Source organism: Kluyvera cryocrescens NBRC 102467 (assembly GCF_001571285.1).
Taxonomy (GTDB): Bacteria; Pseudomonadota; Gammaproteobacteria; order Enterobacterales; family Enterobacteriaceae; genus Kluyvera; species Kluyvera cryocrescens.
This window is the reverse complement of record NZ_BCTM01000010.1, coordinates 1-57,671: the sequence shown is the minus strand read 5'-3', so window position 1 is coordinate 57,671 and position 57,671 is coordinate 1. Positions and strand designations below refer to the sequence as shown.

48 protein-coding genes and 1 pseudogene (1 of these 49 running past the window's edge) are annotated in these 57,671 nt (G+C 56.8%); 31 read left to right on the top strand and 18 right to left on the bottom strand.

Features of this window, described 5'->3' with window-relative positions; genetic code table 11:
* From KCR01S_RS08135 to KCR01S_RS08110, 6 genes are all read left to right on the top strand, one after another.
* A protein-coding gene (locus tag KCR01S_RS08135) for a TonB-dependent receptor (protein WP_061281954.1) crosses the window boundary here: on the top strand, positions 1–39 show its 3' portion. The gene continues 2,148 nt to the left of window position 1, outside the view; 39 of the gene's 2,187 nt are visible here — the last part of the coding sequence; its start codon lies off the left edge, out of view; the stop codon is at positions 37–39.
* Positions 40–184: 145 nt separating this feature from the next.
* On the top strand, positions 185–1,576 hold the full coding sequence (pheP, locus tag KCR01S_RS08130) for a phenylalanine transporter (protein ID WP_061281952.1): 1,392 nt from the start codon (positions 185–187) through the stop codon (positions 1,574–1,576).
* Positions 1,577–1,818: 242 nt separating this feature from the next.
* The gene (locus KCR01S_RS08125; protein WP_061281950.1) at positions 1,819–3,060 is read left to right on the top strand and encodes an MFS transporter; all 1,242 of its coding nucleotides are present in this window, start codon (positions 1,819–1,821) and stop codon (positions 3,058–3,060) included.
* 17 nt (positions 3,061–3,077) lie between these two features.
* Entirely contained in the window at positions 3,078–4,106 is a 1,029-nt protein-coding gene (locus tag KCR01S_RS08120; RefSeq protein WP_061281949.1) for a sugar phosphate isomerase/epimerase family protein, read from the top strand.
* Complete coding sequence (locus tag KCR01S_RS08115) at positions 4,103–5,254, top strand: Gfo/Idh/MocA family protein (protein WP_061281946.1); 1,152 nt, start codon at positions 4,103–4,105, stop codon at positions 5,252–5,254. Before KCR01S_RS08120 ends, KCR01S_RS08115 begins: the two co-directional genes overlap by 4 nt.
* Before the next feature lie 77 nt (positions 5,255–5,331).
* On the top strand, positions 5,332–6,312 hold the full coding sequence (locus KCR01S_RS08110) for a LacI family DNA-binding transcriptional regulator (protein ID WP_061281944.1): 981 nt from the start codon (positions 5,332–5,334) through the stop codon (positions 6,310–6,312).
* Here the strand turns inward: KCR01S_RS08110 and KCR01S_RS08105 are convergent, their stop codons facing one another.
* Both KCR01S_RS08105 and KCR01S_RS08100 read right to left on the bottom strand, forming a co-directional pair.
* A complete protein-coding gene (locus KCR01S_RS08105; RefSeq protein ID WP_061281942.1) occupies positions 6,313–7,560 on the bottom strand; it encodes a mechanosensitive ion channel family protein in 1,248 nt (415 codons plus the stop codon).
* A 220-nt stretch (positions 7,561–7,780) separates the two neighbouring features.
* Positions 7,781–9,214: an MFS transporter gene (locus KCR01S_RS08100; protein WP_061281939.1), complete on the bottom strand. Its 1,434-nt coding sequence runs from the start codon at positions 9,212–9,214 to the stop codon at positions 7,781–7,783.
* A gap of 107 nt (positions 9,215–9,321) precedes the next feature.
* Here KCR01S_RS08100 and KCR01S_RS08095 point away from each other — a divergent pair, with 107 nt between their 5' ends.
* From KCR01S_RS08095 to KCR01S_RS08085, 3 genes are all read left to right on the top strand, one after another.
* Positions 9,322–10,185: a helix-turn-helix transcriptional regulator gene (locus tag KCR01S_RS08095; protein WP_061281937.1), complete on the top strand. Its 864-nt coding sequence runs from the start codon at positions 9,322–9,324 to the stop codon at positions 10,183–10,185.
* 173 nt (positions 10,186–10,358) lie between these two features.
* Positions 10,359–10,676: a type II toxin-antitoxin system RelE/ParE family toxin gene (locus tag KCR01S_RS08090; RefSeq protein WP_061281935.1), complete on the top strand. Its 318-nt coding sequence runs from the start codon at positions 10,359–10,361 to the stop codon at positions 10,674–10,676.
* Complete coding sequence (locus KCR01S_RS08085) at positions 10,669–10,956, top strand: helix-turn-helix domain-containing protein (RefSeq protein WP_061281933.1); 288 nt, start codon at positions 10,669–10,671, stop codon at positions 10,954–10,956. The genes KCR01S_RS08090 and KCR01S_RS08085 overlap by 8 nt, the downstream gene beginning before the upstream one ends.
* 48 nt (positions 10,957–11,004) lie before the next feature.
* Here the strand turns inward: KCR01S_RS08085 and nfsB are convergent, their stop codons facing one another.
* The 3 genes from nfsB to KCR01S_RS08070 all read right to left on the bottom strand — a co-directional run bounded on the left by nfsB (position 11,005) and on the right by KCR01S_RS08070 (position 12,723).
* On the bottom strand, positions 11,005–11,658 hold the full coding sequence (gene nfsB, locus KCR01S_RS08080; protein ID WP_061281931.1) for an oxygen-insensitive NAD(P)H nitroreductase: 654 nt from the start codon (positions 11,656–11,658) through the stop codon (positions 11,005–11,007).
* 121 nt (positions 11,659–11,779) lie between these two features.
* Positions 11,780–12,148 (bottom strand): MmcQ/YjbR family DNA-binding protein, encoded by a 369-nt coding sequence (locus KCR01S_RS08075; RefSeq protein WP_061281929.1) that lies wholly within the window; start codon positions 12,146–12,148, stop codon positions 11,780–11,782.
* Positions 12,148–12,723 (bottom strand): TetR/AcrR family transcriptional regulator, encoded by a 576-nt coding sequence (locus tag KCR01S_RS08070; RefSeq protein WP_061281928.1) that lies wholly within the window; start codon positions 12,721–12,723, stop codon positions 12,148–12,150. Before KCR01S_RS08070 ends, KCR01S_RS08075 begins: the two co-directional genes overlap by 1 nt.
* A 189-nt stretch (positions 12,724–12,912) precedes the next feature.
* On the opposite strand from KCR01S_RS08070, the gene KCR01S_RS08065 reads away from it, so the two are divergent.
* Positions 12,913–14,013, top strand: a complete 1,101-nt coding sequence (locus tag KCR01S_RS08065) for an MBL fold metallo-hydrolase (RefSeq protein ID WP_061282164.1) — start codon at positions 12,913–12,915, stop codon at positions 14,011–14,013.
* Between the two features lie 33 nt (positions 14,014–14,046).
* A complete protein-coding gene (locus tag KCR01S_RS08060; RefSeq protein ID WP_061281925.1) occupies positions 14,047–14,394 on the top strand; it encodes a RamA family antibiotic efflux transcriptional regulator in 348 nt (115 codons plus the stop codon).
* A gap of 52 nt (positions 14,395–14,446) precedes the next feature.
* Here KCR01S_RS08060 and KCR01S_RS08055 read toward each other — a convergent pair whose 3' ends face one another.
* Complete coding sequence (locus tag KCR01S_RS08055) at positions 14,447–14,695, bottom strand: DUF1158 domain-containing protein (protein WP_061281924.1); 249 nt, start codon at positions 14,693–14,695, stop codon at positions 14,447–14,449.
* A gap of 515 nt (positions 14,696–15,210) precedes the next feature.
* Between KCR01S_RS08055 and KCR01S_RS08050 the strand changes: the two genes are divergently transcribed.
* From KCR01S_RS08050 to KCR01S_RS08040, 3 genes and pseudogenes are all read left to right on the top strand, one after another.
* Positions 15,211–17,925 (top strand): cation-transporting P-type ATPase, encoded by a 2,715-nt coding sequence (locus tag KCR01S_RS08050; protein ID WP_061281922.1) that lies wholly within the window; start codon positions 15,211–15,213, stop codon positions 17,923–17,925.
* Positions 17,926–17,981: 56 nt separating this feature from the next.
* On the top strand, positions 17,982–19,052 hold the full coding sequence (locus KCR01S_RS08045; RefSeq protein WP_061281919.1) for an efflux RND transporter periplasmic adaptor subunit: 1,071 nt from the start codon (positions 17,982–17,984) through the stop codon (positions 19,050–19,052).
* A gap of 13 nt (positions 19,053–19,065) precedes the next feature.
* Positions 19,066–22,161: pseudogene (locus KCR01S_RS08040) on the top strand (efflux RND transporter permease subunit).
* Here the strand turns inward: KCR01S_RS08040 and pdxR are convergent.
* The gene (gene pdxR, locus KCR01S_RS08035) at positions 22,158–23,621 is read right to left on the bottom strand and encodes a MocR-like pyridoxine biosynthesis transcription factor PdxR (protein WP_061281917.1); all 1,464 of its coding nucleotides are present in this window, start codon (positions 23,619–23,621) and stop codon (positions 22,158–22,160) included. The pseudogene KCR01S_RS08040 and the gene pdxR overlap by 4 nt on opposite strands.
* Before the next feature lie 231 nt (positions 23,622–23,852).
* On the opposite strand from pdxR, the gene KCR01S_RS08030 reads away from it, so the two are divergent.
* The 4 genes from KCR01S_RS08030 to KCR01S_RS08015 are packed head-to-tail and all read left to right on the top strand — an operon-like array spanning position 23,853 to position 26,827.
* Positions 23,853–24,704, top strand: a complete 852-nt coding sequence (locus KCR01S_RS08030) for a transporter substrate-binding domain-containing protein (RefSeq protein ID WP_061281915.1) — start codon at positions 23,853–23,855, stop codon at positions 24,702–24,704.
* A gap of 46 nt (positions 24,705–24,750) precedes the next feature.
* Positions 24,751–25,392, top strand: a complete 642-nt coding sequence (locus tag KCR01S_RS08025) for an amino acid ABC transporter permease (RefSeq protein WP_061281913.1) — start codon at positions 24,751–24,753, stop codon at positions 25,390–25,392.
* Between the two features lie 15 nt (positions 25,393–25,407).
* Positions 25,408–26,073, top strand: coding sequence for an amino acid ABC transporter permease (locus KCR01S_RS08020; RefSeq protein WP_061281911.1), 666 nt, complete (start codon positions 25,408–25,410; stop codon positions 26,071–26,073).
* Positions 26,066–26,827: an amino acid ABC transporter ATP-binding protein gene (locus KCR01S_RS08015; protein ID WP_061281909.1), complete on the top strand. Its 762-nt coding sequence runs from the start codon at positions 26,066–26,068 to the stop codon at positions 26,825–26,827. Before KCR01S_RS08020 ends, KCR01S_RS08015 begins: the two co-directional genes overlap by 8 nt.
* Before the next feature lie 195 nt (positions 26,828–27,022).
* Here KCR01S_RS08015 and KCR01S_RS08010 read toward each other — a convergent pair whose 3' ends face one another.
* Positions 27,023–27,787: an SDR family NAD(P)-dependent oxidoreductase gene (locus KCR01S_RS08010; RefSeq protein ID WP_061281906.1), complete on the bottom strand. Its 765-nt coding sequence runs from the start codon at positions 27,785–27,787 to the stop codon at positions 27,023–27,025.
* A gap of 165 nt (positions 27,788–27,952) precedes the next feature.
* Here KCR01S_RS08010 and KCR01S_RS08005 point away from each other — a divergent pair, with 165 nt between their 5' ends.
* On the top strand, positions 27,953–29,287 hold the full coding sequence (locus KCR01S_RS08005; RefSeq protein WP_061281903.1) for an aspartate aminotransferase family protein: 1,335 nt from the start codon (positions 27,953–27,955) through the stop codon (positions 29,285–29,287).
* Positions 29,288–30,051: 764 nt separating this feature from the next.
* Here the strand turns inward: KCR01S_RS08005 and KCR01S_RS08000 are convergent.
* From KCR01S_RS08000 to KCR01S_RS07990, 3 genes are all read right to left on the bottom strand, one after another.
* Positions 30,052–31,614 (bottom strand): AbgT family transporter, encoded by a 1,563-nt coding sequence (locus tag KCR01S_RS08000; protein WP_061281901.1) that lies wholly within the window; start codon positions 31,612–31,614, stop codon positions 30,052–30,054.
* A 192-nt stretch (positions 31,615–31,806) separates the two neighbouring features.
* Positions 31,807–32,430 (bottom strand): enterobactin synthase subunit EntD, encoded by a 624-nt coding sequence (gene entD, locus KCR01S_RS07995; protein WP_061281898.1) that lies wholly within the window; start codon positions 32,428–32,430, stop codon positions 31,807–31,809.
* A 49-nt stretch (positions 32,431–32,479) separates the two neighbouring features.
* Positions 32,480–34,738: a TonB-dependent siderophore receptor gene (locus tag KCR01S_RS07990; RefSeq protein WP_061281896.1), complete on the bottom strand. Its 2,259-nt coding sequence runs from the start codon at positions 34,736–34,738 to the stop codon at positions 32,480–32,482.
* 232 nt (positions 34,739–34,970) lie between these two features.
* On the opposite strand from KCR01S_RS07990, the gene fes reads away from it, so the two are divergent.
* The 3 genes from fes to entF are packed head-to-tail and all read left to right on the top strand — an operon-like array spanning position 34,971 to position 40,321.
* Positions 34,971–36,227, top strand: coding sequence for an enterochelin esterase (gene fes, locus KCR01S_RS07985; RefSeq protein WP_061281893.1), 1,257 nt, complete (start codon positions 34,971–34,973; stop codon positions 36,225–36,227).
* Between the two features lie 15 nt (positions 36,228–36,242).
* Positions 36,243–36,461 (top strand): MbtH family protein, encoded by a 219-nt coding sequence (locus KCR01S_RS07980; protein WP_061281891.1) that lies wholly within the window; start codon positions 36,243–36,245, stop codon positions 36,459–36,461.
* Positions 36,458–40,321 carry an enterobactin non-ribosomal peptide synthetase EntF gene (gene entF / locus KCR01S_RS07975; protein ID WP_061281889.1) on the top strand — a complete coding sequence of 1,288 codons (3,864 nt, stop codon included), beginning with the start codon at positions 36,458–36,460 and terminating at the stop codon, positions 40,319–40,321. Before KCR01S_RS07980 ends, entF begins: the two co-directional genes overlap by 4 nt.
* A 176-nt stretch (positions 40,322–40,497) precedes the next feature.
* Here entF and fepC read toward each other — a convergent pair whose 3' ends face one another.
* Genes fepC through fepD form a run of 3 tightly spaced genes read right to left on the bottom strand, consistent with a single transcriptional unit; the run spans position 40,498 to position 43,285 of the window.
* Positions 40,498–41,292 (bottom strand): iron-enterobactin ABC transporter ATP-binding protein, encoded by a 795-nt coding sequence (gene fepC, locus KCR01S_RS07970; RefSeq protein ID WP_061281887.1) that lies wholly within the window; start codon positions 41,290–41,292, stop codon positions 40,498–40,500.
* Positions 41,289–42,281 carry an iron-enterobactin ABC transporter permease gene (gene fepG, locus KCR01S_RS07965; RefSeq protein ID WP_061281884.1) on the bottom strand — a complete coding sequence of 331 codons (993 nt, stop codon included), beginning with the start codon at positions 42,279–42,281 and terminating at the stop codon, positions 41,289–41,291. Before fepG ends, fepC begins: the two co-directional genes overlap by 4 nt.
* Positions 42,278–43,285 (bottom strand): Fe(3+)-siderophore ABC transporter permease, encoded by a 1,008-nt coding sequence (gene fepD, locus KCR01S_RS07960; protein ID WP_061281881.1) that lies wholly within the window; start codon positions 43,283–43,285, stop codon positions 42,278–42,280. The genes fepG and fepD overlap by 4 nt, the downstream gene beginning before the upstream one ends.
* Positions 43,286–43,394: 109 nt before the next feature.
* Here fepD and entS point away from each other — a divergent pair, with 109 nt between their 5' ends.
* The gene (entS, locus tag KCR01S_RS07955; protein ID WP_061282162.1) at positions 43,395–44,639 is read left to right on the top strand and encodes an enterobactin transporter EntS; all 1,245 of its coding nucleotides are present in this window, start codon (positions 43,395–43,397) and stop codon (positions 44,637–44,639) included.
* Positions 44,640–44,688: 49 nt separating this feature from the next.
* Here entS and fepB read toward each other — a convergent pair whose 3' ends face one another.
* Positions 44,689–45,648 (bottom strand): Fe2+-enterobactin ABC transporter substrate-binding protein, encoded by a 960-nt coding sequence (fepB, locus tag KCR01S_RS07950; protein WP_061281879.1) that lies wholly within the window; start codon positions 45,646–45,648, stop codon positions 44,689–44,691.
* A gap of 232 nt (positions 45,649–45,880) precedes the next feature.
* Here fepB and entC point away from each other — a divergent pair, with 232 nt between their 5' ends.
* The 8 genes from entC (at position 45,881) to KCR01S_RS07910 (ending at position 54,602) form a co-directional block, all read left to right on the top strand.
* A complete protein-coding gene (entC, locus tag KCR01S_RS07945) occupies positions 45,881–47,062 on the top strand; it encodes an isochorismate synthase EntC (protein ID WP_061281877.1) in 1,182 nt (393 codons plus the stop codon).
* Between the two features lie 15 nt (positions 47,063–47,077).
* The gene (gene entE / locus KCR01S_RS07940; RefSeq protein WP_061281876.1) at positions 47,078–48,688 is read left to right on the top strand and encodes a (2,3-dihydroxybenzoyl)adenylate synthase EntE; all 1,611 of its coding nucleotides are present in this window, start codon (positions 47,078–47,080) and stop codon (positions 48,686–48,688) included.
* A 13-nt stretch (positions 48,689–48,701) separates the two neighbouring features.
* Positions 48,702–49,556 carry an isochorismatase gene (locus KCR01S_RS07935; RefSeq protein ID WP_061281874.1) on the top strand — a complete coding sequence of 285 codons (855 nt, stop codon included), beginning with the start codon at positions 48,702–48,704 and terminating at the stop codon, positions 49,554–49,556.
* A complete protein-coding gene (gene entA, locus KCR01S_RS07930; RefSeq protein ID WP_061281872.1) occupies positions 49,556–50,311 on the top strand; it encodes a 2,3-dihydro-2,3-dihydroxybenzoate dehydrogenase EntA in 756 nt (251 codons plus the stop codon). Before KCR01S_RS07935 ends, entA begins: the two co-directional genes overlap by 1 nt.
* Position 50,312: 1 nt before the next feature.
* A complete protein-coding gene (gene entH, locus KCR01S_RS07925; RefSeq protein ID WP_061281870.1) occupies positions 50,313–50,726 on the top strand; it encodes a proofreading thioesterase EntH in 414 nt (137 codons plus the stop codon).
* Between the two features lie 262 nt (positions 50,727–50,988).
* Positions 50,989–53,094, top strand: a complete 2,106-nt coding sequence (gene cstA, locus KCR01S_RS07920) for a pyruvate/proton symporter CstA (RefSeq protein WP_061281868.1) — start codon at positions 50,989–50,991, stop codon at positions 53,092–53,094.
* A gap of 59 nt (positions 53,095–53,153) precedes the next feature.
* The gene (locus KCR01S_RS07915; protein WP_052284779.1) at positions 53,154–53,351 is read left to right on the top strand and encodes a YbdD/YjiX family protein; all 198 of its coding nucleotides are present in this window, start codon (positions 53,154–53,156) and stop codon (positions 53,349–53,351) included.
* A 90-nt stretch (positions 53,352–53,441) separates the two neighbouring features.
* Positions 53,442–54,602 (top strand): pyridoxal phosphate-dependent aminotransferase, encoded by a 1,161-nt coding sequence (locus tag KCR01S_RS07910; RefSeq protein WP_061281866.1) that lies wholly within the window; start codon positions 53,442–53,444, stop codon positions 54,600–54,602.
* On the opposite strand, the gene KCR01S_RS07905 is transcribed toward KCR01S_RS07910, so the two are convergent.
* The 3 genes from KCR01S_RS07905 to citR form a co-directional block, all read right to left on the bottom strand.
* A complete protein-coding gene (locus KCR01S_RS07905; protein ID WP_061281864.1) occupies positions 54,603–55,229 on the bottom strand; it encodes an IbrB-like domain-containing protein in 627 nt (208 codons plus the stop codon).
* Positions 55,211–56,437, bottom strand: coding sequence for a phosphoadenosine phosphosulfate reductase (locus KCR01S_RS07900; protein WP_061281862.1), 1,227 nt, complete (start codon positions 56,435–56,437; stop codon positions 55,211–55,213). Before KCR01S_RS07900 ends, KCR01S_RS07905 begins: the two co-directional genes overlap by 19 nt.
* Positions 56,438–56,557: 120 nt before the next feature.
* Complete coding sequence (gene citR, locus KCR01S_RS07895; RefSeq protein WP_061281860.1) at positions 56,558–57,472, bottom strand: DNA-binding transcriptional repressor CitR; 915 nt, start codon at positions 57,470–57,472, stop codon at positions 56,558–56,560.
* Positions 57,473–57,671 lie beyond the last annotated feature (199 nt).

Genomic DNA, 57,671 nt, shown 5'->3' with positions numbered 1-57,671 from the left:
CCGCGTACGCTAAAACTCTCGGTGAGCTACGACTTCTAAGTCATTGCAAATATAGGGATATTGCCCCGAAAGCTGGTGCTTTTCGGGGCTTTTTGCTACAGGGGGCAGGGTACTGATTGCCTTGCGGCAAGCCGCGCTAAGTGTTAAAAGGTGCCCCTTCCTATTTATGCTACAGGGGTTAGACGTGAGAAACGCGTCATCAGCATCCAGCCAGAATCAACCGGATGCCTCGTCGGAAACTAGCCCGACGCTTCACCGCGGATTACAAAACCGCCATATCCAATTAATCGCCCTCGGCGGCGCCATCGGTACCGGCCTGTTTCTCGGTATCGGCCCGGCCATTCAGATGGCAGGCCCGGCGGTGGTCCTCGGCTACGCCATTGCGGGCGTTATCGCCTTTATGATCATGCGCCTGCTGGGCGAGATGGTTGTTGAAGAGCCGGTGTCAGGGTCTTTTGCCCATTTTGCTTATAAATACTGGGGGCCGTTCGCCGGATTTTTGTCTGGCTGGAACTACTGGGTGATGTTCGTGCTGGTAGGTATGGCCGAACTGACTGCCGCCGGGATCTATATGCAATATTGGCTGCCGGACATCCCTACCTGGGTATGGGCCGCAGGTTTCTTTGTCTTGATCAACGCCGTCAACCTCGTGAACGTACGCCTGTACGGTGAAACGGAATTTTGGTTTGCGCTGATTAAAGTGCTGGCGATTATCGGCATGATTGGCTTTGGTATCTGGATGTTGGTCTCCGGCAAAGGTGGCGATCACGCGGGTATCGATAACCTGTGGCGCTTTGATGGCTTCTTTGCCACCGGCTGGCAGGGGCTTATCCTGTCGCTGGCGGTGATTATGTTCTCCTTCGGTGGGCTGGAGCTTATCGGCATCACGGCGGCAGAAGCGCGCGATCCGGAAACCTCTATTCCGAAAGCCGTAAACCAGGTGGTTTATCGTATCCTGCTATTTTATATCGGTTCGCTGATCGTCCTGCTGGCGCTGTATCCGTGGGTGCAGATTAAGTCTGATAGCAGCCCGTTTGTGATGATTTTCCACAATCTGGACAGCAATCTAGTGGCATCGGCGCTGAACTTCGTCATTCTGGTGGCATCGCTGTCGGTTTATAACAGCGGCGTCTATTCCAACAGCCGTATGCTGTTTGGCCTCTCCGTACAGGGCAACGCACCGCGCTTTTTGACTAAAGTCAGCCGTCGCGGCGTACCGGTAAATTCGCTGATCCTCTCTGGAACCATCACCTCGCTGGTGGTACTGGTGAACTATCTGTTGCCGCAAAAAGCGTTTGGCCTGCTAATGGCACTGGTGGTGGCCACGCTGCTGCTGAACTGGATAATGATCTGCATGGCGCACCTCAAATTCCGCGCCGCGATGCGTCGTAAGGGGCGCGAGCCGAAATTTAAAGCGCTGTGGGCACCTGCCAGCAACTACATCTGCATTGCTTTCCTGTTGATGGTCTTTGTGCTGATGTGCACCATGGATGGCATGCGCCTGTCGGCGATTCTGCTGCCGGTGTGGGTGCTGTTCCTGTTTATTGCGTTTAAGACGCTGCGCCGCAAAGCGTAATCCTCGTGAAATGCGGTACGGCCGTTAGCGCCGTACCGTTTCTCGCCTTCCTGAACCGCCTGTACCCGATCTCTTGCCAGTGGCAGGATCCTAACTCTCCCTGTTCATTACCGCGATCGGCGGACGATTTTTAATCGTGAGCGCTCTCGCAAATTTACATTGCGATGGGCGAACTTATTTTTGTAATCGATTACTTTTCTTTTTGAACTACTTTTGTAATCGATTACTTTGAGGGTGAGAACATGGTCTCTACAACGCAAAGCTCGGAAAATAGCGGCGTACAGCACCGGCTGCTGGTGCCGCGTCTGTCGCTGATGATGTTTATGCAGTTTTTTATCTGGGGCAGTTGGTCTGTGACGTTAGGGCTGGTGATGAGCCAGCACAACATGTCATTACTGATTGGCGATGCCTTCTCAGCGGGGCCGATTGCCTCAATTCTTTCGCCCTTCGTCTTAGGGATGCTGGTTGACCGTTTCTTCCCATCGCAAAAGGTGATGGCGGTGATGCATCTGCTGGGGGCCGTGATCCTGTGGTTTGTCCCGCAGGCGCTGGTGGCCCAAAATGGCGCGCTGCTGATTGGCCTGTTGTTTGGTTACACCCTTTGCTATATGCCGACGCTGGCGTTAACCAACAACATTGCCTTCCATAGCCTGAACAACATCGACAAGACTTTCCCAGTTGTGCGCGTGTTCGGCACCATTGGCTGGATTATTGCCGGGATTTTTATCGGTGTGACCGGCATTTCTGACACCACGGGTATTTTCACGCTGGCCGCGCTGTGTTCGGTCGTGTTGGCGGTTTACAGCCTGACTCTGCCGCATACGCCGGCACCGGCAAAAGGGCAGCCGCTGAAGCTGCGCGATCTGTTCTGTGCTGACGCGTTTGCATTGCTGAAAACTCGCCACTTCCTGGTATTTGCCATCTGCGCGACGCTGATTTCGGTCCCGCTGGGCACTTATTACGCCTACACCGCATCGTATCTTGCAGATGCGGGCGTGGCGGATGTGAGCACCGCGATGTCGTTTGGTCAGATGTCAGAAATCGTCTTCATGCTGATTATCCCGCTACTGTTCCGCCGCCTGGGCGTGAAGTACATGCTGCTTATCGGCATGCTGGCCTGGTTCGTGCGCTACATGTTCTTTGCGCTGGGCATCAATGAAGAGACGCGTTTCCTGCTGTACCTTGGCATTCTGCTGCACGGCGTGTGCTACGACTTCTTCTTTGTGGTGGGCTTTATCTACACCGACCGCGTGGCGGGCGAGAAAGTCAAAGGGCAGGCGCAGAGCATGGTGGTGATGTTTACCTACGGTATTGGCATGCTGTTGGGCTCGCAAATTTCCGGTGCGCTGTACAACCAACTGGTGGCCGGGCAGACCGTACCGCAGGCGTGGGTGAACTTCTGGTGGATCCCGGCGGTTGCCGCGGTGGTGATTGCCTTTATTTTCCTGATCTCGTTCAAATACGACGAAAAAGAGCAGGCGTAATTGTTTAAGGAGGGGGTATGAAAACCATTAAGGGACCGGGCATTTTTCTCGCCCAGTTTATCGGCAGCGATGCGCCGTTTAATTCGCTTGATGGGCTGGCTGAGTGGGCTGCGGGGCTGGGGTTTAAAGCGCTACAGCTCCCGTGTAACCATCCGGGGATCTTTAATCTTGAGCAGGCGGCGGCTAGCCAGACCTACTGTGATGAAATCGCCGGGCGTCTGGCGGAGCATGGGCTGGTGATTAGCGAACTGTCGACACATCTGGAGGGGCAGTTAGTCGCCGTCAATCCCGTTTATGACAATGCGTTTGACGCTTTTGCACCGGCGGCCGTTCGGGGTAATTCGACGGCCCGTCAGCGCTGGGCGGTGGAAAGCGTCAAGCAGGCGGCGCAGGCCTCGGCGCGGCTGGGGCTAAAGGCGCACGCGACATTTTCCGGGGCGTTAGCCTGGCCGTTTTTCTATCCGTGGCCGCCGCACAATGCGGCGCTGCTCGACGAGGCATTTGATGATCTAGCGAAGCGCTGGCGGCCGATTCTTGACTGCTTTGACGAACACGACGTTGATCTGTGCTACGAAATTCACCCCGGTGAAGATCTGCACGACGGTGTGACGTTTGAGCGTTTCCTGCAGAAAGTGGATAACCATCCGCGCTGCCATATGCTGTATGACCCAAGCCACCTGCATTTGCAGAATATTGATTATCTGGCGTGGATCGACATCTACCATTCGCGCATACGGGCGTTTCACGTCAAGGACGCCGAGTTCGAGCGTAATGGCCGCAGCGGCGTCTACGGTGGTTATCAAAATTGGCAAAACCGTGCCGGGCGTTTCCGCTCGCTGGGCGATGGTGATATTGATTTCAAAAAGATCTTCAGCAAGCTCACCCAGTACGATTTTGACGGCTGGGCGGTCATGGAGTGGGAGTGTTGTCTGAAGGATGCGCAAACCGGCGCGCGTGAAGGCAGCGAGTTTATTAAGCGGCATATCATCCCCGTCTCCGCGCGGGCGTTTGATGACTTTGCCGCTGGCAGCGAGGTGCGCGGATGATTCAGATTGGTATCGTGGGGTCCGGCTTTATTGGCCCGGCCCACATTGAGGCGCTGCGACGTCTGGGGTTTGTCGAGGTGGTGGCGCTGTGCGATGTGTCGCTGGCAGCGGCACAGGACAAGGCGCGCCAGCTAAATATCCCACATGCTTATGGCGATGTCGAAGCGCTGTTGGCCCATCCGGGGCTGCAGGCGGTGCACAACTGCACGCCGAACTTTCTTCATGCGCAGGTGAACCGGCAGATCCTGCGTGCCGGGAAACATGTCTTTTCTGAAAAACCGCTGTGTATGACCGTGGAAGAGGCACGCGAGCTGGAGCAGATGGCGCAGGGGGCGGGCGTGGTGCACGGCGTCAGCTTTGTTTATCGCCAGTTTGCCATGGTACAGCAGGCGGCGAGCATGGTACGTAACGGCAGCGCCGGGCGGCTTTTCTCGGCCTACGGCGGCTACCATCAGGATTGGATGCTGCAGGAAACCGACTTTAACTGGCGCGTTGATGCCGCGCAAGGTGGCGTTTCTCGCGCGGTAGCGGATATTGGTTCCCATTGGTGCGATACCGTCCAGTTTGTCACCGGGCGACGCATTGTTGAGGTGATGGCGGACCTCGCTATTGTCTGGCCAACGCGTAAAGCCAGCGTGGCCGCCGAGGCAACCTTCAGCGAGCATCGCCCTGATGCGCAGTACCAGGATGTGCCGGTGACCACCGAGGATGCCGGTTCGGTCCTGTTCCGTTTTGACGATGGTAGCAAAGGTTGCTTTAGCGTGTCGCAGGTCTCAGCCGGGCGGAAAAACCGTCTTCATTTTGATATCAATGCCAGCGACTGTTCGCTGTCGTGGGATCAGGAGACGCCACAGCAGCTATGGATTGGCCAGCGTCATCAGGCCAACCAGTTGCTTAGTGATGACCCGGGTTTGTTAAACCGCGACGTTGCAGGGCAGGCGCATTTTCCCGGCGGCCACAGCGAAGGCTGGCCGGATGCGTTTAAGAACATGATGCTGAACTTTTATCAGGCCGTGCGTACGGGCGAAATGCCTGCCGAAAACGCGCGGCGCTTTGCCTCGTTCAGCGAAGGGGCGAACGTCATGCATATCATTGACGCTATCGTCAAAAGCCATCAACAGCGGCGCTGGGTCAGCGTGGAACAATAACCCTGTGCCCGGTACGCCGGGCACGATTTTTATGATAGCCTGCACGCAAAGCGTTAATTGCAGGGAATAGCGTAGCTATGTCAATTCAGAAAATCGCCCAATTGGCCGGGGTGTCGGTAGCCACCGTATCGCGCGTGTTGAATAACAGCGACACGGTGAAGGCGAAAAACCGCGAGCGGGTTTTGCAGGCGATCAAAGAGAGCAACTATCAGCCAAACCTGCTGGCGCGCCAGCTACGTACGGCGCGTAGCTCAATGATCCTGGTGATGGTGTCCAACATTGCCAACCCGTTTTGCGCCGAGGTGGTGAAGGGAATCGAAGAAGCCGCTGAGAAAAACGGCTACCGCATTCTGCTGTGTAACTCCGGCTCTGATATCGAACGTTCCAAATCGGGTCTGCGACTGCTTACCGGTAAAATGGTAGATGGCATCATCACCATGGACGCTTTTAGCAAACTGCCTGAGCTGACTACCGTGATCGGCGATGCGCCGTGGGTGCAGTGCGCGGAGTACGCCGATGCGGGCGCGGTTTCCTGCGTGGGGATCAACGATGTTGATGCTGCAGAACATGCGGTCGGCTATCTGGCCGCGCAGGGACATCAGCGTATTGCCTTGATTAACCACGATCTCAGCTATAAATATGCCCGTCTGCGTGAGCAGGGATATCACGCGGTGCTGAAACAGCAGGGGCTTGAGTTTGACGCCGTGGAGTACGCGAATGATTTGAGCGCAGCGGCGGGGAAGGCGGCGATGAAAAATCTACTGGCGATGAGCCCACGTCCGGATGCCGTATTCGCGGTTTCGGATTCGCTGGCGGCTGGTGCCATGCGTGCCATCGAACAGGCCGGATTGCAGGTGCCGCAGGATATTGCGGTGATGGGTTTTGATGGCACCGAGCTTGCGGAAATGGTCTCGCCGCAGCTCACCACCGTTGAGCAACCTTCAAGAGAGATTGGGGCCAAAGCGGTAGAGCTGCTGCTGAACAAAATCGAAAACCCGGACGTGCCCACCGAAAGGGTGATGCTCGACTGGCGCTTTATTTCACGCGCCAGCGCCTGATTACGACTGCCCGAACGCGCCTGAGAGGGCGCGAATATCATTGCCGGTTGGCGATTGATGAATCCGTAAGCCAAACTCTTCCACCACCGCAAAAATATGGTCGAAAATATCGGCCTGAATACTCTCATATTCCGCCCACACCACGGTGTTGGTGAAGGCATATATCTCAATCGGCAGGCCGTTATTGTCCGGTGCCAACTGACGCACCATCAGCGTCATATCTTTACGGATCCGCGGGTGGTTACGTAAATATTCATTGAGATAGGCGCGGAAGGTACCAATATTGGTCATCTTACGCAGGTTCAGTACCGACTCGCCGCTGCCGTGCTGCTGATTCCACAGCGTAATTTCCTCATGACGAGAATCCATATACGGTTTTAACAGACGAGCCTGAATGAGGCGCTGCTGTTCCTGTTCGTCAAGAAAATGAACGCTGGTGGTATCGATATTAATGCTGCGTTTAATTCGGCGACCGCCGGAGGCCGACATACCGCTCCAGTTTTTAAACGAGTCCGAGACCAGCGACCAGGTTGGAATGGTGGTGATGGTATTATCCCAGTTGCGCACTTTGACGGTGGTTAAACCGATATCGGTGACCGCGCCGTCCGCGCCATATTTGGGCATCTCCAGCCAGTCGCCAAGCTTAAGCATGTCGTTGGCGGAAAGCTGAATGCCCGCCACCAGGCCAAGAATCGGGTCTTTAAACACCAGCATTAATACCGCTGCCATCGCCCCAAGGCCGCTTATCAGAATTGCCGGCGATTGCCCCAATAGCAGGGAGATAATCAGGATGCCGACCAGAATCGCACTGACCAGCTTAACGCCCTGGAATATACCTTTTAACGGTAGCTGAGAGGCAACCGACAGTTTCTGCGACAGATTAAAAATAACGTCAAGCAGCGAGAAAAATGACAGCAGGGCATATAGCATCACCCACAATTGGGCGACGGTGGTTAATATTTGTGCCGCATCGCTGCCTTTTTGCAGCCATAGCACGGCCTGCACGTTGACAATAATCCCCTGCAGCGTAAAGGCCAGGCGGTGAAACAGTTTGTTCTGCGTGATGATTTGCAGCCATAAATGGCTGCTGGCCTGTGCGCGTTTTTCAAAGGTGCGAAGTACCAGCCGATGAAGTATCAGATGGACAATGATGGCAGTGAGAAAAATAATACCAAAGATAATCACGAGCGAATTGGTATGGTTTATTTCAATGCCCATTTCTTCGATTTGGGTGATCAATTCCTGCATAACGTCTCCTATATAACCAGCCATCTATAATGGACAGGCTGGCTATATTATGCAAACGGCGACGCACGTTATCCCTAAAGCTGCCCTCGCGCTAACGCCGTTCACTTAAGCAAAGCGATTAGGGGAAACGCCGGTATTGGGTTTCCGGCGGTCGCTGCGGATCACCCAAGCTTAAATTCACGGAGTTAGCCTCCGCGCAGGCCGCGAGAAAGCACCGGATTTAAGATGACGAGGCGGCAAGCTGCGGGCTGCGGTTTAAATGATGGCGCAGCCCAATAGCGATAACCGCCAGCAGCAGCATCATCGCGACCTCTACGCCAAGAAAACCCATCATGGCCTGCGGGTAGCTGCCGTGGTGATTGCGCATCAGAGCCAGCAACAGCGAGCCAAATACCGCCGGGCCCAGGCCCAGCGTCGCCTGTTGTAGCGTGCTGAGCAGCGCGCTTCCCGCCCCGGCGTCATTGGCGGTAATATCGCGCATCCCGACCCGATAGAAACAGTTCACAATCAGCGCCTGACCGTAGCCAATAAGTGCCGTCGACGGTACCAGCGCCAGCGTGGTGGTGGCCTGAGCAAAATGATGGAACGTCTCCAGCAACAGCAGCAGGCCGCTTATTTGTACTGCCAGACCGGCTAACAGAATTTTCCCCATGCTGTGTCGGGCTATCAGCTTCGGCGCATACAGCGCCGACAGGAAGTAGGCGACGCCGAGGGCGACAAAGCTATTGCCTGACTGCCACGGTGCCATGCCCAGGCCGGACTGCATGGTCAGCGCCATACAGAACATAAAGCCGGACCAGGCGCTAAAGAACAGCAGGGCAATCACCATTCCAAAGCGGATGCTGGCCAGTTTTAACAGTCGCGGCGGCAGCAGCGGATGTTCGCCCCGTTGTTCTTTGCCCAGGGCGCTGGCACGCATCCACAGCAGCAGCGGAATAATCGCCAGCAGCATCAGACGCATTGACCACGGCCAGTGTAATTCAGGGCCAAGCGCCATTGGAAACAGCAGGCAGCAGAGAATTAACCCCAGACTCAACGTGCCCTGCCAGTCGATGCTGGCGTGTTCATCGCGACGGGTTTCCGGCACATAGCGGCGGCTCAAGGCCAACACCAGCAGGCCAATCGGCACGTTGATGAAAAAGGCGTTACGCCAGCCGAGTCCGGCGATATCCGCGGATACCAGCCAACCGCCGAACATCTGACCGACAATAAACGAAACGCCGCCGATGCCGCCGTACAAGCTGATCGCGCGGGCGTGCGCGGTACCTTTTAGCGTCACATGCAGGGTCGCGAGGATCTGCGGCACAATCAGCGCCGCACCGGCCCCTTGCAACGTTCGCGCGGCCAGCAGTGCGCTAATCGAGTTAGCCAGGCCGCACAGCAGCGAAGCTAGGCTAAAAATCGCCACGCCCCACATAAACAGGCGCCGACGGCCGTAGTTATCACCAAGCTTGCTGCCCATCGCCAGACACACGGCGAATGCTACGCCGTAGAGCGCGACAATGAGCTCCAGTTGGGTGGCGCTGGCGTGCAGCGACGCGGTGATTGAGTCGAGGGCGACGTTGGTAATTGAGGTGTCGATTTGCGGCAACATCAGGCCGGTTAGCAGCAGGAACAGCCCCGCGCGGCCGGGGGAAACAGCAGACGTTTTCATGGTGACTCCATTGCGTCATTCAGCGATTGGCCGTAGCATCGCTGATTAGATAAACGGGTACCAGTTCCTGGTTATACTGGTACTGGCGCTACTATGCTGGAGATACCATGAGCCATATCAGCCACAGTGATTTAGACACATTGTCGATACGACAGGACGACAGCCGCAAGCAGCTCGGGGCATTTCTGCGGGCGCGGCGGGAGAGTCTCGATCCGCAGCGGCTAGGGCTTCCACGCAGCGGCCGGCGCCGCACGCCGGGTTTGCGGCGTGAAGAGGTGGCGATGCTGGCGGATGTTGGCGTGACCTGGTACACCTGGCTTGAGCAGGGGCGCGAGGTGAACCCGTCGGCGACGGTGATGCAGGCCGTTGCTGAGGCGCTTCAGTGTAGCCCGCTTGAGACCCGGCATCTGTTCGTGCTGGCAGGGCTAACGCCCCTGGAGTCGGCCAACGCTCCGCAATGTGAAGGGATCAGCCCCGGCGCACGGCGTATGCTGGACAGTCTGCTGCCTCAGCCCGCCAGTATCCAGAAGCCTAATTTTGATATCGTGGCGTGGAATGACGCCTTTTGTCGGCTGATGGGCGTTGATTTCGCCACGATTCCAGAAGATGACCGCAACTGTATCTATCTCTATCTGACTCATCCGGGCTGGCGCAGCCGGCTGGCAAATCGTGATGTCCTCACCACTTTTGTATCGTACTTCCGTGCGGCCATGGCCGAGCACCGGGGCGATCCGGCATGGGAAAATAAGCTGGCCCGTTTCTTTGCCGCCTCCGCCGAGTTTGAGGCGCTCTGGCATAAAGACCACGAGGTGCGCGGTGTCGAAAACCAGATTAAGAATTTCCATCACCCTGAGTTCGGTGATTTTCAGCTCCAGCAGATGTATTGGTACTCGGCGCCGCGTAATGGTTCTCGGCTGCTGGTCTATTTACCGGTTGATGAGGTGGGTGAGGCGGTGTTGGCAAAACTGTAAAAGAGGGTTTCCCGGCCTCGCAGCGCAAGGTCGGACTCTTTTTTACGATCCATTTTCCAGACTTGAGGATCAAATCTGAAAATTGTCATTAGCGCGCATAGGGTGGTGCGTAAATGGTGAATTAGCCTTTAAGGCAATTTGCCTTATATGCTAATCTTTCAGGGGCGAGAATCGTGTTTAAAATCGTTGCTCATGCGGATGTCAGGAGTGAGATGCTGTCATTGCCCGCGTCGGTACAGGCAAAAATGATCGTGAAGATCGACAAGCTTCGGTACAACCCTACCGCTTTCCGGGAACCTGACAGCAAACCTCTTGGGCAGGGGCTTTTTGAAATACGGACCTTAGGGGGAACTCAAAGTCGATGCCTTTATGTTTTTCAGCGCAATCAGACGATTTTCTTGCTACGCGTTTTTGTTAAAAAAACGCAAAAGACGCCACCGACAGAGATTCGTCTGGCGCTAAAACGGCTACTGGAGATGCAGGATGAGTAAGAAAATAATTGATTGGGACGAGCTGAAAACAGAGATGCTGTCGCAACCCGATGTGAAAGCCGCATTCAATGCAGAGGAGCGGCGTGAACGGCTGCGCGAGATGCTGGCACAGTGGCGGAACCACGCAGGCCTTACCCGTGCGCAGGTGGCCGCAAGAATGGGGGTCAGTGCACCGACGGTATCGAGAATGGAGGCTAACGTGACTCGTGCGAGTCTGGATACGCTGACGCGCTATGCGCTGGCTTGCGGCGTGAAGCATCCGCAGATACTGCTGTACTGAGATTTTCCCGACCTTGCAGCGCAAAGCCGGGAAGGTCATCTGGCGGGATTAGATCTCGGTAATCACCGTGGCTTCCGGCAGACGAGATTTCGGCAGCGCTTTGTTGAAGTCTTCTACGCTGTGATGTCCTACAGGCACCACCACCAGGCTTGTGAAGCCTTTCTCTTTCAGACCAAATTCGGCGTCCAGGATTTCTGCATCAAAACCTTCAATTGGCACCGCGTCCAGACCCATCGCGCCCATGGCGAGCAGGAAGTTGCCCACGTTCAGGTAGGTCTGACGAGCGGCCCACTGGTCGTCGTCATGACGCTCTTTACGGTGCAGATCGGCGAAGAAAGTGCGGCCTTTATGGTTAGCGGCTTTCGCTTCAGGCGTTGCGAAACGGCCATCGGCGTCTTCTTGATCCACCACTTTTTCCAGCCAGGCATCGTCAATAGCGGTTTTCGCGCAGAAGACCACCACATGAGAAGCATCGAGCATTTTACGTTCGTTGAACACGTAGCCGCCCGCTGCGGATTTTGCCACGCGCGCTTTGCCTTCATCGGTGCTGGCCACGATAAAGTGCCACGGCTGGGAGTTGGTGCTGGATGGGCTGTAGCGGAGCAGCGTTTTCAGATTGGCTGCCTGCTCTGCGGTCAGTTTTTTGCTGGCGTCGAAAGCTTTGGTGGAATAGCGCGCTAAAGCAACGGATACGATATCCATAAACACTCCTGAAGGATGAAAGGCACCGCCAATCGGTGCGTTGAATCACAGAAGGGTACCGCGCTGATTCCAAAATGAGAAGGCGTTCAATGCGATAACACTTATCGGATTGAACGGAAAATCAGACCGGCCGCACCCGCTGCTGGACGCGTTTCGGGAGCTTATTGACCACCAGATTCCACGAATCCTCAATCAGGCTGTTAAGCAGACTGACGGTGATTTCCTCACCGGGATAGACTGAAATCCAGTGCTTTTTGTTCATATGGTAGCCAGGCTTAATATGCGGATAGATGGCCTGATGCAGCAGCGATTGTTCGGGATCGACCTTCAGATTGATGATCGGCTCGCCGCGAAGGGAGGCTTTGAGCATAAACATTTTCCCTTCGACGGTGAAAACGTCATATTCCGGGCCAAATGGCCAGTAAATATCGGAGAAGGGCAGAGTGAGTGCGAACTCGTGCGCGCGCTCATGCAGCGTTTTACCGTCCATTAGTCACCTTCGGCCAGCGCCAGCCACATGGCTTCGAAGCCCAGCGCCTTCAGCTTATCGGCGCGCTGCGGTTCGCGGCTGGCAAATTCAATGGTCGCTTCAGCAAGCGATAAAAAGAGCGCATCGCCAAAAGCGCGGAAGTCATCAGACATAAATACCGCACGTACCGAACGCTGGCAGAGCTTTTGCAGCTCCGGGAACATGGCGCGCACCTGCTCGATGGTTTCGTCGGTGATTTTTTCGCTCACCGCCATACGGCGAATGGCGTGATGCCCGGTGGGATTACGCACGCCCCAGTCGATGTAGCTGTTCCAGATGCTGTGGGTAAACTCTTTTGGCGAGACGTTCTCGACCAGTCCGGCGAGCATCGCCTGGCACAGGTCGCTTTTCAGATGCAGATAAAGTGCGTTCAGCAGGTCGTCTTTGGTGGCAAAATAGCGAAACAGTGTGCCTTCAGCAACCCCGGCACTGCGCGCAATCATCGCAGTCGATGCGGCAATTCCCGATTGGGCAATGGCGCTGGTGGCGGCTTCCAGTAACGCTTGTTTTTTATCTTCACTCTTCGGACGAGCCACTACACTTTACCTCTCTGACTGTAAAAAAACTGATTGAAACATGTTGAGCCCAGGGACTTCAACGTCGATTGTCAAATTTTGAAAATTGCTTGACGATTTTTTCCACTCCTTTCTATAATGAGTGCCTACTCACTCATAATCAACTTTTTTCGTGTGGCTTCCTGGATGAAGCCGGTCTCGGGTCAGGACATGAAACGTCTTATCATCAGTGTGGTCGCTATCATGCTTATTGCCAGTGCAGCAAGTTTACCTTTCGTTCTGAACGCCGGTTTCGGCCATGCCCCGCAGGGTGCCGAAAAGAGCCTGATTGAGCGTTCGCCAAACTACCGTGATGGCGAGTTTCAAAACACGCTGCCGACGCCAGGTTTCAGCAGTGACAAAAATATGGTAGTCGCGCTGTGGGAGTTTTTAACCGTCAAGCGCGAGAACGCTCGTCCACAGCAGCCGCTGCCGCTGGTTCCGACCGATCTTGCTCGCCTGCCGCTGGAGACCGACACCATGATTTGGCTCGGCCATTCGTCGTGGTATCTGCAGCTTTCCGGTAAGCGCATCCTGATTGATCCGGTATTTAGCAGCTACGCCGCGCCGTTCGCTTTTTTGAACAAAGCGTTTGACGGCAACTATCCGTGGCAGGCGGCCAATATGCCGGACATCGACCTGCTGATTATCTCTCACGATCACTACGACCATCTCGACTACGCCACCATCAAAGGGCTGCTGCCGAAAATTAAACGCGCCGTGGTGCCACTGGGCGTCGGTTCACACCTGCGCTACTGGGGAATGAAAGATGAGCTCATCACCGAAGCCGACTGGCAGCAAAGCGTCACCATTAGCGATGCGCTGAACGTGCACGTTTTGCCGGCGCGCCACTTCTCCGGCCGCGGGCTTAAGCGTAACCAGACGCTGTGGGCCAGCTTTATGTTCGTGACGCCGACGCAGAAGATTTATTACAGCGGCGACAGCGGCTACGGCCCGCATTTCAAAGCCATTGGCGAACAGTTTGGCAAGGTGGATATCGCCATTCTGGAAGATGGCCAGTATGACCAGGACTGGCGCTATATCCACATGATGCCGGAACAGACCGCGCAGGCAGCGGTGGATCTCAACGCCGAGCGCGTACTGCCGGGCCATGCCGGACGCTTTGTGCTGGCCAAACATACCTGGGACGATCCGTATAAACGTCTGGCGCAGGCATCAAAAGATAAAGCATATCGGCTGCTGACGCCGATGCAGGGCGAGCCGGTTTGGCCGGCTGACGCAACGCAAACATTTCGTGCCTGGTGGGAATAACCACCGGTTGTAGATAAACGAGGGGAGGGGTGTATGACCGAATTAGCCACTCAGGTGATCGACACACTGGTCGAATGGATTGACAACAATCTGCATCAACCGCTGCGCATTGATGAAATTGCCCGCCGGGCGGGGTATTCAAAATGGCATCTACAGCGCATTTTCTTACAGCATAAAGGGGAAAGTTTAGGCCGCTATATTCGTAAGCGTAAGCTGAATCTGGCGGCGGACGAGCTCTGTACCACCGATCAAAAGGTGTACGACATCTGCCTGAAGTATGGGTTTGATTCCCAGCAGACGTTTACGCGAATCTTCACCCGCACGTTTAATCAGTCACCGGGGGCGTATCGCAAGGAAAATCATCGCCCACGGGCGCACTGAGTTGATTCCTCTCCTCGAAAGGGAGAGGGATCGGCCGTGGCGGCACACGCCATCAATCGGCGAGCGAAAACCAGCGTCGCCACACATAGCGCATCAGCAAATACTCCATCGTCCCCAGCACCAAAAACCACACGCAAAATAGCACGGTGTAGAGCTGGCTCAGATCCATGAAATGGAAGGTCTTCACCAGCTTTTGCGCCAGCGTAAGCCCCAGCGAGGGTGCTGGCAGCAGCAGGCAGGAGAGAAACGCCATCAATAAGATACCGGCGGCGGTCATCAGGGATTCGAGCGGATGCTTCATACAATGTTAATCTTTAGTTAAAGATATTATTGTCCGGTAATTTTTAATGGAACGCAATGTTTCTAATTTAATAAACCTGCCCATTAATTAAAAATAATAAATAACAACTCCTACGAAAATAATCGTATGACGGAAGTTAAATAATATTCAGAATTAAATTAAATTATTATTTCGTAAATTAACGTCATGCTCCTGATATTATTTTTACAAAAGTATAAGTACTGTATCCAACCAGCGTGGCAAGCACGATGGCCAGGGCGATGTACAGCGCCAGGCGGCGTCCTCTGTAGATTCCGAACATAATAACCTCGTTTAGATGGGGTTTAGGAACATTCTGTAATATTATATTCAGCAAATCAACTTAATGTCGTTTTGAAATTTATAGAGCAAAGAAAATTGTGAACTGACAATTATCTTTAAACCTAAAAATATTATTAACGACGACGCCTTGGCCAGAAAGTGAATTCAGGCTTTCCGTTAGCAGGAATTTAAAAGGAACTGCAATCTTGTCGAAAATGATGAACGCTCAGAATGTGCCGCACGCGGGTCGTGACCCGCAAGAGCACGCCTATCAACTCTCTGCGCAGAAAGTGTTGACGCAGATGAATAGCCAGCCCGAGGGGCTTAACGCCAGCGACGCGGAAAAGCGTCTGCATATCTATGGCCCAAATGCGCTGCCGGAAAAAAAAGGCAAGCCAGCATGGCTGCGTTTCCTCGCGCACTTTAACGATGTTCTGATCTACGTCCTGCTGGCCGCCGCCGCACTAACCGCGGTCATGGGCCATTGGGTTGATACTGCCGTGATTCTCGGCGTGACCGTGATTAACGCCCTGATTGGTCACATTCAGGAAAGTAACGCGGAAAAATCACTGAAAAGCATCCGTAATATGCTCTCCAGCGATGCGCAGGTGATTCGTGATGGTAATCATATGACGGTGGCGACCACCGAACTGGTGCCGGGCGATATCGTGGTGCTACGCGCTGGAGACCGCATTCCAGCGGATATGCGTTTGATTGAAGCGCACAACCTGCGCGTCGAAGAGGCCATTCTGACCGGCGAATCTACCGTTGTCGATAAGCACACCGACGCGCTTCACGGTGAACTACCATTGGGCGACCGTACCAACATGCTCTTCTCCGGTACCACGGTAAGCGCGGGTGGCGGTAGGGGCGTGGTCGTCGCGACCGGTCAGGAGACCGAGCTGGGCCACATCAACCAGATGATGGCAGGCATTAAAAAGCACCGCACGCCGCTGCTGGTACAGATGGACAAGCTCGGCAAGGCGATCTTCGCCATTATTCTGGCGATGATGGTGGCGCTGTTTGTTTTCAGCATGCTGCTGCGTGACATTCCACTCGGTGAACTGCTGCTGTCACTGATTAGCCTGGCGGTTGCCGCGGTACCGGAAGGTTTACCGGCGATTATCTCCATCATTCTGTCGCTGGGCGTACAGGCCATGGCGCGCAAGCGGGCGATTATTCGCAAGCTGCCTACCGTTGAAACCCTGGGGGCGATGACCGTAGTCTGCTCGGATAAAACCGGCACCCTGACCATGAACGAAATGACGGTGAAAGCGATAATCACCGCAGACAGCTGCTATCGCGTGGACGGCAACAGCTACGAGCCGCACGGCAATATCTATCTGGAAGGCTGTGACACCGCGGTTAAAGTACAGCCCTATACCGTGCTGGAAACCTATCTGCGGACTATCGACCTGTGTAACGACAGCCAGCTGATTCAGGACGCGCTGGGCCACTGGGGCATTACCGGCGGCCCAACCGAGGGCGCACTGAAGGTGTTGGCGGCAAAAGCTAATCTCGAGCCGCTGCGTACCCAACTGGTTGCCAAGATCCCGTTTGATTCTCAGTACAAATACATGGCGACCCATTTCCTGCTCGACGAGCAGGAGACGGTGATGGTCACCGGCGCCCCGGATGTCCTGTTTGCCCTGTGCCAGCAGCAGCAGACCTCGCGCGGTGCGGTGCCGTTCGACCGTGGCTACTGGGAGTCCGAAATGGCGCGCTTTGCCAGCCAGGGGCTGCGCATGGTCGCCGCGGCAACCAAGCCGGCGAACGCCGGACAGAAAACGCTCGACCATAGCGACCTGCAGGAAGGGCTTATCTTCCTTGGTATTGCCGGGATGATGGATCCGCCGCGTCCGGAAGCGGTTGACGCTATCCACACCTGCCAGAATGCGGGGATCCGCGTGAAGATGATCACCGGCGATCATCCGCAGACGGCGATGAGCATTGGCCAGATGTTGGGGATCCGTAACAGCAGCGAAGCCATGACCGGCTATCAGCTGGAGCACATGGATGACGCTGAGCTCGCCAAAGCGGCGGTTGAGTACGACATCTTTGCACGTACCAGCCCGGAGCATAAGCTGCGTCTGGTTAAAGCGCTGCAGGAGAGCGGTGAAATCGTGGGAATGACCGGCGACGGCGTCAACGACGCCCCGGCCCTGCGTCAGGCTGACGTCGGGATCGCCATGGGCATCAAAGGCACCGAGGTGACCAAAGAGGCCGCCGACATGGTGCTGACCGATGACAACTTTGCCACCATCGCCAGCTCGGTAAAAGAAGGGCGTCGCGTGTACGACAACCTGAAGAAGACCATTTTGTTTATCATGCCGACGAACCTGGCGCAGGGGCTGTTGATCATCATCGCGCTGCTGGCGGGTAACATCATCCCGCTGACGCCGGTGCTGATTCTGTGGATGAACATGGCGACCTCCGCTACGCTCTCCTTCGGTCTGGCCTTTGAGGCCGCCGAGCGCAACGTGATGAATCGCCCGCCGCGTAAAACCGGCCAGCACGTGATGGACGCGTTTGCCGTCTGGCGCGTGGCCTTCGTGGGCTCAATGATTGCCATCGCCGCGTTTATTCTTGAAGCCTGGCTGGCACCGCGTGGCCACAGCGCCGAGTTTATCCGCACCGTGCTGTTGCAGATGCTGGTGACCGCGCAGTGGGTTTACATGATTAACTGCCGCAGCAGCGATCGCTTCTCCTTAAATAGCGGTCTGCTGAAGAACAAAGGTATTTGGCTGGTGACCGGTGTACTGCTTCTGCTGCAGTTGGCCATCATCTACCTGCCGCTGATGCAGACGCTCTTCGGCACCGAAGCACTGCCGCTGCGCTACTGGGGTATCACGCTGGCGATTGGCGCGGTGATGTTCCTGGTGGTGGAAGTTGAAAAACGTCTGACCCGCCGCTTCCGTAAAACCGCATAGTCATCAGTTGCCCCTCTGCCTGCGCAGAGGGGCGCTTTCCCCGCAAGGACTTCCCAATGAAAACGACACTCCGCTTCGCCTTACTGGCCTGCGGGCTGGCTTACTGCACGCTCGCTTTTGCCTCGGTCCCCGTGCGCACCGTTACCGTTGAGCGCTCGCCGCATGCGGTTGAGCGACAGCTACCGGGCCGCGTAGAAGCCATTCACGCCGTCGACATCCGCGCGCGCACCGAAGGCACCATCGTGCAGCGTCACTTCCAGGACGGTCAAGAGATCCAAAAAGGCGCTCTGCTGTTTACGCTTGATGACGCGCAGCCGCGCGCGGCGTTGGCATTAGCTCAGGCCGAACTGAAAAGCGCACAGGCGTCGCTGCGTCAGGCGCAGCAGTTGTTGTCGCGCTATCAAAGCCTCAAGTCCAATCAGTCGATCAGCCGCAATGACGTCGATACCGCGCAGATGCAGCGCGATGTCGCTGCCGCCGCGGTGGAGCAAGCGACAGCCCGCGTCAGCGCGCAGCAAATCATCCTTGATTACACCCGTATCACCTCGCCGGTAAGCGGTCGCGCTGGGCACAGTGCTTTTCACGTTGGCAGTTTGGTGAATGCCGCCAGCGGCGTGCTGGTGGAGGTTGTTCAGCTTGATCCGGTGCGCGTGAGCTTTGCGCTAGATGAATCCGCGTTCTACAGCAAAGCCGGACAACACAGCGATATTCGCGCGCTGAAGGCCGCATGGCTGGCGCAAATTACCCTCGATGGCCAGCGTGAAGATGGCGTGTTGACCTCCGTGGATAATCGTATTGACGCGCGCACGGCAAGCGTAGCGGTACGCGCCGAGTTTGCTAACCCGCAGCACCGACTGCTGCCGGGCGGCAACGTCAATGTCACGCTGCGTCCACAGGTGCTTAATGAGAGCGTGATGATCCCAGCCTCCGCGGTCCAGCAGGATGCTGACGGCTACTTCAGTTGGGTACTGACGGCGGAAAACACCGCCGCCCGACGTCGCCTTGAGCTGGGTGGCCAGCACGGCCAATCTTTCGCCGTCGCGAAGGGATTAAACGCCGGCGAGCGCGTGGTCACCGAGGGTGCACAGCGCCTGACCGATGGCGCGGCCGTTCAGTTGCTGAATTAATTAAGGAGACAGGATGCTGACGTTCTTTATCCGTCGTCCACGCTTTGCCATGGTGATTGCGCTATTGATGACCTTTGTCGGGGCCGTCGCGCTGAAGCTCATCCCGGTGGAGCAGTACCCACAAATCACGCCGCCGGTGGTGAACGTCAGCGCAAGCTGGCCGGGCGCGAGCGCACAGGACGTGGCGCAGGCCATCGCCGCCCCGCTGGAAACCCAGCTTAACGGCGTTGACCAAATGCTCTACATGGAGTCGACCAGCTCCGACGACGGGGGGTATAGCCTCAACCTGACCTTTGCGGCCGGTACCGATCCGGACATGGCGGCGGTGGATGTGCAAAACCGCGTCGCCCAGGCGGTGGCGCAGCTGCCTTCCGTGGTGCAACAAAACGGTGTGCAGGTGCGCAAGCGTGCCAGCAACCTGCTGATGGGCGTCAGCCTCTACTCGCCAAACGGCACGCTGCAGCCGCTGGAAGTCAGCAACTATGCCAGTACCCAGATTCGCGAAGTGCTGGCGCGCTTGCCCGGCGTCGGCCAGGTGCAGATGTTTGGCGCCCGCGACTACAGCATGCGCATCTGGCTACGTCCGGATCGCATGAACGCGCTGAATATTACCAGCGACGATATTGCGAAAGCGCTGGCTGAACAGCACGTACAGGGCGCGGCTGGGCAAATTGGCACGCCGCCGGTGTTTAACGGCCAGCAGCAGACTCTGACCATTAATGGCCTGGGACGACTGACCGAGGCCGATGAGTTCGGCCAGATTGTGGTGCGTAGCGGCGCGCAGGGGCAATTAGTCCGTCTCTCCGATGTGGCGAATATTGAACTGGGGGCGCGTAGCTACAATTCCAGCGCGCAGCTCAACGGCGTTGACTCGGCCTATATGGGGATTTATCCCACGCCGACCGCCAATGCGCTACAGGTGGCGAGCGCCGTTCGCGCCGAGCTGACGCGTCTGCAAACCCGCTTCCCAGCCGACCTGAAGTGGGAGGTCAAATTTGATACCACCCGTTTTGTTTCGGCCACGATAAAAGAGATTGGCACGTCGCTGGCGCTTACGCTGCTGGCGGTGGTGGCGGTGGTGTCGCTGTTCCTGCAAAGCCTGCGCGCCACGCTGATTGTGGCGCTGGCGATCCCGGTCTCGCTGGTGGGCACGTTTGCGGTGCTTTATGTGCTTGGCTACAGCGCCAATACCCTGAGCCTGTTTGCCATCATACTGGCGCTGACCATGGTGGTGGATGACGCCATCGTGGTGGTCGAAAGTGTGGAAGGGCATATGGCGGAAGGGTTAAGCCGCACCGAAGCCACCGCGCTGGCGCTGCGTCAGATTGCCGGGCCGGTGATTGCCACCACGCTGGTGCTGCTGGCCGTATTTGTACCGGTGGCGATGCTGCCGGGGATCGTCGGCGAGTTGTATCGTCAGTTTGCGGTCACGCTCTCCACGGCGGTCACGCTGTCGAGCATCGTAGCGTTGACTATGACGCCAGCGCTCTGCGCACTGCTGCTGCGCCCACGTCCGCCAACACCGGCCGCCTTTTTCCGCGGTTTTAATCGCGGGCTGGATGCCACCCGCTATGGCTATGGCCGGCTAGTAGGATGGATGAATCGTCGTCCACTGGTCGCCGTGGCGGCGACCTCAATTGCAGCGCTGCTGGTGGCGTGGAGCTTCTCGACAATGCCGAAAGGTTTTCTACCGCAGGAAGATCAGGGCTACGTCTTTGCTAACGTGCAGTTGCCGGAGTCGGCTTCGCTTGAGCGTACCGAAGCGGTGATGGCCCAGGCGCGCCAACTGCTGGGCGCGCACCCGGCGGTGGAAGACGTGATTCAGGTTTCCGGTTTTAGCATTCTTAGCGGCACCAGCGCCTCCAATAGCGGCTTTATCTCGCTGATGCTCAAAGACTGGTCGCAGCGTGCGCCGCTGGATGTTGTGATGGGCGAATTATAGCGCCAACTGCACGCGCTGCCGGAAGCCACCATCATGCTATTTGCGCCGCCAACCCTGCCGGGGCTTGGCAGCGCAGCGGGCTTTGATCTGCGTATTCTGGCGCAGGCCGGGCAATCTTCCGCTGAGCTGGAGCAGGTGACCCGTGGGATCTTAATGAAAGCCAATCAGCATCCGCAGCTAAGCCGGGTGTTTACCACCTGGAGCAGCAACGTGCCGCAGCTAACGCTGACGGTGGATCGCGACCAGGCGGCACGTCTGGATGTGCCGGTGTCGCGCATCTTCAACAGCCTGCAAACTGCCTTTGGCGGCGCGCGTGCCGGAGACTTTAGCGTTAATAACCGCGTTTACCACGTGGTGATGCAAAATGAGATGCAGTGGCGCGAGCGCGCAGAGCAAATCAGCGAACTGTTTGTGCGTAGCAATCATGACGAGCTGGTGCGGCTGAGCAACCTGGTGACCGTCACGCCAACCGTCGGCGCGCCGTTTGTGCAGCAGTACAACCAGTTCCCATCCGTTTCGGTGAGCGGTTCGGCGGCAGAAGGGGTGAGCAGCCGCACGGCGATGGCACAGATGGAGATACTGCTCGCTGAGCATCTGCCACAGGGCTACGACTACGCGTGGAGCGGCCTCTCCTGGCAGGAGCAGCAGACCGGCAATCAGGCAATATGGATTGTGCTGGCGGCGGTCGCCATGGCGTGGCTGTTCCTTGTTGCCCAGTATGAAAGCTGGACGCTGCCGGCCAGCGTGATGCTCTCGGTGCTGTTCGCCATCGGCGGCGCGCTGCTATGGCTGTGGACCGCGGGCTACGCCAACGATGTGTACGTGCAAATAGGACTGGTACTTTTGATAGCCCTGGCGGCAAAAAATGCGATTCTGATCGTTGAGTTTGCCCGCGAGCGGCGTCAGTCCGGGCTGTCCATTGTTGACGCTGCGCGTGAAGGGGCGACGCGCCGCTTCCGGGCGGTGATGATGACCGCGGTGTCGTTTATTATCGGCATCATGCCGATGATGTTCTCCACCGGCGCCGGAGCGCAGAGCCGCCGTATCATCGGCACCACGGTGTTCAGCGGCATGCTGGTGGCGACGGTGATAGGCATTCTGTTTATCCCATCGCTGTACGTGCTGTTCCAGCGGTTGCGCGAGTGGGCGCACCGTCGGGCGGGCTAGCCCATCTGCGCCAATTGGTGACGCAGTACATCAACTCCCGGCGCAATGGCGTCGGGGTTGATGGCGTGAAAACCCATGCGGAAAAAGTTATCCGGCGGCGCGTCATCAAGAAAATGCCGGGCTCCGGGTTCAATTAATACGCCCGTGTGCGCGGCACGCCAGGTTAGCTGTTGGGTACTGATATGCGCCGGTGTGCGCAGCCAGAAGGCGTTGGCGTGTTCGCTGCCGGGCAGCGGCTGACATTCTGGTAATAGCGCCGAGAGGGCTGCATTGAGCATCTCCCAACGGCGCGCGGAGTCATCACGGTAGCGCCGCAAATGGGTTTCGTAGTGGCCTTGCGCCAGAAAATGCGCCATCTGATATTGAATATTGGTTGGCGGATGACGGTAGACCAAACGGCGCAGCGCGCGCGCCTCATCAATTAAGTCCGGGTCAGCGACCATAAACCCCAGACGCAGCCCCGGAGACAGCGCTTTGGACAGGCTGCTCACGTAAATCACCCGCCCACTACGATCGCTGGCCTTCAGCGCCGGCAGCGGATTGGCCTGGAAGTTACTCTCTGAATCGTAATCGTCTTCAATGATCACCGCATCGTGCTGCGCCGCATAGGCCAGCAACTGGCTGCGGCGGGCTTTACTCATGGTGACGCCGGTCGGCACCTGATGGCCTGGGGTCACATAGTAATAATCACAGGGCGTGTCGTTGAGGATGATGCCCTGTTCGTCGACCGGGTGCGGCACAATCTGGCTTTCGCCGAGCATGAAGGTATTGATGGCCTCGCGAAAGCCGGGATTTTCCACGCCGACGCGAGTCTGACGCGACATCAACAGGCGGGTGAGCAGATACAGGGCGTTTTGCGATCCCAGGGTTATCAGGATTTCATCGGGCGCGGCGACAATGCCGCGCTTGGGCAGAACGCGAGTGCGGATCTGCTCCACCAGCATCGGCACATCCTGGTCAATATGGTCCACCACCCAAGCCGGATCGCGCGTACCGCCGTGCAGCCAATTGGCGGCAGAGCGCCAACTGGCCAGCGGGAACTGGCGGGTATCCGGTTGTCCGTAGATAAACGGGTAGCGATAGTGCATCCAGCCCGCCGGTTTTAAAATGGACTCCTGCTGGCTCGGGGTGATGTTGAGCCGCGTGCCCCACGATGGTGCACGTTCTCCGTCGATGGGTGCAGGCGCCGCGCTACTAAGGCGCGGGGCGGCATAGTCCGGATGCAGGTAATATCCGCTGCGTGGACGGCTAATCAGGTAGCCTTCGTTGACCAGACTTTCAAACACCAGCGCGGTGGTGTTGCGCGAAACCTGAAGCTGGTTTGCCAACTGCCGACACGAGGGCAGCGGCGTATCGGCCTGGAAAATACCGCCTAAAATCGCCTTCACCAGCGACTCACGAACCTGCTCTTGCAAACCGCGCTGATGGTCAAAATCCACGTGCAGTAAGTGCCGAATCATACGCTGCTCCTTCCAGTATCCGCTTTCTTAGCACTCAGCAATTTTTGTACCAGCCTGAAATCGTCTGACACAACGGCGCGCAAAAACTGGCTCTATTCAGAATGCAAAAAGTCTCCCTACAGTAAAAACGTCACCAGCGACGGCCTAACCTTGCCGCTGTCGGCACGCATCTTGCAACGCTTCCAGGACATCTGGAATTCACGTATCGGGTATTGAAACAGGGGTCACACGATGAAAAAAACGATGGGTTCGTATTATCTGGCCGCCGTAATGGCGCTGACCTTTTCTTTGCAGGTGGCTGCGGCCGATTTGCCGGAAATTGAAAAGTCCGGAACCTTAAAAGTGGCAACCGAGGATGACTACGCACCGTTTAACTTTATGAATAACGGCAACGCCGACGGGTTTAACAAGGATATGCTGGCGGCGCTGCGCGAGTACGCCAAATTTAACGTGACGCAAAGTATTTTACCGTGGACCGGATTATTAGCGGCAGTTTCGACCGGGCAATACGATATGGCCTTAACCGGTGCCGTTGTCACCGATGAACGCCTCAATGTTTTTAATTTCACCCCGCCGTGGGCATCGGCTCAGCACTATTTCGTCAAGCGTGCGGGCGATACCTCGTTAAATACCATTGCTGATTTAAGCGGTAAAAAAGTGGGGCTCCAGGCGGGCAGTGCGTTATTGGCCCGTCTGCCTGAACTGAAAGCGATGATTGAGAAAACCGGCGGCAAGCTGGGGCCGGTGGTGGAATATCCATCCTATCCGGAAGCCTACGCTGATTTAGCCAATAAGCGTCTCGACTACGTGATTAATGTGGTGATTTCCGTCAACGACCTGGTGAAAGCCAAGCCGAAGGTCTTCGCCAAAGGGCTGGCGGTTTCCGGCCCTGGCTATATGGCCTGGCCTATTCCGAAAAACTCACCGGAGCTGTTGGCTTACATGACCAAATTTACCAACCATATGCGCGAAACCGGCCAACTGGCGGCGCTGCAGAAAAAATGGTTTGGCGAAACCTATGACGATCTGCCTACCGAACCTATCACCAGCGCCGCGCAGTTCCACAAGCTAGCCGGGCAGTAATGATGGCTGCGGGAAACCGCAGCCCGTTTGACTAAAGGAGGGCTACATGGACTCAATCGCATGGCAGTTACTGTTTGAAGGCGCATGGACGACCCTCTGGATTTCCGCCATTGCCATCGCTTTCGGCGTGGTTATCGGGCTGGTCATCGCCTTTGTGCGAATGATGAAAATTCCGGTCGTCGATCAGATTTTGGTGGTCTATATCAGCCTCGCCCGCGCGACGCCGCTGGTGACGCTGGTGCTGTTTCTGTTTTTATCGCTGCCCACCGTGGGTATTAACCTCGATAAAACGGTGGCCGCGATTGTCGCGCTAACGCTTAACACCTCGGCATTCAACGCGGAAATCTGGCGCAACGCGTTTCGCACTTTTCCTCGTGAGCAGCGTGAAGCGGCCGAGTCGGTAGGAATGCGGCGCTGGCCCTATTTTCGCTACATCATGCTGCCGCAAATGTGGCTGGAGAGCCTGCCGGCGCTGGTGAACGAGATGTCGTTTTTAATTAAAGGCAGCCCGGCGATAGCGGTCATTGGGGTAGTGGATCTGACTCGCGTCACTAACCGAATCGCCTCCGTGACCTATGAACCGCTTTCTCCCATTCTCGCCGCAGGGCTGCTGTATGTGGTGATTATTGGCCTGCTGCTGAAGCTGCAAAGCATGGCGGAACGCAAAGCAAAACGACTGGCGCGCTAAGTCCTGGGAGGAATAATGAATCAATGGGCAATTATCTGGGCTGAGCACGATAACTTTATTGCCGGGCTGCTGGCGACCTTAGAACTTTTTATTATTGCCGCGGTTTGTGGGCTCTTTATCGGCACGCTGCTGTGTTATTTCACCGAATATCAGAAACGGGTGCTTAATAACCTGATCATGGGCTTTGTGAATTTGATGCGCGCCGTGCCGTTTTTGATTCTGGCCTATTTGTTGTATTACGGGCTGCCAGAATTGGGCATCAGCCTCGAGGCGTGGACCGCCGGCTTACTGGCGCTCATTATTTATCACGGGGCCTATTTCTTTGAGATCCTCCGCAGCCAGCGGCGGGTCTTTTCCAACGGCTATATTGAAGCTGCCGTGGTGCAGGGATTCTCTCGTTACACGATATTTCGCCGAATTGTCCTGCCGAATATTTTCTCCTCCGCGCTGCCGCTGTTGGGTAATCAACTGATTATCTGTCTGAAGGATACCGCGTTTCTGAGCATTATCACTGTGCAGGAAATTACCGCCGCCGCGAACAGCGTGCAGGCCACCTACTTCATTCCGTTTAATGCCTTTATTGTCGCTATCGCGCTGTATTGGGCCATCAGCATTGTGCTGGAACTGCTGGTGAAACGGTTGACTGTTTATAGCGCCAAAAGAGGAATGAGCCATGTCTGATATCACGGCGGTAAGCGTCAAAAATGTCTCTAAGCAGTTCGATAACGTTGAAGTGCTGCGCGATATTAATTTGACGGTGGAGAAGGGGACGGTGGTCAGTATTCTTGGCTCTTCAGGCTCGGGAAAATCGACGCTGCTGCGCTGTATGAACTGGCTTGAACAGCCTGACCGCGGGGAAATTCACATTGGTGGGCAGCGTATCGGCGTGGATGACCGCTCGGGTAAGGCGATGTCGCATCGCGATTTGTCGAAAATCCGCGAGCGGGTGGGGATGGTGTTTCAGAGCTTTAACCTGTGGCCGCATCTGACTGTCGAACAGAATGTGATGGAAGCGCTGCTGCATGTGAAGGGTATGAAGCGCGATGAGGCGCGAGAAATTGCCCGCCAGCAGTTGACCAAAGTGGGCATGGATCATAAAGCCGATGCCTATCCGATTACCCTTTCCGGCGGCCAGAAGCAGCGAGTGGCAATTGCCCGCTCGCTGGCGATGTCACCGGAGGTTCTGCTGTTTGATGAACCGACGTCGGCGCTCGATCCCGAGCGCGTAAATGAAGTGCTGAGCGTAATGAAATCGCTGGCGGCGGAGGGATACACCATGGTAGTCGTCACCCATGAGATGGAGTTCGCCCGCCAGGTGTCCAATGAAGTGGTGTTTCTGGAGAAAGGGATTTTGATTGAGAAGGCGCCGCCGGAGATTTTCTTTACCCAGCCGAAGTCTGATAGGGTAAAACAGTTTTTGCAAAGTAGCCGCTAAAGGGGGCTAAGAATGTGCGGGTTTGACCCTCACCCCGCCCCTCTCCCTGGAAGGGAGAGGGAGTATGACGAACCTCACCGTTATCAATTGAAAAAGGCCGTCAGGCCTGGACTCCAGACTTAGTAAACCACGCCGAACTGTCCCCTCTCCCCTTTGGGGAGAGGGTTAGGGTGAGGGGATGTGTCTGCGGCAAACTTAATCCCTATCAATCGCAAACGGCTGCCAGGCCTGGCGTACCGGCATCACTTCAACGCGGTTAATGTTCATATGGTCCGGCAGCGTGGCGATATAAAACATCTGCTCGGCAATATCCAGCGCCGAAAGCGGCGTGGTGCCACGATAGAGCGCATCGGATGCGGCCTGGTCGCCTTTGGTGCGCACCAGCGTAAATTCCGTCTCGGCAATCCCCGGCGCGAGGTCAGTCACGCGCACACCGGTGCCTAAAAGGTCGCAGCGCAGGTTATAGCTAAACTGTTTCACAAACGCTTTGCTTGCGCCGTAGACGTGGCTGCCCGGATAGGGCCACTGACCTGCAATCGAACCGATATTAATAATGCTGGCCCCGGCACCGTGGCGAATCAGCGTCGGTAACAGAGCGTGGGTGACGTTCACCAGACCGGTGACGTTAGTATCAATCATGGTATGCCAGTCCGTCAGATCCACCTTTTGCGCCGGCTGAGGTGCCAGCGCCAGCCCGGCATTATTGATAAGCGCAGTGACATCGGCAAATTCCGCAGGCAACGCGGCGACGGCAGCCGCCACCGCGTCGCTATCCCGCACGTCCAGCTCCATCACATGTACCGGCACCAATGATGCCAGTTCAGCTTGTAAGGCCTGAAGGCGAGTCAGCCTGCGACCGCTCAGCACCAGCCCCCAACCGGCGCGGGCAAAAACATGCGCCGCCGCTTCGCCAAAGCCGGAGGTGGCTCCGGTAATAAACACCACATTACGATTTTCCATTGTGCTCTCCAGTGCAGGTTATTCAGCCCACTATAAAAACCGTGGACGCCCCTGCCGAGGGACAGTCTGTTGATGGCGATGTGACACCGGTGTCACGGCGACAAGGCTACACTGGCTCTATCACTTTCTTTTTCGCCGACGACATGATGAGTCACAGCCAACGGTATGCGAGGAATGACCATGACAGAGTTGAATAACAAAGCGGTACGCCAACTGGACAGAGAGTACGTTTTTCATTCATGGACGATGCAGGGCAACCTAAACCCGCTGGTGATCGCCGGGGCAAAAGGATGTGAACTGTGGGATTACGAGGGGAAAACCTATCTCGATTTCAGCAGCCAACTGGTGAACGTCAACCTGGGATATCAGCACCCGAAAGTGCTGGCAGCCATGAAAGCGCAGTTGGAATCATTGGTGACGATCGCCCCGGCCACGGCGAACCTGGCGCGCGGCGAGGCGGCTAAGCGCATTATTGACCTGGCCCCGGAAGGGTTTAGCAAAGTGTTCTTCACCAACGCCGGAGCCGATGCCAACGAAAACGCCATTCGCATGGCGCGCCTGTATACCGGCCGCGATAAGGTGCTGTCGGCCTACCGCTCCTATCACGGCAACACCGGCAGCGCGATTGCCGCCACCGGTGACTGGCGCCGGGTGCCAAACGAATATTCGCGCGGCCATGTGCATTTCTTTAACCCGTACCTTTACCGTAGCGAATTTAATGCGACCACCGAGCAGGAAGAGTGCACCCGCGCGCTGGCGCATCTGCGGCGGATGATCGAGTGCGAAGGCCCGGCATCGATCGCGGCGATTTTGCTGGAGTCGATCCCCGGTACCGCCGGGATTCTGGTACCGCCTGACGGCTATATGAAGGGCGTGCGGGCGCTGGCGGATGAGTTTGGTATTATCCTGATCCTCGATGAGGTGATGGCCGGCTTTGGCCGCACCGGCAGCTGGTTTGCCTTCGAACAAGATGGGATCGTGCCGGATCTGATCACCTTCGCCAAAGGGGTTAACGCCGGATATGTGCCGGCGGGTGGGGTGATCATCAGTGAGGCGATCGCCCACTATTTTGACGATCACTTCTTTGCCGGCGGGTTGACCTATTCAGGCCATCCGCTGGCGATGGCGGCGATTGTCGCGACGCTGGATACCATGAAAGAGGAGCGAATTGTCGAGAACGCCGCGAGCATTGGTAACGGCGTGCTGCGTCAGGGATTAGAGGCGCTGGCGGCATCGTCACCGTTGGTCGGTCAGGTGCGCGGCCGCGGGGTGTTCCAGGCGCTGGAGCTGGTCAGCGATCGGGCGAAGAAAACGCCGCTGGCGGCGGGCGATATGGCGGAAATTAAAGGGGCGTTAACCGAAGCAGGGCTGCTGAGCTTTGTGGTGGAAAACCGTATTCACGTGGTGCCACCGTGTACCATTACCGCAGAGCAGGTGCAAAAAGGGCTGGGGATTTTGCACGGCGTGTTGGGGAATTTTGCCCATCTGGCGAAGTCGTGATGGGTAAAAAGCCCGATTAATTATCGTGCTGGTCAGCTAAGGGGTATTACGTTTAGCTACTCAGCCGGTTGCGCTCCTTGTTCATCACATGCCCTATAACCTGAATGGCGCAAGGGGCGGCCAATCGCCGCCGCCCCCTGCACCCCCGCGCTCTGGCGGCAGAATCGCCGCTACGCGGTGCCCCTCAGCTTATGCCCTCCGGCTTCCGGGTCGGGCGCGAGGTAACATCCCTGTAAAGCCGCGCCCTCAGCCCACATCCCTGTGGGCTGCCCCGACCTCCAGGCAACGCCTCGGCGATTCAGACGCCACCTATGCCGCTTCCGTTTTTTAGCTAAAAATAAACGTCAGTGTCGCTGGAACCGATGAGTCCCCGCTTGAAATCGGTGAGCCGGAGAAGGGAAGACAAGGTCAGGCCGCCAGGGATGGCGGACTGAGGCGAACCGAGACACGACAAAATTGCCGGGAGCAATGTTGAACAACGCTTGCGTTGGCCCGAAGGGCGAGTCCCAGGGATGGGACGAGTAGCGTCGAGTTTCGCCGTGCCGCAGGCTGGAGTTCGGAGGCGAACGCAGTGCGAAGCACCGATTTCACCGCGGGGCCGCGGGGATTGTTAAGGGGGGCGCGGCGCCCCCCTTAGCCCGTTCACTGATAAAGTTGTTTCATATTCTACAAAACATAAGGTGAACGGAATACCGCACTCAACAGCCAAACAGTTTCATGTTCTGCCAAACATCAAGTGAGCGGAATTTCGAATTACGGCAATATCAGCTCGGACTCCAGGTATACGGAGCCGCCACCCCCAGCGGTAAACCGACACCCCACCACACCAGCAGCAGAATGCTCCACGCCACGAAGAAGGCGATGGAGTATGGCATCATCATTGACACCAGCATACCGACCCCGGCGCCTTTCACGTAGCGCTGGCAGTAGATGACGATCAGCGGGAAGAAGACCATCAGCGGCGTGATAATGTTGGTGCAGGAGTCACCGATACGGAAGGCCGCCTGGGTCAGTTCTGGGGAGATCCCGACCGCCATCAGCATTGGCACCATAATTGGCGACAGCAGCGCCCATTTCGCCGACGCGGAACCAATCAGCAGGTTCACCACGGCGGTCAACACAATCATGCCGATAATCGTGGCCTGGCCCGGCAGCTCCAGCGCTTTCAGACCGTCAGCGCCCATTAAGGCAAACAGCGTACCGATGTTGGAGTCGCTAAACGCTTTGATAAACATGGCGCAGAAGAAGGCCATCACCATGTACGACCCCATCTTACTCATGGAATCATTCATTGATCCGATCACGTCTTTACCGGTTTTAAAGGTGCCAGAGGCGAAGCCGTAGACGATACCCGGGAGGATAAAGATCAGGAAAATTAGCGGTACGATGGATTTCATGATCGGTGCGCTGTAGGAGGTCAGAGAACCGTCGGTACCGCGCAGCATTGAGCCTTCAGGCCAGGCCGCCGCCGCCAGCGCCGCCAGACCCAGCAGCATCACCAGCGAGGCGCGAGTAAAGGCGCGGCTCTCCTGCGGCGTCACGCTGGACATATCTTCATCATGCTTAAAATCGCCGTCGATGGTCATTTTACTGACGCGTGGCTCGACGATACGCTCGGTGACCCACCAACCAACCAGCGTAATGATGATGGAGGACGCGATACCGAAGAACAGGTTACACAGCGTGTTGACGGTGTAGCTGTTGTCCAGCAGTTGGGCTGCGGCTTGAGTAAAACCTTGCAGCAGTGCATCGTTGCCGGTCGGCACCATGTTGGCTGCGAAGCCACCGGAAACGCCAGAGAACGCGGCAGCAATCCCCACCAGCGGGTGGCGTCCGGCGGACATAAAGATAATGGCACCCAACGGGATAACCAGCACATAGCCCGCATCGGCCGCCACATGGCTGAACATGGCGACAAAAATCAGCATTGGCGTCAGCAGTTTTTTCGGCGTCACGCGCAGCATCTTTTTCAGCGCCACGTTAATAAAGCCAGAGCTTTCGGCCACGCCGACGCCCAGCATCGCCACCAGCACGATACCCAGCGGCGCAAAGCCAGTGAAGGTGGTGACCATGTTGGCCAGCGTATTGGTTAGCGCTTCGGCGGAGAGCAGGTTGTTAACTTTGACGGCTTCCTGAGTCATCGGGTTGATAACGTCAAAGGTCATCATCGACAGCACTGCCGACAGCCCCATCACCGCCAGCAGGAAGTAGAAAAAGATCAGTGCCGGTTCAGGTAGGCGGTTGCCCGCTTTTTCGATGGCATTCAGGAAGCCGCTCATCAGGCGACTTTCGCTCACTTCAGTCCGTGTCCGTGTTTGCGTATTCATTCGATTCCTTAATTCAGAACAATTGTTTCATTGTTTGTATGAATATTTCGAATGAATAATAGGGGTAATTGCGTAGTGAAACTATGTTTTTATGGCGGATAAAACTGATGAAAATCGCATTTATTGATTTTTTATACTGGCAATAAGTTTATAGCTGGTTGTTGATTCGGTATTTTCGATTACTGGTCATATTTATGGCTGGGTGTAGAGGGTCAGAATGATATGAGGTTCAATCGCGAACCAACTCAGGCGCGCGGTGAGTGAGAGGGCGGGAATCGCCAAGGTGATACTTTTTTCATCAAGCTGCTGGAAGGTGGCGTCATGAAAATGAGCCAACGTTGGATGGTGTTCCACTAAGGCTTTATAGAGACTCTCTTTTGCCGAAAAGACGAGCGTCAACGCCAGAGGAAAGGGCTGCGGGCATGCGCGAAGTATGGCCAATTCGCTATCCGTGGCAACCTGATGCGCGAGCGTATCAGCGAGGTGAGGAGTAAAAATCGCTTCGATGTCGATACCGACGGGGGCTGTGGACGCGATTGCCACCGCCGTATTCCCACTGTGACTAATGCTACCGTAAAGCCCCGCAGGCCACAGCGGCTGGCGACGATCGCCAATCCCGGGCACGGCTTTTTCACCAAAGGCACGCAGCGCATGCACGGCGGCAATACGTCCGGCGAGATGTTCGGCCTGACGTTTTTTACCTGATTTCGCCAGTTGGGCGTGGTGCGGTAGCCACAGCAGATCGCCTGGGGTAAAGGTGTCGGGCTTAAAATCGATGCGCTGAATGGCGTTGAGGGTGCGGTGATGAGTAAGCATGTGGCTCCTGAAGAACCCTCTCCCGGGCGGGAGAGGGAAATACAGCTTATCAGAAGTGAGTGTTAACGCTCATATACCAGGTACGGCCCGGTTCGTTGTAGGTGTTCGCACCTGCACCGGCCATATAAGCACCCGTTTTGGTATCGCTCACGGTCTGGGCATTACCTTCACGCCACAGGCGTTTGTCGAAGACGTTATCCACGCCGCCGGTCAGGCTGAGGTTTTTGTTCACATCCCAGGTCGCGCTCAGACCAACGATGCTGTACGGGCTGACTTCGCTGGTGGACGAACCAGTCACCGGTTTACCCTGGTAATCATATTTCTTCGGCTGCTGTTTGCCGTACCAGGTGAAGGTCGATTGCAGAGAAACATCCTGATGTACCTGCCAGCTCAGCGTTGAGTTCAGCGTGTACTCCGGAATAATCGACAGACGTTCGCCGGTCTCTTTGTTCTTACTTTGCAGCATGTAGGTGATGTTGTTAGTCCAGTTAACGGTCTCGCTAACTGGAATGTTCAGCGTCCCTTCCAGGCCTTCGACTACTGCTTTCGGGATGTTTTCCCACTGATAGATATCAGTTTTGGTTGTACCTTTGGTGATACGGTAGAGCGGCGTTGTGCCCGCTTCGATCTTATTGCGGTAATCGTTACGGAACCAGGTTACGCCGGCCAGCCAGCCATCACGTTTGAACTCCAGACCAATCTCTTTGTTGATGCTGGTTTCGGCTTTCAGGTCATCGTTACCCAGCATGTAGCAGCCGATACCGCTGGTGGCGCCGGTCGCGAAGCAACCCTGGCCTTTGCTGTACAGGATGTAGTTCGGGTTGGTCTGGTACAGACTTGGCGCTTTATACGCTCGCGCAATGCCCATTTTCAGCGTGAAATCGTCACCCAGCCCTTGAGACAGGTTCAGAGATGGGCTCCAGTTGTCGCCGACGACGCTGTGGTGATCGAAGCGCAGTGCCGGCGTCAGCATGGTGCTGTCGGTCACTTCCATGTTGTTCTCGGCGAACAGTGAGAAGATCTCTGCCTGAGAATACGGGCTACGGGCATCCGTGCTATAGCCAGGAATGTTGCCGCCCATGAAGGTTTGGGTGTTGGAGCTGGAATCCTTCATACGCTGCTGGTTCCACTCGGTACCCAGCGTCAGGTTCTGATTAACCCACAGCTCAAACGGAATGCTGATTTCACTGTGTAGCATCACGTCGGCCAGATCGGTATCGCTAAACTGGTCGCTGTTGAACAATCCTTCCAGGCCGCCGGCAAGACCTTCGCCCAGACGAGAGTTACGGGTATGTTCGTACTGTGCCCAGTTGCTGGTAGTGATGCCGTTATCCCAGCCGCCATTCCAGGTCAGCGCATAGTTCTGGCGATACATACGGTTGGTCTCTTTACCGTAGTATTTTTTCACCAGACCGCTGCTGGCGTTATCGTTGTTGGTGTTCTGGGTATCACCCGCATACAGGTTGCCCTGGCGGCTGTAGCCCGCTTCGAACTCCAGCGATTGCATTGGCGCGAAGTCCCAGCGCACCTGGCCGTTAATATCCTTATTTTCAACGCCTTCACGACCGGCTGGCATGGTGTCGGAGTATGCACCGGTACGTTCAGACTGATGGCCCTGGTTGATATCCCATGCATCGGCCTGGGTTTTATCGAGGTTACCGTACAGACGGAAGCTGAAGTCCCCGCCCAGCGGGCCGTTCAGGCTAAAGTTAGTACGTTTGGTCGAACCTTCTTCCTTGTGCTCAGGCGCGTTCAGGTAGGTATTCCATGAACCGTGCCACTCATCGCCACCTTTTTTGGTGATGATGTTGACCACGCCGCCCGCCGCGCCGTTACCGTAACGGGCAGCGGCTGGGCCACGCAGGACTTCAATGCGTTCAATCATTTCCGGCGGAACCCAGCCGGTATCACCGCGGGTATCACGCTCGCCGCGCCAGCCCTGACGGACGGAGTTACGGCTGGTGACCGGTTTGCCATCGATCAGAATCAGGGTGTTTTCCGGGCCCATGCCGCGAATATCAATCTGACGGTTGTTCCCGCGCTGGCCGCTGGTGGAGTTACCGGTGAGGTTAACGCCCGGCATGGTACGAATGATTTCAGAGACGTCGCGCGCCGGCGGGCGTTTGCGGATTTCATCGGCGGTGATGGTTGAAACGCCCGGTGCCTGCAGGTTCTGCTCGGCGGCGGTGACAACCATGGTTTCCCCATCAGCGTCTTTGGTGGTGGTCTCAGCAGCAAAAGCTGGAGCCGCGACGCCATAAATACCCAAGTTGACCAGGAAGGCCAGGGATTTGATTTTATTATTCATTGTGTGTCCTGCTTTTCGTCGCCGTATGCTGTGTGTATCCATTCCCAAGGGGGACGCTACGACGTGGTTATATGCAATACCCGTCATGCTTCACGCTGCAGATGCGTTGGCTACGCTCTCTTGCCGCCTTCCTGCAGCGCGAATTGTTCAGGGTATTAAGCATGTGAAAGTTGCGCGCCAATACGCTATTGCAAATGCAAATGGTTATCAATAATATTATCAATAAATTTTCATGTGTAACAAGAAATTCCACAATAAACATGGGGTTAACGTGGTGGGAAAGTTAGTGACAGGAAGTGACGCATGGTGGGCGGCAGTAAAAGGTCCGCAATATGAACAAGTTAGCGGTAATTATCAGGTGACTTTCTGGTGGCGTGACCCGGCTGGAAACGAAACCACATCGCCCACTCAGCGAGTCTGGATTTACATTACCGGCGTCACCGACCACCATCACAACTCCGCCCCGCAGACCCTACAACGTCTCCCTCACACCGATGCCTGGTGCTGGACGACAACGCTGCCGCCAACCTGGCGCGGTAGCTACTGTTTTGTCCCTTCCGAACGCGAAGACGATTTTTCCCCGGACATTTTTACCGCTGGTGAACCCGACCGCATGCTGCTGCGTGAGGGCTGGCGCAAGCTGCTGCCGCATGCGATTGCCGATCCTTTAAATCCACATAGCTGGAAGGGCGGGCGCGGGCATGCGGTTTCAGCATTTGAACTGCCGCAGGCGCCTGAACAACCCGGCTGGTCAACGCCAGCCGCCGAATGGCCTGAACCGCAGTGCATGACCTGGCGCAGCGAACGGCTGGGTAATCAGCGCCGGGTATGGGTATTTAGTACCGGCGAATCGTTTGACGGCGAACGCCCGCTGGCCGTGCTGCTGGACGGGCAGTTCTGGGCCGAAAGCATGCCGGTCTGGCCAGCGCTTAGCGCACTGACCGAAACGCAAAAACTCCCTCCGGCGGTCTACCTGCTGATCGATGTTATCGACAATGCGCATCGTAGCCAGGAACTGCCGTGCAATGCGGATTTCTGGCTGGCGGTACAGCAGGAACTGCTGCCGCAGGTGCGGGCGATAGCACCGTTTAGCGACCGTGCTGAGCGCACGGTGGTGGCGGGGCAAAGCTTTGGTGGCCTGTCGGCGATGTATGCCGGGCTGCACTGGCCGCAGCGTTTTGGCTGCGTGCTGAGCCAGTCTGGATCCTACTGGTGGCCGCATCGCGGTGGGCGACAAAACGGCGAAATCCTGGAACAGCTACAGCGTGGCGAACTCAACCCGCAAGGGCTGCGGATCGTGCTGGAAGCGGGAGTTCGCGAACCGATTATTTTCCGCGCGAATCAGGCGCTTTTGACCCAATTACAGCACATGCAGCAGCCCGTTTTCTGGCGTCAGGTTGACGGCGGACATGATGCGCTTTGCTGGCGCGGCGGGCTTACCGCCGGGCTGATGACGCTCTGGAACACCCAGGCCGCAAAGCCGGATTAACGACAGGAGTTTGGTATGCAAGTCAGTAACCCCTTCGATGTGGCGCAAGGGCAGTTTTTCCTTCTGCAAAACCCCCAACAGCAGTTTAGCCTTTGGCCGCAGCAGTGCACACTGCCCGCTGGCTGGACGGTGATTTACGATCCGCAACCGCTTGAGGTTTGCAACGCCTGGCTGTCGGCCAACTGGGATACGCTCCTTCCCGAGAATTTTGCTAGCGTAGGAGAGAAAGCATGAGCGCCCGTTTACCGCTGACCGCCGCTCAGCCGGGGATCTGGATGGCCGAAGCCCTCTCAACGCTGCCAAACGCCTGGAGCGTGGCGCACTACGTTGAACTGAAAGGGGATATTGACGGCAACCTGCTGGCACGCGCCATTGCCGCCGGGATGATGCAGGCCGACACGCTGCGCCTGCGTTTTACTGAAGATAACGGCGACGTCTGGCAGTGGGTGGACGAAACTGCAGTAATTCCTGAGCCGTCGATTGTTGACCTGCGCCATCAGGCTGACCCACAGCAGGCTGCGCTCAGCCAAATGCAGGCCGATCTCGCACAAAACAGCCGCGTAGACAGTGGTAACCCGCTGTTCTGCCATCAACTTTTCCAGGTGGGAGATAACCACTGGTTCTGGTATCAGCGCTACCATCACCTGCTGGTTGATGGTTTTAGTTTCCCGGCGATTACCCGTCAGATAAGCCTTATTTATCAGGCCTGGCTGAAAGGTGATGACACGCCAGCGTCAGTATTCACGCCGTTTGCCGACGTGGTCGAGGAGTATCAACGCTATCGTGAGAGCGAAGCCTGTCAGCGCGATAAAGCTTTCTGGGCCGAACAGCGTCAGGCGCTGCCGTCCCCGGCCTCATTGTCGCCCGCACCGTTACCGGGGCGCGCGCAGAGCACGGCAATCTGGCGTTTAAAACTGAGCGCTGACCGCCGGGCATTTTCCCGTCTGAGCGCCGCTGCGCCGCAGTGCCAGCCCGCCGATCTGGCGCTGGCCTTAGCCGCGCTGTGGCTGGGCCGTCTGTGCGGGCGCAGCGAATATGCGGCCGGATTTATCTTTATGCGCCGCATGGGATCTGCCGCGCTGACGGCCACAGGGCCGGTATTAAATGTGCTGCCGCTGGCGGTGACGTTGAACGGTCAGGAGACGCTGGCAGAACTGGCTACGCGCCTTTCAGGGCAACTGAAGAAAATGCGTCGCCATCAGCGCTATGATGCCGAACAAATCGCCCGTGATGCCGGGAAAGCCGCCGGAGACGCGGCGCTATTTGGCCCGGTATTTAACGTTAAAATGTTTGATTATCGCCTCGGTTTCGACGACGTTCATTTCACCACGCACACGCTAGCTACCGGCCCGGTCAACGATCTGGAGCTGGCGCTGTTCCCGGATGAAAACGGGGGATTGTCGCTGGAAATTCTGGCCAATCAGCAGCGTTATGATAAAGCGACGTTACAGCAACATATCGCTCGTCTTTCCGCCCTGTTACAGCAGTTCGCCGATAATCCTGCACTGCGTTGCGCCGACGCTGAACTGCTTTCCGATGATGAGTACCAACGTCTGGCGCAGATTAACGCGACTGAAAAAGCGATCCCACCAGCGACCCTAAGCTCGCTGGTGGCGGCGCAGGCGCTGAAAACGCCGGACGCCGTGGCGCTGGTCGATGCGCAGTATCGCTTTACCTACCGCGAAATGCGCCAGCAGGTGGTTGCGCTGGCTAACGTGCTGCGTCAGCGCGGCGTTAAACCCGGTGACAGCGTCGCCGTGGCGCTCCCTCGTTCGGTATTCCTGACCCTGGCCCTGCACGCGATTGTCGAAGCAGGCGCTGCCTGGCTACCGCTGGATACCGGTTATCCGGACGATCGTTTGCAGATGATGCTGGAGGACGCGCGGCCTTCGCTGCTGATCACCGCCGACGACCAATTGCACCGTTTCGCGAATATTGAAAGTCTGTGTCTGAATGCGCCATTACCGGCGGGCGATGGGTCACCGCTGAATCTGGCAACGCCTGAGCAGACGGCCTACATCATCTTTACCTCGGGCTCGACTGGGCGCCCGAAAGGGGTCATGGTCGGCCATGAGGCTATCGTCAATCGCCTGCTGTGGATGCAGGACCACTATCCGCTGACCGCTGAGGATGTGGTGGCGCAGAAAACGCCGTGCAGCTTTGACGTCTCGGTGTGGGAGTTCTGGTGGCCGTTTATTACCGGCGCAAGCCTGGTGATGGCGCAGCCGGAAGCGCACCGTGACCCGCTGGCGATGCAGCGTTTCTTTGCTGACTACGGCGTCACGACGACCCACTTTGTGCCTTCGATGCTGGCGGCGTTTGTGGCCTCGCTGACGCCGGAAACGGCCGCATGCTGTCGTTCGCTCAAGCAGGTGTTCTGTAGCGGTGAAGCGCTGCCAACCGGGCTGTGCCGCGAGTGGGAACAGTTAACCCACGTACCGCTGCATAACCTGTACGGGCCGACGGAAGCGGCGGTTGATGTGAGCTGGTATCCGGCCTATGGCGAGGCGCTGGCGGCCGTTACCGGCAACAGCGTGCCGATTGGCTTCCCGGTGTGGAACACCGGGCTGCGTATTCTTGATGCGATGATGCGGCCGGTGCCGTTCGGCGTGGCAGGCGATCTGTATCTCACCGGCATTCAGCTAGCGCAAGGCTATCTGGGGCGACCGGATTTGACCGCCAGCCGCTTTATAGCCGATCCGTTCTCCCTTGGTGAGCGCATGTATCGCACTGGCGACGTGGCGCGCTGGCTGGACAACGGGGCAGTGGAGTATTTAGGCCGCAGCGACGATCAGTTGAAGATCCGCGGCCAGCGCATTGAGCTGGGCGAAATTGACCGGGTGATGCAAACGCTGCCGGACGTCGAGCAGGCGGTGACCCATGCCTGCGTGATTAACCAGGCGGCGGCTACCGGCGGCGATGCGCGCCAGCTGGTGGGGTATGTGGTGTCCGCTTCCGGGCTGCCTTTAGAGACGGATTCCCTGCTGGCGCGCCTGCGCGAACAGCTACCGCCGCATATGGTGCCGGTAGTGATCCTGCAATTGAGCACGCTGCCGCTGAGCGCCAACGGTAAGCTCGATCGCAAAGCGTTACCGCTGCCGTCGTTGACGCAAAAAACCGCGGGCCGCGCCGTGCAATCAGCCACGGAAATTCTGGTTGCATCGGCGTTTAGCGAACTGCTGGGCTGTGAAATTAACGATATCGACGCCGATTTCTTCGCTCTTGGCGGCCATTCGCTGCTGGCGATGCGGCTGGCTGCGATGCTGAGCCGCAGTGCGGGGCGTCAGGTCACGCCGGGGCAGGTGATGGTCTCATCAACGGTCGGGAAACTCAGCGCTTTGCTGGATGCCAATGATGATGAACAGGCGCAGCGTCTGGGCTATGAGCCTTTGCTGCCGCTGCGCAGCGGGACGGGGCCAACGTTGTTCTGCTTCCATCCGGCGTCCGGTTTTGCCTGGCAATTTAGCGTGCTATCGCGTTATCTGTCGCCGCGCTGGTCGATTACCGGCATTCAGTCTCCGCGTCCGCAGGGGCCGATGCAAACGGCTTCCACGCTGGACGAGGTTTGCGAACACCACCTAGTGACGCTGCGACGCGAGCAGCCGCGCGGGCCGTATTATCTGTTAGGTTATTCGCTGGGCGGTACGCTGGCACAGGGTATTGCCGCGCGTCTGCGTCAGCAGGGCGAAGAGGTGGCGTTCCTCGGCCTGCTGGATACCTGGCCACCGGAAACGCAAAACTGGGCGGAAAAAGAGGCCAATGGTCTTGATCCGGCTGTATTGGCCGAGATTGATCGCGAACGTGAAGCCTTCCTTGCCGCACAGCAGGGGCAAGCTTCCAGCGAACTGTTTACCGCCATCGAAGGTAACTACGCCGATGCGGTACGTCTGCTCACCACTGCACATAGCGCACAGTTTGACGGTAAGGCGACGCTGTTTGTCGCCGAGAAAACGCGTCAGGCCGATCCGCTGGTGGCCTGGGGACCGTGGGTGGGAGAGCTGGAGGTTTACAGCCAGAATTGTGCGCACGTAGATATCATCACGCCAGCGGCATTTGAAACGATTGGGCCGGTGATCCGCGAGATTCTGGGCTAGGTTCGTTGCTGTGAGCGGGTGAGGGTACCGTGTAGTAACCCTCACCCCAACCCTCTCCCTTAAAAAGGAAGAGGGGGCAGACTGAGCCTGAGCTTAAGCGAGTAGAAACAATTGGCACCGTACGGTTCCCTTTCCCCTTTGGGAGAGGGTGAGGGGGATTCGCAGGTCATAAAATCTCAGCGCCGTCCAAGCGGCACCACCAGAGGCGTATGCGCCACCGGGTCATCGATAATCATGCAGCGCAGCCCGTACACCGCTTCAATAAGCTCCGGGGTGACTATCTCTTTTGGCGCACCTTCCGCCACAATTCTCCCGTCACGCAGGGCAATTAAATGGGTCGCATAGCGGCAGGCCTGATTTAAATCATGCAGCACGGCAGCCAGCGTAAAGCCGCGCTCGCGGTTCAGTTCGCTCAACAGCTCCAGCAGGTCTATCTGATGGCTGATATCCAGCCACGTCGTCGGCTCGTCGAGCAGCATAATCGACGTGTCCTGTGCCAGCACCATCGCAATCCACGCGCGCTGTCGCTGCCCACCGGAGAGTGTGTCCACGCTTTGACTCGCCAGATTGACAATCCCAGTGGCCTGCATAGCGTTCTGAACCGCATCTTCATCTTCCTGACGCCAGCGGCTAAACAACGGTTGGTGCGGGTAACGACCGCGCGCCACCAGTTCCTGCACCGAAATATCGCCCGGCGTGGTGGCGTTTTGCGCCAGCAGGCCAATCCGTCGCGCCACCTCTTTGCTGGCGTAATGCTGGATCTCTTCGCCATCAAGATAGACGTGACCCTGCGTTGGCGTCATCAGGCGGCTGAGTGTACGCAGCAGCGTCGATTTCCCGCAGCCGTTCGGGCCGATAATAGCGGTGAAATGACCATCCGGGATGGTGACGCTCAGCGACTCGGCAATGGTTTTTTTACCGTAGGCGAGGGTTAACTGGTCGCCGCGCAAACGGGCTACATGGTCGGTCATTTTTTGCGAGACTCCTGAATAAGCAACACGATGAGGTAGATACCGCCAAGGCTGACGGTCACAACGCCCACCGGAAGTTGATAAGGCAAGAACAGCTGCTGGGCGCAGAAATCAGCGGCGGCCAGCAAAACTGCGCCGCAGAGCGCGGCCTGAGTTAGCCCCCAGCGGGTGGTGCCGCTAAGACGATGGGCGATGTGCGGTGCAACCAGCGCGATAAATGAAATTGGCCCGGCCAGCGCGGTGGCGGCGGCGGTTAACACCACCGCTATTAGCATCAGCAGCAGGCGGGAATACTCCACGCGAACGCCCAGCGCGCAGGCGCTATCGTCACCCATTTCCAACAAGCGCAGGCGGCGAACCAGCAGCGCCGAACCCATGAGGGCAACGACCATGAGCGGCGCGGCGGGCCAGATTTTTGCCCAGGTTAAGCCGTTGAGCGAGCCGGAAAACCACAGCCCGGCGGATACCGCGGTCTCTAGAGATGCCCGCAGCAGTAGCCAGGTGTTGAACGCCATCAGCATCGCACGGATGCCAATGCCGATAATAATCAGCCGGAAGGTGTCGATGCCGTTGCGCCACGCCAGTGCCCATACCAGCAGCGAGGTGACAATGCCCCCGGCCATCGCGGCCAGCGTAATGGTGGTGAGATTCTGGCCGAAGAAGACCATCGCCACCAGCACGCCGCTCCACGCACCGGTGTTGAAGCCCATCACGTCCGGACTCCCCAGCGGGTTGCGCATCAACGATTGGAAGATGGCCCCGCTGACGCCGAGCGCGGCACCAATCAGCAGCGCCATCATCACGCGCGGCAGACGCCACTCGGTGACCACCATAGCGATTGCGCGCGGCGCATCGCCGAACAGGGCCGCGAACACTTGCGAAAGCTCCAGCGTCACCGCGCCGCTGCGCAGGCTCAATAACGTGAGCAACGTGCAAGCCATGAGCAGCAGCAGGCAACTGGCGATAAGACGACGAGACGGTGATGTCATCGGACACCTCCGTTTGCCTTACGGCGAACAAGGAAAATCAGCACCGGCGCACCGATAAAGGCGCTGACCACCGAAACGCGCAGTTCACCGGGCACCAGCAGGCGGCCAATAATATCGGCGAACAGCAACAACGACGGCGTGGCGAGCAAAGTGACCGGCAGCGACCAGCGGTGGTCTGCGCCGACCAGCCAGCGGGCAATATGCGGCATCATCAGGCCAATAAAGGCGATGGGGCCCACCACCGATGTGGCGCTGGCGCACAAAATCGTTATCACCAGCAGCCCGGTAATTTGCGTGCGAGCCACCTTGCTGCCCAGCGCGGTAGCGGTGTCGGTACCGAGGCTGAGGCTATTGAGCGAGCGGCTCATCATCAGCGCCACGATGCCAGCAACCAGGACCGGCACCAGCACCGTTTTCAGGGTTTGCAGGGTGCGGATATCCAAAGACCCGGCCTGCCAGAAGCGCAGCTGATCGTAAACGTCGGGGTTGAGCAGGGCGATACCGTTGGAGAAGCCTTCCAGCACCGCGGCGAGCGCCACGCCCGCCAGCGTTAAGCGCACCGGGCTGAGCTGACCGCCGCCAGCACTGCCGGTGAAGGCCACAATGAGCGAGGCGACCAATGCGCCGCAAAAGGCCATTGCCAACTGCTCCTGCGGGGATGAAATACCGAGCAGCGCCGCGCCGAGGACGATAGCAAAGCTTGCGCCAGCGTTTACGCCGAGAATGCCCGGGTCGGCAAGGGGGTTACGCGTGAGCGTTTGCATTAATGCGCCGGCAAGGCCCAGAGCGCCGCCGGCGAGCAATCCGGCCAGGGTCCGCGGCAAACGGGCGTCGAGCACGATAATACAATCGGCGCTTTGACAGGTACCGCTGAGGGCATCAACGACGACGGAAATGGGGAGTGGTTTAGCGCCAATTAATAAGCTGAGCGTAACGGCGAGAAACAGCAGTATCAATAAACCGGGCAGCGTGATGGTACGCAGCACGGGGGTGGAAAACGACATGGTGACATCCCTGATGTGATAATGATAGTGATTATCGTTATCTATCTTATTCGTTTATGGTAGCATGAGCGCCCCTGGAAAGGGTATGAAAAAAACACAAGGCCTTGTAATGAACCGACAATCCCGGCTCCTGGATCTGAGCCTGCTCAAAACGCATCCGGCTTTCCGCGCCGTCTTTATCGCCCGTTTTATCTCCATTCTTTCACTGGGCCTGCTCGGCGTTGCCGTGCCGGTTCAAATCCAAATGATGACCCACTCGACCTGGCAGGTTGGCCTGTCGGTGACGCTGACCGGCGGCGCGATGTTTGTTGGCCTGATGGTCGGCGGCGTGCTGGCCGACCGCTACGAGCGCCGCAAGCTGATCCTGCTGGCGCGCGGCACCTGTGGCGTAGGATTTATCGGCCTGTGGCTGAATGCGCTGCTGCCTGAACCCTCGCTGGTGGCTATTTATCTGTTGGGGCTGTGGGACGGCTTCTTCGCCTCGCTGGGCGTGACCGCTCTGCTGGCGGCAACGCCGGCACTGGTGGGGCGCGATAACCTGATGCAGGCCGGGGCGATCACCATGCTCACGGTGCGTCTGGGATCGGTAATTTCGCCGATGGTCGGTGGTCTGCTGCTGGCCTCCGGCGGCGTGTCCTGGAACTATCTGCTGGCGGCGCTTGGCACCTTTATCACTACGTTGACGCTGCTGCGTTTACCGCAGCTGCCGCCGCCACCGCAGCCGCGTGAACACCCGCTGAAATCGCTGGTGGCCGGTTTTCGTTTTCTGCTCGGCAGCCCGCTAATTGGCGGCATTGCGTTACTGGGCGCGCTGGTCACCATGGCCAGCGCTGTGCGCGTGCTCTATCCGGCGCTGGCGCAGGGCTGGGCAATGTCGGCGTCGCAGATCGGCCTGTTGTATGCGGCCATCCCGCTGGGGGCGGCCTTTGGCGCGCTGACCAGCGGGCGGCTGGCGCAAAATGAGCGCCCTGGCTGGATTATGCTGCTGGCAACCGTCGGCGCGTTTGTTGCCGTTGGCCTGTTCGCCGTGATGCCGCATTGGACGCTGGCTATGGTGTGTCTGGCGCTGTTTGGCTGGCTGAGCGCTATCAGTTCGCTGCTGCAATACACCCTGATTCAGACTCAGACGCCCGAGGCGATGTTGGGACGCATTAACGGTCTGTGGACCGCACAGAACGTTACCGGCGATGCTATCGGTGCGGCGCTGCTGGGTGGGCTAGGAGCGATTCTGAGTCCGGTGGCTTCCGCCAGCGTCAGCGGTTGGGGGCTGGCAATTGTCGGTGGGATTTTGCTGTTAGTGCTGGGTGAGCTTCGCCGGTTTAGACGCGAAATACCGGCGTCGACAGAAGCCTGATTACGATGAATTTATCCGGCCTACAGCATGGTGCAGGCCGGATAAGTGCTTAGCCAAACAGTGCCGACAGGCGTTGTAACACGCGGGTGGCGCTGTAGTAATCCAAACGGAAAGTTTCGGTGCCCAGCGCGTAAACGTGCTTATTTTTCACCGCCGGCAGATGGGCCAGCAGCGGGTTGGCGTAAATCGCATCCACGTCTTTCTGGTCACCGGCAAACAGGAACAGGCTTTCGCCGTTCAGGCCGGTCGCCAGATTTTCACCGCCAAGCTGAATGATATCGTGGCGCTTGCCCTGGCTTTGGCTGGCATGCAGGCCGGCCGGAAGGGCCGCTTGGGTGAAACCGAGTTGCTGAAGGAACTGACCCTGAGCGGATTCGCTGGTCCACAGGTTTGCGCTGTGGGCGGCGGCAGTATAGACCAGCGCGCTTACCGGCTGTGGTGGCAGTTTTATCTGTTGTTTAACCGTCGCGAGCTGTTTGTCAAAGGCGGCAATGCGATCGGCAGCCTGTTTCTCCTGGCCTGTCATCTGCCCAAGCTGAGTTAACAGCGCCTGCCAGCTTTTATCGTCATAGTTGACGATGAGCGTTGGGGCGATGGTGGAGAGCTGGTCGTACAGCGCCAGCGCGGAGTCACCGCCGGTTGCGCTAATCAAAATGAGATCCGGCATTTGCGCTGCAACGGCTTCGGCACTTGGCTCACCGATATACAGACGGGCGAGCTTGCGCGCTTTCGCCACATCGCCCCATTGGCGCAGAAAACCCTGGTCATCGGCAACGCGGTTATTTGGCGTGGTCGCGCCGCTGGCGACTACCGGTGCGTCAATGGCCAGCAGCGAACCGGTCAAGGTCACGCTGGTGGAGACGATACGGGTGGGTTTGTGCTCCAGCGTATGGACGCCGTGGCTGTCGGTAATCTGTCGCGGCCAGTCGGCGGCCTGTGCTGAGGATAATCCCAAAACGCTAAAGCCTGCGAGGAGTGCGGCGGTACGCCACAGGGCGGTGAAGTTCACGGACAAGTCCTGGTTGTGGTTGGTTAATGCTTCTCATTTTCAACTATTGTCCCATCCCGATGCAAGCGCTCTGCGCGCGAGGGGGGAGAACAACATCGGGCATACGACGATGCTATTAAGCACAAGATGCTGCTTCGTCCTGTTGACATACGAAGCGTTTACTTTTAGGTTACCGAACCAAAATATAAATGATAATTATTCGTAATATCTTTATCGTTTTTTGGAGGATGATATGGAAACGTCACTGGCCGCGGAAACGCAACAACAGCAGCATCAGGCCACGATTGCGGCCGACAGCTTTTTCTTTATGTCGCCGTTTCGCAGTTTTACTACGTCTGGCTGCTTCACGCGTTTTACCTGCCCGGCGGAAGGGGGCGATTTGCCAGACAGTGCCTTCCAGCAAGGGTTGGCATCGGCGTTTGCCGCCGCAAAAGCCGCCGGTATAGATAATCCGGTGATGGTTGGTGCAATCCCATTCGACACCCGCCTACCGTCCGCGCTATTTATTCCTGAGCGCTGCGAGACGTTTTCGCGAACGGCGAAGCAGAAATCATCCCGCTACAGCGCCTCGCGTGAGCCGATGGCGATGACTGCGCGCCAGGAAATTCCTGAACACCCGGTATTCCTTGATATGGTCGCACAGGCGGCTGCACTCACGGCGACGCCGCAGGTCGATAAAGTGGTGCTTTCGCGACTGATTGATATCACCGCCGAGCAGACGCTGGACAGCGGCGCGCTGCTGGAGCGGCTGGTGGCGCAAAACCCGGCGAGCTTTAACTTCCACGTTCCGTTGCCCGATGGCGGCGTGCTGCTGGGCGCCAGTCCGGAACTGCTGCTGCGTAAAGAGGGCGACCATTACAGTTCGTTGCCTTTGGCGGGTTCCGCTCGTCGCCAGCCGGATGACGTGTTGGATCGTGAAGCGGGAAATCGTCTGCTGGCGTCGGAAAAAGACCGCCACGAACATGAGCTGGTGACGCAGTCGATGAAGCAGACGCTGGCGCCGCGCAGCCTACAGTTAACCCTACCGCAGACACCGCAACTGGTGAACACGCCAACCCTGTGGCACCTCGCGACCCCGATTGAAGGCCAGGCAAAAGCCGAGGAAAACGCGCTGTCGCTGGCTTGCCTGCTGCATCCCACGCCGGCGCTGAGCGGTTTCCCACATCAGGTGGCCAAACAGGTGATTGCCGAGCTGGAACCGTTTGAACGCGACCTGTTTGGCGGCATTGTGGGCTGGTGCGATAGCGAAGGTAACGGCGAATGGGTAGTGACCATCCGCTGCGCGCGCGTGAAGGATAACGGCGTGCGCCTGTTTGCCGGAGCGGGCATTGTCCCTGCTTCATCGCCGGAGTCCGAATGGCGCGAAACCGGCGTCAAACTTTCTACCATGCTGAACGTATTTGGCCTGCACTAGGAGCTTTCCCCCATTATGACCGTGGAATTTACCCGCTGGCCGGACGCGCTCGCGGCACGCTATCGCGAAAAAGGCTATTGGCAGGATCTGCCATTGACGGACATGCTGACCCGCCATGCGGACAGCGACGCGATAGCGGTGATTGATGGCGAACGCCAGATTAGCTACCGCCAGTTGAACCAGTCTGTCGATAACCTTGCCGCCGCGCTGCAGCGTCAGGGGCTTAAGCGTGGGGAAACCGCGCTGGTACAACTGGGCAATATTAGCGAGTTTTATACGACGCTGTTTGCGCTGCTGAACATTGGCGTCGCGCCGGTGAACGCCTTGTTTAGTCATCAGCGTAATGAACTGAACGCGTATGCCGAACAGATTGCCCCGGCGGTGCTGATTGCTGACCGTAGCCATGCGCTGTTTGGTGACGATACGTTCCTGAATACCTTCTGCGAGCAGTTCCGCTCCGTGCGCGTAGTGCTGTTACGTCAGGGAGACGGTGAGCATGCGCTGGAGGCGGCGATGGCGGAGCCGGCGGGTGATTTCACCCCAACGCCGACCGCCGCTGACGAAGTGGCTTTTTTCCAGCTTTCGGGCGGCAGTACCGGAACGCCGAAGCTTATCCCGCGGACCCACAATGATTATTACTACAGCATCCGTCGCAGCAACGAGGTGTGCCATTTTGACGCGCAAACGCGCTATCTGTGCGCTATCCCGTCGGCGCACAACTACGCCATGAGCTCGCCGGGTGCGCTGGGCGTGTTCCTCGCCGAAGGCACCGTGGTGCTGGCGGCGGATCCTAGCCCAACCCTGTGTTTCCCGCTGATAGAAAAACATCAGGTTAACGTCGCCGCGCTGGTGCCTCCGGCGGTAAGCCTGTGGCTACAGGCGATTACCGAGTGGGGGAGCAATGCCCAGCTTCGTTCTCTGACGCTGTTGCAGGTTGGCGGTGCACGCCTGTCGGCAACGCTGGCGGCGCGTATTCCTGCCGAGATTGGCTGTCAGCTGCAGCAGGTGTTTGGTATGGCGGAAGGGCTGGTGAATTACACTCGCCTCGATGACAGTGAAGACAAGATCCTCAACACCCAAGGCTATCCGATGTGTCCGGATGATGAAGTTTGGGTGGCCGATGCAGACGGCAATCCGCTGCCGCGTGGCGAAGTGGGACGTCTGATGACGCGTGGTCCATACACCTTCCGCGGCTATTACAAAAGCCCACAGCACAATGCCAGTGCGTTTGACGCCGACGGCTTTTACTGCTCCGGCGATCTTATCTCCATTGACGAAGACGGTTACATCACCGTCGAAGGACGCGAGAAAGATCAGATTAACCGCGGCGGTGAGAAGATTGCTGCGGAAGAGATTGAAAACCTGCTGCTGCGCCATGAGTCGGTGGTTTACGCGGCGCTGGTCAGTATGGAAGACACGCTGTTGGGCGAGAAGAGCTGTGCTTACCTGGTGGTGAAAGAACCGCTGCGCGCAGTCCAGGTGCGTCGTTTCCTGCGCGAGCAGGGCGTGGCCGAATTTAAACTGCCGGACAGAGTGGAGTGTGTGGATGAACTGCCGCTGACCCACGTCGGTAAAGTCGATAAAAAACAATTACGTCAGTGGCTGGCCAGCCGCTCGCAGGGCTGAAGGAGAAAACAATATGGCGATTCCTAAACTACAGGGCTACGCGCTGCCGACCGCGCTGGATCTTCCTGAAAACAAGGTTGACTGGGCGTTCGAACCGGCGCGCGCGGCGCTGCTGATTCACGATATGCAGGAGTATTTCCTCAATTTCTGGGGTGACGATAGCGAGATGATGGACACGGTGGTGGCCAACATCGCCGCGCTGCGTGATTTCTGCAAAAAGAATGGTATTCCGGTGTATTACACCGCGCAGCCAAAAGAGCAGAGCGATGAGGATCGGGCGCTGCTGAATGATATGTGGGGGCCGGGTTTGACCCGTTCGCCTGAACAGCAGCGGGTGATTGCTGCGCTGGCTCCGGACGAAGCCGACACCGTGCTGGTGAAATGGCGCTATAGCGCGTTTCACCGCTCGCCGCTGGAGCAGATGCTGAAAGAGAGCGGCCGCAACCAGCTGATCATCACCGGTGTCTACGCGCATATTGGCTGCATGACAACCGCCACCGATGCTTTTATGCGTGATATTAAACCGTTCTTCGTTGCCGACGCGCTGGCGGACTTCAGCCGCGATGAGCATCTGATGTCACTGAAGTACGTAGCGGGGCGTAGCGGTCGCGTGGTGATGACGGACGAACTGCTGCCGTCTATCCCGGCCAGCAAAGAAGCGCTGCGTGCGCTGGTGCTGCCGCTGTTGGACGAATCCGACGAGCCGTTCGATGACGATAACCTGATTGATTACGGCCTTGATTCGGTGCGCATGATGGCGCTGGCCGCTCGTTGGCGCAAAGCGCATGGCGATATCGACTTCGTGATGCTAGCGAAAAACCCGAGCATTGATGCCTGGTGGGCGTTGCTTTCTCGTGAGGTGAAATAATGGCTGGGCTGGATTTTAACGGCCAGACGGTGTGGGTCACCGGTGCCGGAAAAGGCATCGGGCACGCTACCGCGCTGGCATTTGTTGAAGCCGGCGCCACGGTTACCGGTTTCGACCTCGCGTTTGACGGTGAGGATTATCCGTTTGCCACTGAAGTGCTGGATGTGGCGGATGCGCAGCATGTCGCGCAGGTGTGCGAACGCGTGCTGGCGAAAACCGAGCGGCTTGACGTACTGGTTAATGCCGCCGGGATCCTGCGCATGGGGGCCACGGATACGCTGAGCCTTGCCGATTGGCAGCAGACCTTTGCGGTGAACGTGGGCGGCGCATTTAACCTGTTTCAGCAGACGATGTCGCAGTTCCGCCGCCAGCAGGGCGGGGCGATTGTGACCGTCGCCTCTGACGCCGCGCACACGCCGCGCATGGGCATGAGCGCCTACGGCGCATCGAAAGCGGCGTTGAAAAGCCTGGCGCTGACCGTCGGTCTTGAGCTGGCAGGGGCAGGGGTACGGTGTAATATCGTCTCGCCGGGCTCCACTGACACCGATATGCAGCGCGTGCTGTGGGTGAGCGATGATGCCGAACAGCAGCGAATTCGCGGTTTTGCCGAGCAGTTTAAGCTGGGTATTCCGCTGGGTAAAATTGCCCGGCCGCACGAGATCGCGAATACCATTTTGTTCCTCGCGTCGAGCAGCGCTAGCCATATCACGCTACAGGATATCGTGGTGGACGGTGGTTCAACGTTGGGGGCTTGAGATGATCTGGAAACGTCATTTAACGCTCGACGAGCTGAATGCCACCAGCGATAACACCATGGTGGCGCATCTGGGGATTGTCTATACCCATATCGGCGACGATAGTCTGGAAGCGGTCATGCCGGTTGATAGCCGCACGCATCAGCCGTTTGGCCTGCTGCACGGCGGTGCCTCAGCGGCGCTGGCGGAGACGCTAGGGTCGATGGCGGGTTTTCTGATGACCCGCGACGGCCAGTGCGTGGTAGGGACCGAGCTCAATGCGTCGCACCACCGTCCGGTATCGCAGGGGCAGGTGCGCGCGGTGTGTCAGCCGCTGCATCTTGGCCGCCAAAGCCAGAGCTGGGAAATTGTGGTATTTGATGAGCAGGGCCGACGCTGCTGTACCTGCCGATTAGGGACTGCCGTATTGGGCTAAACCGTAAATTGATGGGACGGATGGGCGAGGCCAAATACGCACTACGCCATCCGTCCTGTCCTGCAATTCATTCCTATCACGATCAGTTCACCCTTCTTCCCGTGATAATTCAGCCATTTTCCGCCGTTAAGTGATCCCGTTAACAATGTGATGTAAATGTCAGGTTCTCTTCCTGTTCATATCAGTTTCAAGGATGTTAAATCAGAGGTGTTGCTATGGACACAAAATGTAACATCCTCTGCTACTGATACGGACAATAACTATGAACAATTCAGGGAAATACCTTATATGGGCATTGCTCTCCATTGTTGGAGCCTTTGCCCTTGGTTATATCGCGCTTAATCGCGGTGAACAGATCAACGCGCTGTGGATCGTCGTGGCGGCGGTCTGCGTTTACCTCATCGCCTACCGTTTTTACGGTCTCTACATTGCGAAAAACGTACTTCAGGTTGACCCAACGCGTATGACGCCAGCCGTGCGTCATAACGATGGTCTCGACTATGTACCAACGGACAAAAAGGTGCTGTTTGGCCACCATTTCGCGGCGATTGCCGGGGCAGGCCCGCTGGTGGGGCCGGTGCTGGCGGCACAGATGGGCTATCTGCCGGGTATGATCTGGCTGCTGGCCGGGGTTGTGTTGGCAGGGGCGGTGCAGGACTTTATGGTGCTGTTTGTCTCTACCCGCCGCGACGGCCGCTCGTTGGGTGAGCTGGTCAAAGAGGAAATGGGGCCGACGGCTGGCGTGATTGCGCTGATTGCTACCTTTATGATTATGGTGATCATTCTGGCAGTACTGGCGATGATCGTGGTGAAAGCGCTGACCCACAGTCCGTGGGGCACCTACACCGTGGCCTTTACCATTCCACTGGCGCTGTTTATGGGGATCTATATCCGCTATCTGCGTCCTGGACGTATCGGCGAGGTGTCGGTGATTGGTCTGGTGCTGCTGGTGTTTGCCATCATTTCCGGCGGCTGGGTGGCAGCGAGCGAAACCTGGGCTCCGTGGTTTGACTATACCGGCGTACAGTTGACCTGGATGCTGGTGGGCTATGGCTTTGTGGCCTCGGTTCTGCCGGTGTGGCTGCTGCTGGCTCCGCGCGACTATCTCTCTACCTTCCTGAAAATCGGGACTATCGTCGGGTTGGCGATTGGTATTTTGATTATGCGCCCAACCCTTACCATGCCGGCGTTGACCAAGTTTATCGATGGTACTGGCCCGGTGTGGACCGGCGATCTGTTCCCGTTCCTGTTCATCACCATTGCCTGCGGGGCGGTGTCAGGCTTCCACGCCCTGATTTCATCCGGCACCACGCCGAAGATGCTGGCGAACGAAGGCCAGGCCTGCTTTATCGGCTACGGCGGCATGCTGATGGAATCATTCGTCGCCATTATGGCGCTGGTTTCCGCCTGTATTATCGATCCGGGCGTTTACTTTGCGATGAACAGCCCAATGGCAATGCTGGCGCCTGCGGGTACCGTTGATGTCGTCGCTTCGGCGGCGCAGGTGGTCAGTAGCTGGGGCTTTGCGGTTACGCCTGACCTGCTGCATCAAATTGCTAACGAAGTGGGCGAGCAGTCGATTATTTCACGTGCGGGCGGTGCGCCGACGCTGGCGGTGGGGATGGCTTACATCCTCCACGGTGCGCTGGGTGGCCTGATGGATGTGTCGTTCTGGTATCACTTCGCTATTTTGTTTGAAGCGCTGTTTATTCTGACCGCGGTGGACGCCGGCACCCGTGCGGCACGCTTTATGCTGCAGGATCTGCTGGGCGTTATCAGCCCGGGGCTTAAGCGTACCGACTCTCTGCCGGCGAACCTGCTGGCGACGGCGCTGTGCGTGCTGGCCTGGGGCTACTTCCTGCATCAAGGGGTGGTTGACCCGCTGGGCGGCATTAATACCCTGTGGCCGCTGTTCGGTATTGCGAACCAGATGCTGGCAGGCATGGCGCTGATGCTCTGTGCGGTGGTACTGTTCAAGATGAAACGTCAGCGCTATGCGTGGGTGGCCCTGGTGCCAACGGCATGGCTGCTGATCTGTACGCTGGTGGCGGGCTGGCAGAAATCGTTCAGCGCCGATACCAAAGTGGGCTTCCTGGCGATTGCCAATAAGTTCCAGGCGATGATCGACAGCGGTAACATTCCTCCGCAGTACACGGAATCACAGCTGTCGCAGTTGGTATTCAACAACCGCCTCGATGCGGGCCTCACGATATTCTTTATGGTCGTGGTGGTGGTACTGGCCGTGTTCTCTATCAAGACTGCGCTGGCGGCGTTGAAAGAAGACAAACCGACGGCGAAAGAGACCCCGTATGAGCCAATGCCGGCTGATGCGGAGAATCTGGTTGCTGCGGCGAAGCGTGCCCATTAATGACATCCGTAACCCGGCCTCATGATGTGAGGTCGGGTTGATGCTAAAAGGAAAACAAGATGTTTGATACCCTTTCGAAAGCCGGCAAATACCTTGGTCAGGCAGCAAAAATGATGATTGGCGTGCCGGACTACGACAACTATGTCGAACATATGCGTATCAATCATCCCGACCAGACGCCGATGACCTACGAAGCGTTTTTCCGCGACCGTCAGGATGCACGATACGGCGGCAAAGGCGGCGCCAAATGCTGCTGATCGCTTTAGACATCTAAACGTCTTGATTGCCAAGTCCGTTCACCGTGTTATATTGCTGTTAACACTGGTTCTTCGAGCGGCAGATAACTCATGACAACAAAGCAACTCATCCCTCAAAGCAAACTTCCCAATCTCGGTACGACGATTTTTACCCAGATGAGCGCGCTGGCGCAAAAGCACCAGGCCATTAACCTTTCCCAGGGATTTCCGGATTTTGACGGCCCGAGTTATCTTCAGTCGCGGTTGGCGCACCACGTTGCCAGCGGCGCAAACCAGTATGCACCGATGACCGGGGCGCTGGCGCTGCGTGAGGCTATTGCCGAGAAAACCGCCGCGCTGTATGGCCACACGCCGGACGTGAATAGCGACATTACGGTAACTGCGGGTGCAACCGAAGCACTGTATGCGGTAATCACTGCGCTGGTTCGAGAAGGTGATGAGGTTATCTGTTTTGACCCGAGCTACGACAGCTATGCCCCGGCGGTAGAACTTTCCGGCGGCATCGTGAAGCGTATTGCGCTGCAGCCCCCGCATTTTCGCGTCGATTGGCAGCAGTTTACCGCGCAGCTAAGTGAGAAAACCCGATTGGTTATTCTCAACACCCCGCATAATCCGTCGGCGACGGTGTGGCAGTCTGCGGATTTTGACGCACTCTGGCAGGCGATTGCCGAGCGGGAAATCTACGTGCTGAGCGATGAAGTGTATGAGCATATCTGCTTTGCCGACGCGGGCCACGCCAGCGTGCTAGCGCATCCGGCGCTTCGCGAACGGGCGGTGGCGGTGTCGTCGTTTGGTAAAACCTATCATATGACCGGCTGGAAAGTGGGTTACTGCGTTGCGCCTGCGGCGATTAGCGCCGAACTTCGCAAGGTACACCAGTATCTAACCTTTGCCGTTAACACGCCGGCACAACTGGCGCTTGCGGATATGCTGCGCGCCGAACCCGAACATTATCGGCAACTGCCGGATTTTTACCGCGCGCGGCGCGACCTGTTTATTGACGCCTTGAGCCAGAGCCGATTGAAGCTGCTGCCCTGCGAAGGCACTTACTTCCTGCTTGCCGACTACAGCGAAATTTCTTCTCTGGATGATGTGAGCTTCTGCCAGTGGCTAACCACAGAAGTAGGCGTGGCGGCGATACCGCTATCGGTATTCTGTGCAGATCCATTCCCGCATAAGCTGATTCGCCTGTGTTTTGCCAAACAGGAATCAACCTTGCTGGCCGCCGCCGAGCGCCTGTGTCGTCTCTAACTATTTGACCGTCCAGGCCTGTGAGAACTGGCGATTGCCAAACATTTCGCACAGGCCGTTAATCTGCTTCAACCGCAGCACTTCGTCTGCGTCCATCCCCAGTTCTTTCGCCATTTTTTCATCGCTCCAGCCGAGCTGGCTGAGTTCGCGCACAATTTCAGACATGGCGCTTATCTGGTGGCGGCCGCGGGCACGGTTGTGACGAATGGTCGCAGCCATTCTTGTCGATAGCGAGTGGTCGTTTTGTTCGAGTTGAGCGACCGGTACATAGCCGTGAAAGCGCTTTTTCAACGCAGCCTTTGACTGCGACAGCAGGTGTCGATGAAATCCATCAACAATTTCAAAGCGCTTATCCTTTTGCTCGAACACCACAATGGGCTGGGTAAAACCATCGTTTTCCAGCGATTTTGTCAGCAGCCTTTTTTCCTGCGGCGCCATGTTGTTGGGGTTGTAGCTGTTAGGGAAAACCTGTTCCTCTTTGACCCACAGCACGCAGTCAACGGGCTGATCCTTGAACGGGCTTTCTTCATGCAGCGCCTGGCGAAACTCGTTCAGGGCGTCGATTTTTTCCTCAAGGGTGAGGGGTTGTAGGTAGAGATGCATCTGCTCTATAAGTCGTTGTCGCATAAAAGTCCCCATTGTTGACGTTTTTGTTCCATGCGCGTGCGATAGCGTTGGTAGTGGCTGGCTTTCGTCGGGCTAAAGGACAGCATCCGGCACCAGTAATCATTACTTAACAGCACCTTACATATCCTTCGCCAGGACGGTATATCTTTTGAGCCTAGGTCCTTTTCCTGGCTTTCCGGAATATTTTCCCAGCCCTGTTTTTGGTACCAGTGGAGATAGACGGCAATTTTGTTGCGGTAGTGGTTGGCCGTGCTCTCCGGCATACTTTGCAGCAAGAAATTGGCATAGCTTTGCCAGCTGTAGTTTTGCGGTTTGTCGATTTTACGATGCCCGTAGAACTGATTATCCTGGCCGGCATAGATTCCACCGCTGTGTACGCCGCTAACTCGCTGACACATATCCGCCCAGCGTTCCGGCTCCAGTACGTGATAAAGCCATAGCCCCTGGCGCTGTTCGGGGCCAAATGGTTCGCAGATGCGCATATAGCGCAGCGGTACGCCAGCCTGAAACATCAGGTCGTAGAGCGGGTTGTAGGGCTGTTTGCTTTTGGCAAACCAGGTCCAGATATCGGCGGTTTTCCAATCGTAAATAGGATAGACGTACCAGGCGTGATTTCCCGGGGCAACGGTTGTCCAGGGTTTATCATCGGCAAAACGGCGTTTGCGCTGGGAAGCAATGGTTAGAAAGCGGTTATAGGATTCGTCGGCGCGGATACCGACCATGACCGCGGCCGGACGCTGACCGGAAAACCAGTCGGCAAACTTCTGCACGAACAGTTCGAAGGTGATGCCCGGTTGATAAAAGGGAAAGAAGCCAGGATCGGTGATGGCGTAATCCGGCGGCTGTCGTACCCATTTTATCCCCGGCTCCCAGCATTGCCATTCAGGCGTAAATTGGGTCAGTGAGTTTTGCGTTGTCAGCGGCAATGCAACCCAGTAAAAGTCCTCAATAACATCTTCATACAGCGCGCGTAATTTTTCGCAGTGGCTGATGGTGAAAGTAAATTGGGCTTCCCAGTCAATAAACAGTACGCAGATTTTTTTGCCTCGCGCACGCGCCATCTGTGCGGTTAAATGCAGCATGACGGTCGAATCTTTACCGCCGGAAAATGAAACGCAAGTACGGGAGAAATTATCCAGCGTCCAGGCAATACGGTCGTACGTCGCGTCCAGTACCGACTGGGATAACGGGATTTTGACCATGGACATACGTAGATCATCCTTGTTGATGAGTGAGTCGAATCGAGTCTTTACCCTAAGATAATATGATTATTCTCTATGAGCATGAATAATCATATTTCAGAATATTTTTTTAATTGTTATGAACTTTTAATTCTCACCAGATGGGCCTGGTATTAACTTTTCAATTATTCTTGTGAATAATTCAGAGTTAAGTGATGCACGGTTATAGAGGGTGTAAATGCTTATTTCGGGTAGCGGTGTGGAAAGTACAACCTCTTTTAATCGAAGAGAGTCTTTCAACATAGTGAAATAGGAATAGGGCATTAGGCCAATTAAATCAGTTTTGTGAATAGCATTTATAATCGAGATAAATGAGGATGAGCGAAATGCAAATTTACGCTCTGCCCAGCGCGTATCAGTGTCGTATTGATATTGTTTTATCCATGGATCCTGCACATCATAATGGGTGAACCTTTCCTTCAGTACTTGTTCTAGCGTAGCGAAACTCCCGAGCCGAGGATGATCTTCCCGACAGACGAGTATCACTTTGACATCAAGAAACTTTTCGCAGACCAAAGATCGGTTGTGTATAGCGGTGGTGGTGAAGATGATATCCGCTTTGCGGTAGTGAAGCAGGTTTTCTCCGCTATCGCTGGTCGTCGCAAAGTCGTGATATTCAATTTGCAGATCCGGTTCGGCCAATAGTGCATTCATAAAGTCGGCGAGTCGGGGAGTAAAATTGAGCTCGGGGCCGTAGATCACAAACTTTTTTTCCAGCTCAACGCTACCCATCATGTTAATCGTCTGTTCCAATTGATTAAGATTTTTGGATAGATGCTGATGAAGATTCGTGGCAACGGTCGTTGGGGTTATTCCCTTTCCGGAACGAACAAAAAGAGGATCGTTAAGCTGTGTGCGTAGGCGCTGCAGGGATTGGCTAACGGCCGAGGGAGTAATAAACAGCATCTCTGCTGCCTTACTGATACTAAGATGCTGGTAAATACATTCGAAAATAACTAATAAATTAAGATCGAATCGCTTCAGGTCATAAAGGTTTGCCATAAACTATCCTTATAAATCTCAGGGGTGTATTCAATTCCCTTATCAATACAATCCGTGTATTCGTAAAACTTAAAAACATCTGAAACCTTGCTAAATATATCAGAACTTGCGTGGTTAGCTACCGTTAAATAAAGATGAATTCACATTTGGTATTTTTATATCATGTGTTTTTTTAATTAATAATACGCATTATTAACTC

What these genes read in the sequence shown, in the direction of transcription:
- nfsB (WP_061281931.1), bottom strand. Translation starts at nt 11,658, where the DNA reads ATGGATATCGTATCCGTTGCTTTAGCGCGCTATTCCACCAAAGCTTTC.
- KCR01S_RS08045 (WP_061281919.1), top strand. Translation starts at nt 17,982, where the DNA reads ATGAAAACGACACTCCGCTTCGCCTTACTGGCCTGCGGGCTGGCTTAC.
- fepG (WP_061281884.1), bottom strand. Translation starts at nt 42,281, where the DNA reads ATGACATCACCGTCTCGTCGTCTTATCGCCAGTTGCCTGCTGCTGCTC.
- KCR01S_RS08025 (WP_061281913.1), top strand. Translation starts at nt 24,751, where the DNA reads ATGGACTCAATCGCATGGCAGTTACTGTTTGAAGGCGCATGGACGACC.
- KCR01S_RS08000 (WP_061281901.1), bottom strand. Translation starts at nt 31,614, where the DNA reads ATGAATACGCAAACACGGACACGGACTGAAGTGAGCGAAAGTCGCCTG.
- entA (WP_061281872.1), top strand. Translation starts at nt 49,556, where the DNA reads ATGGCTGGGCTGGATTTTAACGGCCAGACGGTGTGGGTCACCGGTGCC.
- citR (WP_061281860.1), bottom strand. Translation starts at nt 57,472, where the DNA reads ATGGCAAACCTTTATGACCTGAAGCGATTCGATCTTAATTTATTAGTT.
- KCR01S_RS08125 (WP_061281950.1), top strand. Translation starts at nt 1,819, where the DNA reads ATGGTCTCTACAACGCAAAGCTCGGAAAATAGCGGCGTACAGCACCGG.
- KCR01S_RS07980 (WP_061281891.1), top strand. Translation starts at nt 36,243, where the DNA reads ATGCAAGTCAGTAACCCCTTCGATGTGGCGCAAGGGCAGTTTTTCCTT.
- KCR01S_RS07900 (WP_061281862.1), bottom strand. Translation starts at nt 56,437, where the DNA reads ATGTCCATGGTCAAAATCCCGTTATCCCAGTCGGTACTGGACGCGACG.
- KCR01S_RS08055 (WP_061281924.1), bottom strand. Translation starts at nt 14,695, where the DNA reads ATGAAGCATCCGCTCGAATCCCTGATGACCGCCGCCGGTATCTTATTG.
- entC (WP_061281877.1), top strand. Translation starts at nt 45,881, where the DNA reads ATGGAAACGTCACTGGCCGCGGAAACGCAACAACAGCAGCATCAGGCC.
- KCR01S_RS08050 (WP_061281922.1), top strand. Translation starts at nt 15,211, where the DNA reads ATGATGAACGCTCAGAATGTGCCGCACGCGGGTCGTGACCCGCAAGAG.
- KCR01S_RS08065 (WP_061282164.1), top strand. Translation starts at nt 12,913, where the DNA reads ATGAAACGTCTTATCATCAGTGTGGTCGCTATCATGCTTATTGCCAGT.
- fes (WP_061281893.1), top strand. Translation starts at nt 34,971, where the DNA reads ATGTGTAACAAGAAATTCCACAATAAACATGGGGTTAACGTGGTGGGA.
- KCR01S_RS07990 (WP_061281896.1), bottom strand. Translation starts at nt 34,738, where the DNA reads ATGAATAATAAAATCAAATCCCTGGCCTTCCTGGTCAACTTGGGTATT.
- KCR01S_RS08085 (WP_061281933.1), top strand. Translation starts at nt 10,669, where the DNA reads ATGAGTAAGAAAATAATTGATTGGGACGAGCTGAAAACAGAGATGCTG.
- KCR01S_RS08010 (WP_061281906.1), bottom strand. Translation starts at nt 27,787, where the DNA reads ATGGAAAATCGTAATGTGGTGTTTATTACCGGAGCCACCTCCGGCTTT.
- entF (WP_061281889.1), top strand. Translation starts at nt 36,458, where the DNA reads ATGAGCGCCCGTTTACCGCTGACCGCCGCTCAGCCGGGGATCTGGATG.
- KCR01S_RS08100 (WP_061281939.1), bottom strand. Translation starts at nt 9,214, where the DNA reads ATGAAAACGTCTGCTGTTTCCCCCGGCCGCGCGGGGCTGTTCCTGCTG.
- fepD (WP_061281881.1), bottom strand. Translation starts at nt 43,285, where the DNA reads ATGTCGTTTTCCACCCCCGTGCTGCGTACCATCACGCTGCCCGGTTTA.
- fepC (WP_061281887.1), bottom strand. Translation starts at nt 41,292, where the DNA reads ATGACCGACCATGTAGCCCGTTTGCGCGGCGACCAGTTAACCCTCGCC.
- KCR01S_RS08075 (WP_061281929.1), bottom strand. Translation starts at nt 12,148, where the DNA reads ATGGACGGTAAAACGCTGCATGAGCGCGCGCACGAGTTCGCACTCACT.
- cstA (WP_061281868.1), top strand. Translation starts at nt 50,989, where the DNA reads ATGAACAATTCAGGGAAATACCTTATATGGGCATTGCTCTCCATTGTT.
- KCR01S_RS08120 (WP_061281949.1), top strand. Translation starts at nt 3,078, where the DNA reads ATGAAAACCATTAAGGGACCGGGCATTTTTCTCGCCCAGTTTATCGGC.
- KCR01S_RS08115 (WP_061281946.1), top strand. Translation starts at nt 4,103, where the DNA reads ATGATTCAGATTGGTATCGTGGGGTCCGGCTTTATTGGCCCGGCCCAC.
- pdxR (WP_061281917.1), bottom strand. Translation starts at nt 23,621, where the DNA reads ATGATTCGGCACTTACTGCACGTGGATTTTGACCATCAGCGCGGTTTG.
- KCR01S_RS07915 (WP_052284779.1), top strand. Translation starts at nt 53,154, where the DNA reads ATGTTTGATACCCTTTCGAAAGCCGGCAAATACCTTGGTCAGGCAGCA.
- KCR01S_RS07935 (WP_061281874.1), top strand. Translation starts at nt 48,702, where the DNA reads ATGGCGATTCCTAAACTACAGGGCTACGCGCTGCCGACCGCGCTGGAT.
- KCR01S_RS08015 (WP_061281909.1), top strand. Translation starts at nt 26,066, where the DNA reads ATGTCTGATATCACGGCGGTAAGCGTCAAAAATGTCTCTAAGCAGTTC.
- KCR01S_RS08110 (WP_061281944.1), top strand. Translation starts at nt 5,332, where the DNA reads ATGTCAATTCAGAAAATCGCCCAATTGGCCGGGGTGTCGGTAGCCACC.
- KCR01S_RS08005 (WP_061281903.1), top strand. Translation starts at nt 27,953, where the DNA reads ATGCGAGGAATGACCATGACAGAGTTGAATAACAAAGCGGTACGCCAA.
- KCR01S_RS08030 (WP_061281915.1), top strand. Translation starts at nt 23,853, where the DNA reads ATGAAAAAAACGATGGGTTCGTATTATCTGGCCGCCGTAATGGCGCTG.
- entS (WP_061282162.1), top strand. Translation starts at nt 43,395, where the DNA reads ATGAACCGACAATCCCGGCTCCTGGATCTGAGCCTGCTCAAAACGCAT.
- KCR01S_RS08105 (WP_061281942.1), bottom strand. Translation starts at nt 7,560, where the DNA reads ATGCAGGAATTGATCACCCAAATCGAAGAAATGGGCATTGAAATAAAC.
- entH (WP_061281870.1), top strand. Translation starts at nt 50,313, where the DNA reads ATGATCTGGAAACGTCATTTAACGCTCGACGAGCTGAATGCCACCAGC.
- KCR01S_RS08060 (WP_061281925.1), top strand. Translation starts at nt 14,047, where the DNA reads ATGACCGAATTAGCCACTCAGGTGATCGACACACTGGTCGAATGGATT.
- KCR01S_RS07910 (WP_061281866.1), top strand. Translation starts at nt 53,442, where the DNA reads ATGACAACAAAGCAACTCATCCCTCAAAGCAAACTTCCCAATCTCGGT.
- KCR01S_RS08095 (WP_061281937.1), top strand. Translation starts at nt 9,322, where the DNA reads ATGAGCCATATCAGCCACAGTGATTTAGACACATTGTCGATACGACAG.
- KCR01S_RS07905 (WP_061281864.1), bottom strand. Translation starts at nt 55,229, where the DNA reads ATGCGACAACGACTTATAGAGCAGATGCATCTCTACCTACAACCCCTC.
- entD (WP_061281898.1), bottom strand. Translation starts at nt 32,430, where the DNA reads ATGCTTACTCATCACCGCACCCTCAACGCCATTCAGCGCATCGATTTT.
- KCR01S_RS08020 (WP_061281911.1), top strand. Translation starts at nt 25,408, where the DNA reads ATGAATCAATGGGCAATTATCTGGGCTGAGCACGATAACTTTATTGCC.
- entE (WP_061281876.1), top strand. Translation starts at nt 47,078, where the DNA reads ATGACCGTGGAATTTACCCGCTGGCCGGACGCGCTCGCGGCACGCTAT.